The sequence below is a fragment of the Lacticaseibacillus jixiensis genome (genome assembly GCF_042847315.1).
In the GTDB taxonomy this organism is placed as follows: Bacteria; Bacillota; Bacilli; order Lactobacillales; family Lactobacillaceae; genus Lacticaseibacillus; species Lacticaseibacillus jixiensis.
Window position 1 is genome coordinate 1 of the sequence record NZ_BAAFPR010000004.1, and the last position, 57,441, is coordinate 57,441.

The following is a 57,441-nucleotide window of genomic DNA, read 5'->3' on the forward strand; positions in this document are numbered from 1 at the left end:
AGACCCCTGAGAGATGATCAGGTAGATAGGCTGGAAGTGGAAGAGCAGCGATGCTTGGAGCGGACCAGTACTAATCGGTCGAGGACTTAACCAAAAATCCTGTTGGTCGTAATTGCCAGCAGGTGGTAGCACAAATACGGTTTTAGGCAACTAAATACAATGATGTCCAGTTTTGAGGGTGCAAACCTTCTATAAATACAGTGTGGTGGCGATAGCGAGAAGGATACACCTGTTCCCATGCCGAACACAGAAGTTAAGCTTCTCTACGCCGAGAGTAGTTGGTGGGTGACTGCCTGCGAGGGTAGGAAGCCGCCACGCTGTTACATTATTCCGGATTAGCTCAGTGGTAGAGCACCTGACTGTTAATCAGGGTGTCGTCAGTTCGAGCCTGACATCCGGAGTTGCATGGAGAGTTGTCCGAGTGGCCGAAGGAGCATGGTTGGAAACCATGTATAGGGGCTTTACCTCTATCAAGGGTTCGAATCCCTTACTCTCCGTTTGTTGCAAATGGCCCGTTGGTCAAGTGGTTAAGACACCGCCCTTTCACGGCGGTAACATGGGTTCAAATCCCGTACGGGTCACTTATATATGGAGGATTAGCTCAGTTGGGAGAGCGTCTGCCTTACAAGCAGAGGGTCATAGGTTCGAGCCCTATATCCTCCATTTTTTTGTATTTCGGTTCCATGGTCTAGTTGGTTAGGACGCCTGCCTGTCACGCAGGAGATCACGAGTTCGAGTCTCGTTGGAACCGTATCAGATGCTCACCTGCGGGGGTGGGCTTTTTTAATACATTAAGGAGTTTGGGATGCAGAAGATCTTGCTTGGCGGCGTGTGTGCGCTTGAGATGATCACATTACCGCTGGTTTATCAAAGTGTGAATTGGAGTTGGCAATTAGCGTGTGCCGTAGCGATGGCGGTGTGTCTGGCTTGTGTGCGGATGCAGCTTAAGGCAAACTGGTGGCGGGCAGCAGCGCTGGTATTTGGCTGCTTGGCCAGTGTCGGCCATTGGCTGTGGGTACCGTTGATGCTGGCACAAGTGGGGTTGGCTTGGCTGGCTGAAACGCAAAATATGCCGGTCGTCTGGCGTGAAAGCTTATGGCTGGTGCAAGTGGCCTTCGTGCAAGCAGGCTTGTTTGATCTAGAGTTAAGCGGTTTGACTTGGCAGGTACTGGTGTTGATTGGCTTGTTATTAGTCCCAGTGGCTGCAGCATTGTGGGCCAGCCGTTTGCCGTTGTGGGTGAGTGGGTTGGTGTTGCTGTTTGATGCTGGCATTGGCCTTTTGAGCCAGCAGTATAGTCTTTTGGCTGCGGTGCTGCTGGTACTAGTGCCTGCTGCATTATCAACGCGCGTCTTGAAGTATAACGGCGTGATCATGGCGGCATTAGGCGTCTTGATCGCTATGATCGTGGGTGTGACACGGCTGCATGGTTGATTGGCAAAAGCGGGTTAAAAGTGTTATGCTAACAAAGTTGCAATACAATTCCCGATGGGGTCTGCCTTGCAGACATGCCTTGTAACCGATAATCATAAGGGGGAAACACAAATCATGCAAGAACGTCACTTATTCACGTCGGAGTCCGTATCAGAAGGTCATCCCGATAAGATCGCTGATCAAATCAGCGATGCGATCTTAGACGCCATTTTGGCGCAAGATCCACAGGCCCATGTGGCTTGTGAAACCACCGTTACCACTGGATTGGTGCTGGTTGTAGGCGAAATTTCGACCAGTGCTTATGTGGACATTCAACACATTGTCCGCGAAACGATCCGCGAAATCGGCTACACCAAAGAATCCGGCTTCGATCCTGATTCTGTGGGCGTACTCGTGGCTTTAGATGAACAATCACCAGATATCGCCATGGGTGTCGATGATTCCTATGAAGCCAAGGAAGGTAACAGCGATCCGTTAGACAAGATCGGTGCTGGCGACCAAGGGATGATGTTCGGCTATGCTATCAATGAAACCAAAGAATTGATGCCGCTGCCGATTTCATTGTCTCATCAACTCATGCAAAAAATCGCCCAACTGCGTAAGGCTGGCACGATTTCCTACCTGCGTCCAGATGCAAAAGCCCAAGTTACTGTTGAATATGACGATAACGAAAAGCCGGTACGCGTTGACACAGTGGTGGTTTCGACGCAGCATGATCCAGAAGCGACGTTAGCACAAATCAGAAAAGACGTTGAAGAACAAGTGATTCGTGCCGTAATTCCGGCAAACTTGCTTGATGATCAAACCAAGATCTACGTCAACCCAACTGGCCGTTTCGTGCTTGGTGGGCCTCAAGCTGATTCTGGTTTAACAGGACGTAAGATCATTGTGGATACTTATGGCGGCTTTGCGCGGCATGGCGGCGGTTGCTTCTCAGGTAAAGATGCGACCAAAGTGGACCGCTCTGCTTCTTATGCAGCCCGTTATATCGCCAAAAACGCTGTAGCGGCAGGTTTGGCAGATAAGTTGGAAGTGCAGTTAGCTTATGCCATTGGGGTTGCCCAGCCGGTATCGGTTTCTGTGAACTGCTTTGGTACCAACAAAATCGCTGAAGACAAGATCCAACAAGCGATTCGCGAGAACTTCGATTTACGGCCTGCTGGGATCATTAAGATGCTTAACTTGCGGCGGCCGATTTATAAACAGACTGCAGCATATGGTCATTTTGGACGTACAGATGTTGATCTTCCTTGGGAACACCTCGACAAAGTGTCGGCGTTGGCCAAGTACTTAGATTAAACGAGAAAAGAGGCGTTCATTACCTTTAGGGGTAGTGGACGTCTTTTTGTGTGAAGCGTTTGAGGCGCTTTTGTTAATTGTTGGTCATTCAACTTAGGGGGAATCATGCACAAAGCGAAAACTAATGTTGCCGCGGTTACCGTTGCCTTATTCGTTGCCACTTTCATGACGGCGGTGGAAGGCACCATTGTTGCCACTGCCTTGCCAACGATCGTCGGCGATTTGCACGGCGTGGCGATGATGAATTGGATCATTTCGATTTACTTATTGACCAATGCCATGGCCACGCCGATTTTCGGCAAGCTGGCTGATCGCATTGGCCGAAAACCCGTATTTGAAGCAGGCTTGGCGATTTTTGTGGTCGGCTCGTTGTTGTCTGGGTTGTCAGCCAGCATGCCGATGTTGATCGTGATGCGCGCGATTCAAGGCGTTGGCGCCGGGGCGATCATGCCAGTGACATTTACCATCATCGCTGATATTTATCCCTTTGAACAACGTGCCAAAGTCTTGGGTTTCAACGGCTCTGCTTGGGGGATCGCCGCATTGGTGGCGCCGCTGTTAGGCGGATTTATTGTTGAGCAGTTGTCTTGGCATTGGGTGTATTTTATCAATGTACCGATTGGCTTGCTCACAATGTTGCTGGTGGCGGCGTTCTTGCACGAGCCCAAACACCGTGCTGATGCGCCAATTGATTATTGGGGCACCTTATGGTTGGTGTTGAGTTTATTATTTCTGCTGTTGGGCTTTCAGGCGCTGGCGACCAGTCATGGGGTGTCCAAAATGATTGCCTTGCTGGCGGCGGCTGCACTTTGTTTCTGGTTATTCGTGCGTGCCGAAAAAACCGCCCGTGATCCAATCATTGACTTGGCATTATTTGCCAACCGAGCGTTTGTGATCACCAACTTGATTGCCGCTTTGATTTCCGGGTTTGTGATCGGCTATGAAACCTATATGCCCATGTGGGTCCAAGGGATCTTAGGATTAGGGGCCACCATGGGCGGCTTTGCCATTACCCCAAGTTCGCTGATGTGGATCGTTGGGTCATTTGTGGCCGGCCGGCTGTTGGTCAAAACCACGCCTAAGCGGATCACGGCGATGGCTTTAACGATCTTGTTGTTTGGCGGGGCAGCCTTAGCATTGGTTGGCGAAGCCACGCCGTATTGGACGTTGTTGGTGATCGCTTGCGGCTTAGGCTTTGGCTTTGGGACGATCATCAGCACCACAACGGTGCGGGCGCAAGCCGTTGTCCCCAAAAACATTGTCGGCGTTGCCACCAGCTTTAACACCTTGAGTCGGACTTTGGGGCAAACCTTGATGGTCTCGGTGTTTGGGGTGGTGTTGAACTTGCAATTAGCCAAAGGCGTGCAAGGCAATGCCCATTTGCATATGGACATGCTCAATTCATTGATCGATGCCAAGAAAGTTCACGAGCTTGATCCAGCGGTACTGCCGGCGCTGCGGCATATTCTATACACCGGGATCCATGGGATTTTCTGGTGCACCGTTGTGGTAGTCGGCTTGGCCTTGTTTGCCAATTGGTTTGACCATGCCGAAGTCTTAGCAGAAGCATGATCAACAACAGCCCATCTGCCTGAATTTTCATGGCAGATGGGCTGTTGTGGTATTTCAGTGCGGCAATGCGGTTTCCTCTTGTTTCAAGCTAGGCGCGATGAGCCACCAAAGCAGACACAAGCCGCATAATGCTGATAGAAAACCCGCTGCCACATCACTAGGGTAATGCACTTGCACGTATATACGCGAGTAGCCAATCGACGCGATCATGATGATGCAAAGTGTGCGCACCAGCGCCTTGGCGCGCGCTGGCCATGGCCACAACCCGCACAACAAGATGATGCTGCCATATAACAGCATGGCCCCAGAAGAGTGGCCAGAAGGGAACGAATAGCCTGCTGCATGCGTCAACGGCGTGATCGAGGGATCAGCAATGAATGGCCGCGGGCGGCGCAGCCAGTGTTTCAGCAAATTGTTGCACGCACTTAACCCAGCAATCGTATAGATGCAGTAAGCGGCTTGTCGATAACGGTGCGTCCAGCCAATGGCAAACGCCAGCGCCGCAGCCAGAAACACGACGCTAAGCGGATCGCCAAAGTTCGTCACGGTTAACATCACGGTGCTTAGCCAAGCCGGGCGCCAAGCAGTCACCACTTGAACGATCGCTTGATCAAATTGATGCACCCAACTGGCGTCTTCAGCGACGCCCCAAACAAAAGGCGCACAAGCTAAGCCGGCGATGATCGCGATAAATAAAGGCAAATTGCGACGAGACATGGTACACTCCTTTGCTTAGAAAAAAAACGGTTTGGCTTGATCAGATCCGATCAAGTGCTGACTCTATCCTAGCAGACTTGACTCACAGACACGAGTCATTCTGCGATTGGTCATATTGCTTGTGCTAAAAGGCTTGTACAGTGGGCGAGTTTTTGCTATTATTGACCCAATATCAAACGAACAAAGGACTAGTAATCCCACTGCGGGACAGCAGGGACCAGGCGGTCATTGTGAGCCTGGCAATGCAGTCGATGAACTCACCTTTGCGTTGTCGTCGTGAACAAGTAGCGGCGACCGGCAGCCCCGTTATCCAATTCAAGCGCTGCATTTGCAGAACTTAGGTGGTACCGCGGAATTTCCGTCCTAACTTTTTAGGGCGGTTTTTTGTTTATTTGACAATCATAGGAGGCTATATTGATGGCATACGATCATAAGGCGATCGAAAAGAAGTGGCAAAAGTATTGGGCAGAACACAACGAGTTCAATACCACAACGGACCCGAACAAGAAGAACTACTACGCGCTTGACATGTTTCCTTATCCGTCAGGCCAAGGCTTGCATGTGGGACATCCGGAAGGTTATACCGCAACGGATATCACGGCGCGCATGAAGCGCATGCAAGGCTATAACGTCTTGCATCCAATGGGCTGGGATGCGTTTGGGTTGCCGGCAGAACAATATGCCTTGAACACCGGCCACAACCCGCGTGAATTCACCAAGAAAAACATCGAAAACTTCAAGCGCCAGATCAACAGCTTGGGCTTCTCTTATGATTGGAATCGCGAATTGTCCACCACTGATCCTAACTACTACAAGTGGACGCAATGGATCTTCGAACAGCTGTACAAGCACGGTTTGGCTTATGAAGCTGAGATTCCAGTCAACTGGAGTCCAGATCTGGGAACTGTGGTGGCCAACGAAGAAGTCATCGATGGCAAAACTGAACGCGGCGGCTTCCCAGTGGTACGCAAGCCGATGCGCCAATGGATGCTGAAAATCACCGCTTATGCCGACAAGCTGTTGGCTGATTTAGATGATCTTGATTGGCCGGAAAACATCAAGCAGATGCAGCGCAATTGGATCGGCCGCTCAGTGGGGGCCCAAGTGACCTTCAAGATCGCCGGTTCTGATCAGTCTTTTGATGTGTTCACTACCCGCCCAGATACCTTGTTCGGCGCCACTTATACCGTCATGGCACCAGAACATGACTTGGTGGATACCATCACCACCCCTGAACAAAAAGCCGCGGTGGCAGCATATAAAGCCGCCATTGAACATAAGTCTGACTTGGAACGCACCGACTTGAACAAAGACAAGACCGGTGTGTGGACTGGCGCTTATGCCATCAACCCGATCAACGGCGAGCAGCTGCCGATTTGGATCTCTGATTACGTTTTGGCCAGCTATGGTACCGGGGCGATCATGGCCGTACCTGCTCATGATGACCGTGACTACGCTTTTGCCAAGAAGTTTGGTTTGAAGATCACCCCAGTCATTGAAGGCGGCAACGTTGATGAAGCGGCTTACACTGGCGACGGCGTGCACATCAACTCTGATTTCTTAGACGGCTTGAACAAAGCTGACGCCATCGATCGTGCCGTTGCCTGGTTAGAAGACCATCATGTTGGTGAAAAGCACGTTAACTACAAGCTGCGCGATTGGGTATTCTCACGGCAACGTTATTGGGGCGAACCGATTCCAGTCATTCACTGGGAAGATGGCGAAACGACACTGGTCCCAGAAGATGAATTGCCGTTGATGCTGCCTGAAGAAGCCGACATCAAGCCTTCTGGCACCGGTGAGTCCCCATTGGCCAACTTGGAAGATTGGGTCAATGTCGTTGATGAAAACGGCCGCAAAGGCAAGCGCGAAACCAATACCATGCCGCAATGGGCTGGGTCTTCTTGGTATTTCCTGCGCTTTGTTGATCCGCATAACAAAGAAGCCTTAGCCGATTATGACAAGCTTAAAGAATGGCTGCCAGTTGATTTGTACATTGGCGGGGCGGAACATGCGGTATTGCATTTGCTGTATGCGCGGTTTTGGAACCTGTTCTTGTATGACATCGGCGCCATTCCGAACAAGGAACCATTCCAGAAACTATACAACCAAGGCATGATCTTAGGCGACAACCACGAAAAGATGTCCAAGTCTAAAGGCAACGTGGTTAACCCTGATGATGTCGTTGAACAATACGGTGCCGATACCTTGCGCTTGTATGAAATGTTCATGGGACCTTTGGATGCTGGGATCGCATGGAGCACCACTGGTTTAGCCGGGGCCCGCAAGTTCTTGGACCGCTTCTATCGGACCTTCATCGATGACAATGGCAAGATGCGTGATCATATCACCACCTTCAATGATGGCAAGTTGGACAAAGTCTATAACGAAACCGTCAAGAAAGTTACCGAAGATTTCGAAGACTTGCATTTTAACACTGCGATTTCGCAGTTGATGGTCTTCATCAACGACGCGCAAAAAGCCGAGGTGCTGCCTTATGAGTACGTTGAAGGCGTCGTTAAGATGCTGGCGCCAATCGCACCGCACTTGATGGAAGAAATCTGGCAGAAGCTGGGTCATGATCATTCCTTGACTTATGCGGCTTGGCCAACTGTAGATGAATCCAAGCTGGTTGCTCAGACTTATGAACTGATGGTTCAAGTTAATGGTAAGCTGCGCGGTCACGTGACTGTCGCCATCGATGCTGATAACGATACGATCAAAGCGGCGGCTAAGGAAATCGATAACGTAAAGAAATTCATCGCTGGCAAGACGATCCTTAAAGAAATCGTCGTGCCAAAGAAGATCGTCAATATTGTCGTGAAATAAGGCTTATCACCGAGCAGCGCTTGGTGAATCCCGTAAATAGTGCCTATGTACCCAATTGCGGTACATAGGTGCTTTTTTTTGCTCCAAAGCGAAGCGGCGCAGCTAACCGTGCCTGCGTTGCGCGGGGAAACACATTGACGGATCACGTGACGATCCTGCGCTCGCCGTTGAAAGGCTGGCGGGTTTCCATTAGAATGATAAAGATAGTGCATTGATTGGAGCGCCGATATATGGATAAGAAGACACCGGCCCAGCGTCCACAGCGCTCGGCCAAAGAGCAGATGCTGCGTGGTTCGGCATGGATGACTGCCGGCAGCATTTTCTCGCGGATCCTAGGGGCGATTTATATCGTGCCTTGGCGCGTGTGGATGGGTGCGGCATTCTTGACGGCCAACGCCTTGTTCACCAAAGGATATCAGATCTACAGCGTATTTCTGATCATCGGTACCGCCGGGATCCCTAGTGCGATTTCAAAACAAGTTGCGCATTATAATGCGATGAATGAATATAAAACGGGGTTGCGCTTGTTTCGCAGCGGCGCTTTATTGATGGCGGCCATGGGCGTGGTGTCTTGTGCCGTCTTATGGCTGTTGGCGCCGATCTTAGCGGTGCACGATCCGGCGTTGACCCGAGTGTTTCGCTCGTTGGCGTGGCCTTTGCTGTTGATCCCGCTGTTGTCGATTTTGCGCGGGTTTTTCCAAGGGTATAACGAAATGGCGCCGAGTGCCATTAGTCAATTCATTGAGCAAGTGGCGCGGATCGTGTATATGTTGCTGATGACGTTTGCAATTATGCGCTTAGGGGATCATGACTATGTTTCAGCGGTGACCCAATCCACCTTTGCGGCGTTTGTCGGCGCAGCGTTTGGCTTGGGCTTGTTGGTGGTATATTTCTTTGGCCAGCGCAGCCGCTTTGCAGAACTGGCGGCGCAAAGTGTCGATGACATCCACATTTCAGTGACGCAGATCCTGATCGACATTTTCAAACAAGCAATTCCGTTTATTGTCTTGGACTCAACGATCAACTTGTATTACATTGTTGATCAATACACCTTCCAACCGTTGTTGCAAATGTGGTATCGGGTGTCTGACATGCGCAGCGATGAAATTTACGCCTTGTTTGCCGGTAATGCCAACAAGTTGATCATGATCGTGGTGTCTTTGGCGGTGGCCATGGCGGTAACGGCCCTGCCGCTGTTGGCAGCAGCCGCCACCCGCGGCGATCAGCGAGAAGTCGCTTCGCAAGTGACCAGTACCTTGCAGTTGTTTTATATCGTGATGATCCCGGCGGCTGTGGGGATGGCGGCCATTGCCACGCCGTTATATGTGTTGTTCTATGGTTATGATCAATTGGGTATCCATATGCTGGAGTTGTCTTCACTGTTGGCGATCTTGTTGGGATTATTCACGGTGTTGGCGACGCTTTTGCAAGGGCTGTTCCACAATAAGCTGGCGATCGTAGAAATGCTGGCAGGGTTTGCGGTGAAGTTCGCCTTGCAAGCACCTTTGATCTATTGGACAAACGTGTATGGCTCGACGTTGGCGTCTATGGCCGGCATGTTGGTGACTTGCGGCTTGATGCTTCACACTTTGCGCGTTGAGTATCACTATAAAGCACGCCAAACCATGCGCCGGCTGGCCGGAATCGTGGGTTTCTCGTTGGTGATGTTCCTGGCTGTGCGCGTGATCGTGACCAGCTTGAGCTTAGTGATCAATCCTGCCAGTGCCTTGGCGTCGATGGTGATGTTGGTGGTGGCGCTGGTGGTCGGCGTGGGGATTTATGCCTATGCGATCTTAAAAACGCGCTTGGCGGATTTGATCATTGGGACGCGCGTGGCTGGGTTGCGGCGGCGGTTACATATCAGGTGAAAATATGCGATTAGATAAATATTTGGCACATTTACAAGTTGGCAGCCGAGCGGCGGTCAAGCAGTTGATCCGCAACAAGCAAGTCACTGTCAATGCTGAAATCGTCCGAGATCCCAGCGCGGCAGTGACTGAAGCCGATGTTGTGGCAGTGGCTGGGCAAGTCGTTGCAGGTGTCCTTGAGGTGACCTATATCATGAATAAGCCTGCCGGTGTGATCACAGCGACGAAAGATGCCAATGCTCAAACGGTGTTGGATCTGATCGCCCAGACAGATCGGCGGCCTGGTTTGTATCCGGTAGGGCGCTTGGATAAGGACACAACTGGGTTGTTGCTGTTAACCACTGATGGTGCTTTGGGCCATGCGTTGTTGGCACCGAAACGGCACGTGCCCAAGCAATATGCAGTGACGCTGGATGCGCCTTTGACGGCAGACATGATCGCAGAATTAGAAGCTGGGATCGCTTTTGAAGATTTCACTTCGGCGCCGGCACAAGTGGTACAAACTGCACCGCTTGCGGCATTGATCACGATCCACGAAGGCAAGTTCCATCAAGTGAAGCGGATGTTTCACGCAGTAGGGTGTGAAGTGGTGACTTTAAAACGGGTGGCCATGGGTGCACTGACGCTGCCTAGCGACTTGGCGCCAGGTCAATACCGTAAATTGACCGCCGATGAGCGTGGGCTTTTGCCGTAAAACAAATAACGCCGCTTTGCGCAGTTGCGCGAAGCGGCGTTATTTAATGAACAAAAAAAGCCCGACTTCCTAAGAAGTTGGGCTCAGCTAGTGCCGCAAACAGGAGTCGAACCTGCACTTGGATAACCAAACAGCGACCTGAACACTGCGCGTCTGCCAATTCCGCCATTGCGGCAAAACGTTACGTTGCTAACTTAACAACGAAAACTAGTATATCAAGCTTTGCCAAGGCTGTCCAGCTTTTAATGAAAAAACTTGCCCCGTCGAATTTGGCCATGCGGTACAATAAAAACGGAGGTGAGACAATGCAGGCAATTGATGAAGCGTTGGTTCGACAGGTGATCAAAGTGCGCAATGTTGAGTCACACAAAGGCAATTATGGGCGGGTGTTGATCGTAGGCGGTAATCCGCAATACGGCGGCGCGGCAATTTTGTCAGCCAGTGCCGCGGTGTATGCCGGCGCTGGTTTGGTCAGTGTCGCCACTGCGGCAGTCAACCGCTCGGCGTTACATGCCCGCTTGCCGGAGGCGATGATCTTACCTTATGATGATCCAGGGTTTGCCGCGTTGGTGGCCAGCCAAGACGTGGTTGTTGTCGGACCAGGCCTCGGCGTTGATCAAACGGCGCAAGCGGTGTTAACGCAGACTTTTGCTGCGGTGTTGCCGACGCAAACGCTGGTGATCGATGGTTCAGCAATCACCTTGGTGGCCCAGTTGCATCCTGAGCTGCCCAAAGCCCACCTGATTTGGACCCCGCATCAAATGGAATGGCAGCGGCTAAGCGGCGTGGCCATTGCGCAACAAACCCCTGCTGCAAATCAAGCCGCGGCTGCAGCGCTTGCTGGTTGGGTGATCGTCAAGTCGCATCGCACTGAAGTATTTACCGACGCTGGGGCATTCGTTAATACAACTGGGAGTGCTGCAATGGCCACAGGCGGTTCCGGTGATACCTTGACTGGAATCTTAGCGGCATTTGTGGGGCAGTTTGGGCTGCGGCCGCAAACAGTGTGTGCGGCGGTGTATACGCATAGTGCGGTGGCTGACGAACTAGCTGCCAGTCAATATGTGGCCTTGCCAAGCCATGTGATCGCAGCCTTACCGAATTTCATGGCGCGCATGGCGCAGGCATGAAACCGCAGACAGTCATGCGGTGAAGACATCCAGAAAACGAGAAGATAGCTATCCACAAGATATTGTGGATATTTTTTTGAGATAAACTACAGATTGTGCTTGAACCTGAATGTCAGAAACGCGTATACTAGTTTCTGCAGTAATTTTTCATAAAAGGACGTGGCAAATTGAACTCATCTAAAGACAAAGCAATCACCAGTATCTTCGATCCGCGCTGGTATGTGGAACAAATGCGCGGCTGGACGTTTTCCAGCTATATGCTGCTGATGTTTGGCATCGGCGTGATTATCGGTACGACGATCGTTGGTCAATTGAACTTGTGGACTGTGTTGGCAATGGCTGCAGGGGTGTTAGGTTTCACTTGTACCATTTCGATCACCAATGTCCGGCCGTTAAATGGGGTTTTTGGACTGGTATCGGCAGTTATCTATATTATTGTTGCCGCCCGGGCCAAGAACTTCGCTGATGTGGTGTTGCAAGCCAGCTACATCGTATTGTTGGACATTCCGGTATTGATCATGCCTTCTTGGGCCAAGCATGTCGGCAAGCGGGTGCGCAAGTTAGGCGATGTTGGGGCCAAAGCTTATGTGGGTACTGCAGCCTTCTTCGTGATCGTCTTTGCCTTGTTGTATCTGATGGATACGAACTTATTCATTTCACCACGGCCAATCGTTGACGCTTTGGCAGGGACGATCGGGATCACCGGGAGTTTGTTGGCAACGTTGCGCTTTTCTGATCAGTATTATTTCTGGATCGTGCAAAGTGTGGTTTCCATCACGTTGTGGGGAATCACGGCTTTACAAGGCGATGCCAGCTTAACGCTGTTCTTCACTTACATGTTATATTTTGCCAACGATATGGTTTCCTTATTTGATAAAGGCGTCGTTTGGTTCCATAAGAAGAATTATTTGGCCCAACACGCCGAATAATCCAAGCGAAGCGGCCTGTATTTCAAGGCTGAGATAAGAGGATGACATTTGGGCGTATTTAGCCCAAGTGGCGTCATGACTTATCTCTGACCGCGATGCACCACGCCGCTCGACAAATCTCAAATGCCTGGTTCCCACGCTGCAATTTGCGTGGGAACCGGGCATTATTTGGCAGTGAAAGACAATTCGGTGCGGTAGAGATGAAAGCCGAACAATCTCAGATTAATGTGAGTAAACGATTAGGATTATGGTAGAATGGCTTTATCAATTATAAAGGTGGAATATAGGATGCAAGTAATCGTCACTGTCATCGGGACAGATAAAGTCGGGATCATCGCACAAGTCACCACGAAGCTTGCGGCACTTAACATCAACATCTTAGATGTCTCACAAACCATCATGCAAGGGGCCTTCACCATGATGCTGCTGGCCAAATTACCAGAAGATGCCGATTTCGCCACGGTCAAAGCTGACCTGACGACACTCGGCGATGGCATTGGCGTCGAAATCAAGATGGCGCGTCAAGAGATCTTCGACGCAATGCATAAGCTGTAAGAGGTGGCGTATGGAAACTAATCAAATCAAAGAAACAATCCAAATGATCGCCGAAGAGAACCTCGATATCCGCACCATCACCATGGGGATCTCGCTGTTAGACTGCATTACCGGGGATACCAAAACCACGGCCCAACATGTTTATGATAAGATCGTCACTAAAGCCAAAGACTTGGTGCCAGTGGCCAATGCGATTTCAAGTGAATTTGGGATTCCAATCGTCAATAAACGCATCAGTGTGACGCCGATCGCGATGCTGGCCGGGGCTGATCCGCATCCGGATTTTCTGCCATTGGCTAAGGCGATGGACGATGCAGCGAAAGCTGTTGATGTCGATTTGATCGGGGGTTTTTCAGCGACCGTCCAGAATGGCTGTACGCCAGCTGATTTGGCGTTAATGGACCAGATCCCAGCGGCTTTAGCGGCAACGGATCGCGTGTGTTCTTCGGTGAACATCGGCGCCAGCCGCTCGGGTTTGAACATGGACGCTGTTAAGATCATGGGCGAATGTGTCAAAAACATTGCTGCAATCGATCCCAAATTGGCCATGAAGTTAGTGGTGTTCTGCAACGCTGTGGAAGACAACCCATTCATGGCCGGCGCCTTTTGGGGTGTATCGGAAGGTGATGTCGCCATTAACACAGGGGTTTCCGGCCCTGGGGTGGTGCAGCGGGCCATTGCTGATCAGCCTGAAGCCAGTTTTGAAGTGATTTGCGAAACCATTAAGAAAACAGCTTTCAAAGTGTCGCGCATGGGTCAGTTTGTGGGTAAAGTTGCTGCTGAGCGCTTAGGTGTCCCTTTCAACATTGTGGACTTGTCTTTGGCGCCGACACCGGCGCAAGGCGATTCTGTCGCGGAGATCCTCGAAACCTTGGGCCTTAGCCATGTCGGGACGCCTGGCACCACTGCGGCATTAGCTTTATTGAACGATGCGGTGAAAAAAGGCGGCGTGATGGCTGCTGAGCGCGTTGGCGGATTATCCGGGGCGTTCATTCCTGTATCAGAAGATGCCAACATGATCAAAGCCGCCACAGCAGGCCACATTACCCTCGAGAAATTAGAAGCGATGACTGCTGTATGTTCAGTGGGCTTAGACATGATCGCGGTGCCTGGTGACACGCCAGCCACGACCATCAGCGGCATGATCGCTGATGAGGCTGCCATTGGCATGATCAATAACAAAACAACAGCGGTGCGCGTGATCCCAGTGCCTGGCAAAGGTGTTGGCGAGTCCATCGAATTTGGCGGCTTGTTTGGCAAAGCGCCAATCATGGCAGTGAACACCGGAGATGCGTCGGTGTTCGTCAACCGCGGTGGCCATATCCCAGCACCGATCCATAGTTTCAAGAACTGATCCATCAATGATTCGCCTCTTTTAAGCAGAGGCGAATTTTTTTGCCCTAATTAGCGCGTATATCAAGAAGAGGAGGTGAAGGGATGTTTGTTGCAATGGATAAACATCGGCAGCTCGTGACCTTAAGCAGTCACCAGCAAGCCGAAGGGCTGCGGCGCAAGGCATTCTTCTGCCCGGCTTGTGAAGCGCCGGTGCGGGTGCGCAACGGTGCGAAGGTACTGGCGCATTTTGCGCATGTGGGTCCGGCTTGTGAAGCCGCCAGCGAGAATGAAAGTGCGGTACATCTAGCCGGTAAGCGCTGGCTGCAAGCCTTGGGTGAGCGTTTAGGTTACAGCGTGGCGTTAGAAACGTATTACCCGGCGATTAAACAGCGCGCCGATGTGGTGTGGCAAAGCGGCAAGCGAACGATTGTGTTGGAGTTTCAATGCAGTCCGTTAAATGCTGAACGTTTATTGGTGCGTACTGCAGGCTATCACCGCTTAGGCTTGGATTGTATTTGGATCCTCGGGCCAAAGAAGCAAGTCAAGTCGTTGACGAATATGCGTGCTCAGGAACAATATTGGCAGGTCGGACATGATGGGCAATTACACCTGTGGTTTTGTGATGGTTATCGGCATTTGGAAGATTGGCAGTGGGCGCATGACCGCTATCACATCCACCGCTTTACAGTTCATGGTGATGCGTATCGTCAGCAACCCTTCTCATCATCGGATGCCGAATTTGCCAGACGGTTAGGCAATCAATTGCTGCATCGTGAAGGACGGGTGATGCGCTTGGCGCAAGCGGCATATCAAGCCCATCATGTGCTTGGCGGGGTGCCGTGGGTGGTGAGTCAAGAATTAACGCATTTGCCAGGACTTAAATTACCAGAATGGCAATTGCGCACATTGTGGCTGTTGCGCTTTGAAAGCCAGCCGCTGATCACCTGGGCAATGTCTGCACGCTTCTTTGCCGAGTACACAACGCCGCTGTTGACGCCGCTGGTGAATAATGCCAAATTATTGGCGCGAGTGGGACATGCTTGGGAAACGTTGCTGGAAACGCGCGGTTTCTTGGCGCGTACCGCGCAAGGCTGGCAATGGCAGCGTGAATTGCCATGGTATCAAGATCTCTCAGCCAAACTTGCTGCAATGGGAAACGGTCAATAGTTCTGGGCCACACAAATAAGCCGCCTACGAAAATAGGCGGCTTATTTGTGTGGCCTTGCTGCTAGAGAACGCGCAGCATCGGTGCGGCTTGTGGCGGATTGCGCGTGATACGATCGCATAACGCCCGCAAAGTTTCGTAATCGTCGAGGTTGGCCACAGCCACCCCAGGCAGATCAGGAATATTATGATTTAGGATCACGGTGCTTGGTGCCTGAGTGATGCCCATTTCCCGGGCAATATTCTGGTCGGTGGCAAAACAATTCAATACCGGTTGAGCGGCGCGGTCGCGCTGGAATCTTTCCCAGTTTAACCCATAGCCGCGCACACATGCTTGGGCAAAGGCGGCATCATAGCGCAGGATGCCATCGCTAAACATTTCTTGTTCGGCCATCAGCAAGGTGCGAGCCAATCGGTTGCCTTGCAACTGCGCGGCTTTATAATCTAAAGCAACTTGATGAGCGGTATCAAACAGGTGATTGCGTAAAGTTAAGTCCATGGGATCGAGGTGATGATGCTGCATAAACTGCGAGATCACTTCGAAATTTAACAACATGATGAAATGCAGGTCGACTCGGGTGTTACTCTCTTCTGAAAGACGAGTCACCGCGGCTTCAGCGTCGCGACAGCGCATCCCGATGGGGTTGACGAAAAGAAAGACTTCTAACACGTTGTGCCTCCATGTGGTTATGATATCTTTACTTTACCAGATTATCCGCCAAACTCAATCGTTAGCTTTGTGACCTTTTCACATTGCTCGCAGCCCGGGCGACTTTGTTGCGCACCGGACTGGCAATGATCGCATAGCCAGCAAGCAATTGCTGCCACAACGCCGCTGCTTGCACTGAGTCATGGTATTCAAGCTCCAGCTCCCAATCGCTGCAGCCGTTGGGATAGGTGGTGTGATCTAGGGTCAGCAAACCTGCCGCCAGCTGGCAGACCCGGCGCTTAGTCGTGGCTTGGGCAAATTCGCGCAGCTGCGGCCAGGCGATCCCAGCATCAGCCAACTTGGCTTGCACCACGCCTGCGCCTTGCAAGTGATTGTCAAATACCGGCTCGGTGTATTCTGTCAGCAGGCGCTTGGGACCTGTGGGCACTTTCAAGGTTTGCTCGCCGTGATCAGCCAGCAAGCGGATGCGCAGCCCCATGTGCAAGGCGCGCAAGGCGCCTTGCGCGGTGTCATAATAATGGTTGGTTTGCCAAAAGGCCGCGGCAAAAGGATAGGCGGCTTGAATGGCTAAAGCCTGCTTGGCAGTCAGCATGGTTTTGAATTCTTGTTCAGTTTGGATCGACATAGCCGGCCTTTCTTACTCGAGATGCGTTCATTATACGACGCCGCGCAAAAGCCGACAACGCGATTAGTTGATACGGCATTGCGTCACATATGTTAAACTAATGAGAGATTAAAGTTAACGGAGGCGCAGCCATGCAGCGAGACTGGGATAGCTTTTTGATGCCGTATCAACAAGCGGTGAGTGAATTGAAGATCAAGTTTCGAGGGATGCGCAAGCAGTTCCAACAAGCCAATGAACATACGCCAATCGAATTTGTGACCGGCCGGGTCAAGCCAGTCGATTCGATCATTGAAAAACAAGCGCGCCGCTACATTTCTGATGACTTGCTGGAACAAGACATGCAGGATATCGCCGGGTTGCGAATCATGTGCCAATTTGTAGAAGATATCTATCAAGTGGTGGACTTGTTACATAAGCGTACCGATATGAAAATCGTTGAAGAACGCGATTATGTGACGAACGTCAAGCCATCAGGGTACCGGTCTTATCATGTGGTGATCGAATATCCGGTGCAGTTGGTACATGGGGAAAAGAAATTGTTGGCAGAAGTGCAGATCCGCACCATGTCGATGAATTTCTGGGCCACCATCGAACACTCGCTGAATTATAAGTATCAAGGCGAGTTTCCCGAAGAACTTAAGGCGCGCTTGAAACGGGCGGCAGAAGCCAGTTTCATGCTCGACGAGGAAATGTCGGAGATCAGAGAAGAAATTCAAGAAGCCCAGCAGCTGTTCTCATATGGCAAAGGGCAGAATGTCCCAATGGCTAAATCTCCCGACCCAAAGGATGACTAGTATGCGCATCTCCATCATCAATAATTCAAATAGTAAATCCAAACAAGCAGCTGGTGAGTTGAAAGCAAAACTCACGGCGGCTGGTTTTGCGTTAGACGGTGAGCACCCTGATGTGGTGATCACGGTAGGCGGTGACGGTACTTTGTTAGGTGCGTTTCACCGTTATGCCGAGCAATTAGATCATGTCCGCTTCATCGGGGTGCACACCGGGCACTTGGGTTTTTATACCGATTGGCGCGATTATGAAATCGACGAGTTGGTCCAGGCACTGCTTAATGACTCTGGGCAAAGTGTGAGCTATCCGCTGCTGGATGTGTTAGCTGATTATGAAGACGGCACCACGTCGCATTATTTGGCGTTAAACGAAGCCACCTTGAAGCGCCTGTCTGGTACGATGCGCTGCGATGTTTATATCAAAGAGAATTTCTTTGAAAGTTTTCGCGGCGATGGGTTGTGTGTCGCCACGCCGACTGGGTCCACTGGTTATTCAAAGTCTAATGGTGGCGCAGTGATCCATCCGCGCCTAGACGCCATGCAAGTTACCGAAATCGCGTCGATCAATAACCGCGTGTTTCGAACTTTGGCGGCGCCATTGATCTTAGCGCCTGATGAATGGGTGATCTTGCGGCCGGAGCCTTTCCAAGATTATCTGATGAGTATCGATCAATTCTCGATCACGCCGCAATTGGTGACGGCCATTCGCTTTAAGATCGCCGATGAGCGCATCCACTTTGCCCGTTATCGCCACATGCACTTCTGGGATCGGGTTGAAGATGCCTTCATCGGGGCCAAGCAATGAAGCTGAACTGGACTTATCAAGCCGCAGCCGGGGTGAAGCTGTATACCTTCTTGCGGCAGGTGGGCTTGAGCCGCGCACAAATCAAGCGGGTGAAATTTCATGGTGGCGAGTTGTTTGTCAATCAAGCGCCGGTGCACACCAATTATGTATTGGCGCCAGGCGATGTTGTGGCAGTGACCTTAGCACCAGATGCGGTGTCTGATAATGTGATCCCGTATACGGCGCCGCTGGAGATCATTTATGAAGATCCATATTTTCTGGTGGTGAACAAACCAGCCGGCAGCGCCTCGATCCCAGATGTGGCCAAAAGCCCGGACACCATGGCCAATCGCGTCAAGGCGTATCTGATCGCAACACATGCTGAAAGCACGGCCATTCATGTGGTAACGCGCTTAGATCGCGATACTAGCGGCTTGATCTTGTTTGCCAAGCACTCATTAGCGCACAGTTTGATCGATGCACAGCTGCACACCCCGCAAATGCAGAAGCGTTACGTCGCCATTGTCAGCGGTCAAGCCGCATTGCCGCCGCATGGTTGGATCGTGTTGCGGCTGGGGCGCACCACCGAATTCTATATGCAGCGCGGTGTGACACCTGAGGGGAAGCTTTCGGTTAGCGAATATTGGGTGCAGGCCCATCATGCGGCAGCTTGGCAAGTCCAGGTGTTGCTGCATACCGGGCGGACGCATCAGATCCGGGCGCATTTTCAAGCGCTGGGTCATCCGCTGTATGGCGACGACTTGTATGGCGGACCAATGCAAGGGATCACGCGTCAAGCACTGCATTGTGCTGAGTTGAGTTTCTGGCATCCATTCTTGCAAAAACAGATCAGCTTGACGGCACCGCTGCCGCAAGACATGGTGGCGCTGCAACAAACGTTAGGCCTCAGTGCAAATGCCATTGGCAAGCCGTTGTGACGCAGGACTATCAAGCGGGCTTAGCCAGATCCACCAGCGCCCAGCCGCCACAATCGCTTCAGGATCGTGGCAGCTGGGCCTTTGCTTGACTTGATTGGCAGCTAGCTGGTGATGTTTCAAACAAGCGCTGAGTTTGGCCAATGATTTCTAGTTTTTCTGTAAATCATGAGGCAGTTGGTGGCATTTTTTGGTGACATCGGTATACTGAGAATGCTGGGCTTGGGCCCAAACTAACTGTTGGAGGATGTTATGTTAGATATTATAAAAGCCGCGATCATCGGGATCGTCGAAGGGTTGACGGAATTTCTGCCGGTCAGCTCCACTGGTCATATCGATTTGGTTAGCCAAATCGTGAAAATCAACCAGAACGCCGACTTCATGGCGATGTTTGAATACGTGATCCAATTTGGCGCGATCTTGGCGGTGATCTTGCTATATTTCAATAAACTCAATCCGTTCAGCTTCAAGAAGTCAGCTACCCAGCGGCAAGCCACCTGGATCTTGTGGGTCAAGGTGATTATCGCCTGCATTCCATCGATCGTGATCGGGCTGCCGCTTAATGATTGGATGGATGTGCATTTGCACAAGCCAATCGTGGTGGCTACGACCTTGATCGTTTATGGGATCTTATTTATCGTCATTGAGAATTTGTATAAGAACCGCAAGCCGGCGATCGCCAGCTTGGCCAACTTGTCTTATTCGACAGCGTTGTTCATCGGTTTATTCCAAGCATTATCGATCGTACCTGGTACCAGTCGTTCCGGCGCAACGATCCTAGGGGCGATCATCTTAGGCACCAGCCGCTATGTTGCCACTGAGTTCTCGTTTTTCTTGGCGATTCCAACGATGGTTGGTGTATCGATCTTAAAAATCGGCAAGTTCTTGATGAATGGCAATACGTTCAGTGGCGAACAATGGGCGATTTTGCTCACTGGGACAGTCGTGTCGTTTATCGTGGCCTTCATTGCCATTAAGTGGTTGCTGAAATTCGTGCAGAATCATGACTTCAAGGCCTTTGGCTGGTATCGTATCGTCTTGGGGATCATCGTGCTTGCAGTCTTGTTCATTTAGGAGGACCTGTATGCTTAAAGAAGTTTGTGTTGAGAACTTTACTGATCTGCCGCGTGCCTTAACTGCCGGTGCACGCCGCATTGAATTGAATGATAATTTGGCGGTTGGCGGTACTACGGTTTCTAAAGGCGTTATGGCTGAAGCAACACGCTATATTCACGAACGCGATGCCAGCATGGTGGCAATGATTCGGCCGCGCGGCGGCAACTTCGTGTATAACGATACCGAATTAAAGATCATGGAAGCCGACTTGTTTGAAGCGCAGGCACAAGGTGTCGATGCCGTAACTTTCGGGGCGCTGACGCCTGACAATTGGCTGGATGAAGAAGCCATGGAGAATCTGATTGCCGCAAGCGCCGGGATGACAGTGGTGATGCACATGGCGTTTGATGAAATCGCGCCTAGCCGCCAACAAGCAGCCATTGACTGGTTAGCTGACCATGATGTGGCGCGAATCTTGACGCATGGCGGATCGCTGGCTCAGCCGATCACCGCTGCTTTGCCGCATTTGCAAGAACTCGTGCAGATGGCGGCAGGCAAGTTAACGATCTTGCCTGGCGGCGGGGTCACTGCCGACAATGTGGAACAAATCACCAAGCAACTTGGCGTCAGCGAAGCGCATGGAACAAAGATCTTGAAGTATTAAAGCAAGCAAGCCGTCATGGAAAACCTCAATCAGGTTTTTCCATGGCGGCTTTTGTTGGCGGCAAGAACAAGATTTACACAACTTTTACACCAAAATAGCGAATGTATCCGCTGTCAATTTGCTGTGTCAGGTGTGTAACGTTCGGCAGTTGACCGTTACATGATATAATTGAGTTATTAGGAAGGTGAATGGCTTGCGCTTGATGACAACCTTACTTAGCCCGGTCACCGGGCTGGGATTTCTTATCGCGATATTCTGGCAAGTACAACGCTTGCGGCATGAACGCAAGGTATTCAACACAGCAATCGATCGGCATGCCACCGGCTTGTGGGCAGGCTTGATTGGCGGCATTGGCGTGGCTTTGCTTGTGTCGCTGGCGGCATTGGGCTTAGGCCTGATGGTGCCTAAAGCTGTATGGTTGGCAGTGTCTGGCTTGTGTTTGGCGGCTTTGGTGCTGTCGATTCTGGGCTTTTCCCCATGGTATTTGGGATTAGCTGGGGTGACAGCATTGTTGCTGGATGCGCCGCAAAACGGTTGGCAGTGGCAAGTGATCGCTTTGGTGGCGTTGCTGTGGCTGGCAGAAAGCGCGGTATTGCATTTCATTGACCCGCCGATCGATGTGCCAACTATCAAATTAGGTAAACGCGGGGCCGACATCGCGGTGTATGATCATCGCCAATTGTACTGGCTGCCGTTGGTGCTGCCGATCAGCGGCAGTACGTTCTCAAGTTTGCCATGGTGGGCGACGCTGCATGTTGGCGCGGCGCATTTTGCCTTGATCGGCTTGCCAGTGATCTTAGGGGTGATGCTGCGCACTAAGAAACAACTGCCGCAGCACGCCACTCATCAATGGGCGATTCAATATTTAGTTGCAGCCGGGTTAGCCGCGCTGTTAGCCGCGGTTGCGGCATGGCTTGGGCAACTGGCCTTGTATGCGCTGATCGCTTTGGCTGTGTTGGGGGCAGCGGTGGGCCTCGCCAATCGCTGGGCGTTGCGAGCCGGCAGCAACTATATCTCCCAAACCACAAGCGGTGTGCGGATCGTGGCGGTATTGCCGGAAACCCCTGCCGCTGCCATGGGGCTGGTTGCCGGAGACATTGTGATGTTGTGCAATGCCCAGCCGGTGCATCAAGTCGCAGAGTTATATGCGGCGATCCAAGCGCATCCGACATATTGCCGCTTGCGGGTCCAGCGCTTAGACGGCGAGATCAAGTTATGTGAAACAGCGATTTATGAAGGGGCCCCTCACACGTTGGGCATGATTACTTTTGCGGAGGAACTGGCGAAATGAAAAAGATCCTAGTGGTCGATGACGAACCGGCGATCGTGACGTTGTTACAATATAATCTGGAGAAGGAACACTATTCGGTGACCACCGCAGCAGATGGCGAAGCGGCGTTGACCTTGGCACTGCAGGAGCCATTTGACTTCATTATCTTAGATTTGATGTTGCCTGGGCTGGATGGCTTTGAGGTAACCAAAAAGGTGCGCGGGGCCAACATCACCACCCCGATCATGATCTTAACGGCTAAGGATTCTGAAACCGACAAGATCGTCGGCTTGGAGTTAGGTGCTGATGATTATGTGACCAAGCCTTTCTCACCGCGAGAAATCGTTGCGCGCATCAAGGCCATTGAACGGCGGGTCACCGCCCAAGATCAAAACGCCGACCCTAAAGTCGCAGCCAAACCCAAAGATGCGCATCAACAGTTGGTCGTTGGCGAGATCACCATTGACGAAGACGCTTATCAGGCCTTTAAGAATGGTGAACGACTGGCACTGACGCCTAAGGAGTTTGAACTGTTGGATTTCTTTGCCAAAAGAGTTGGCAAACTCTTGTCGCGGGATGCTTTGTTAAACGGGGTGTGGGGTTTTGAATACCCTGCAGAAACGCGCATGGTCGATATTCAAGTGTCACATTTGCGCGATAAGATCGAAACTGATGCCAAGCACCCGACTTATATCAAGACGGTGCGGGGCTTTGGTTATCAGATGGAGGTCCCGAATGAATAACCGTTTCACCCGCCAGGTCATCTGGTCAAGCCTGCTTGCAATAGCGGGCTTTTTCCTCATTATTACCAGTTGTGATCACTTGTTGTATACCCAACAAACCAAGCATCTCAAACAAGTGTATCAAACGTATCTGCATGTGGATGCGCGCGCGACCATCGAAGAAGATGCCGATGTGGCAATCACGCCGCTGTATGGCAAGCCGCAGACCCACCGCCAGCAGCTGATGCAAGACTTGATCGACCAGAAGCGGACGATCGTCGGGCAAACCCCGCAGTTGGTGAAAGTTGGCGGCCAGCAAGAACAGTTATTTATCTTCGAGCGTCAGCACAACCATTTTGTTGGGGTGTGGCAAGCTAAAGCCACGTTGTGGACAGTATCAAAAACCGGGTATCTGATTTTTGCCTTGGCATATTGGTTGGTGATGCTGGGCTTGTTTGCTTGGGGGATGTCCCGGCATCGCTACTGGCGAAGCCATATCGCCACCATGACCGAAAACATCGCCCGTATTCGCAGCGAGCACAGTGCCAGTCCGATCATCTTGACGCCAGGTTCGGCGTTTACCGAAATGGGGGCAGAAATCAATCGTCTGGAGCATGACGTTGGCCACTTGCGCCAGAAAGTCGCGCTGCGGCAAGCCAGCTTTGATCGATTGATCGACCATTTGCCTCAAGGCGTGATGCTGATCGATGCCGATCGCAATGTGTTGTTGTCCAATCAGGCCATGGCTAATTTCGTCGGCCATCCGATTGCCCCGCAAGAACATAACTACTTAGATGACGTTAAGACCTATGGCTTGGCGCGCATGATCGAGCATACATTTCGCAACCGCAAGTCGCATCACAAAGAATTGACCATGCTGACGACCCAAAAGTCGGTGGACGCCAATGTCATTGCGTTAAAAGCGCGGGCTGATCGCGAGCAGGTGTTGGTGATCTTGTATGATGTGACTTATTTGCGGCAAGTCGAGCAAATGCAGCTGGATTTCGTCGGCAATGTGTCGCATGAATTAAAGACACCGGTGACGGCCATTTCCGGGTTTGCCGAAACGCTGTTAGCCGGGGCAAAAGACGATCCGGCCACCTTAGATCAGTTCCTTAATATCATTAAAGACGAATCTACGCGCTTGACTAGCTTGATCACCGATATCTTAACGTTAAGCCGGCCTTCTGATGCACCAGCCAAACATGCTGATGTTGATTTGCGTGCTTTGTTGGATCAAGCCGTCACCAGCTTGAAGCAGCCCATCGCCGATAAACAACTGTCAGTGACCTTGGATGTGCCTGAAGGGCTTGAGATCCGCTCAGATGATGTGAAATTGTCCCAAGTGGTGCGCAACTTGATGAATAATGCGGTGTATTATAACCGCCGGCACGGCAGCGTCAATGTTAAAACCGAAGTCAAAGCTGATACCTTGCAGCTGACTTTTGCCGACACTGGTATCGGCATCGCCGACAGCGACCAGCAGCGCATCTTTGAGCGCTTCTATCGCGTTGACAAGGCCCGTTCGCGACATAACGGCGGGACTGGTTTAGGGTTGGCAATCGTGGCGGAAATGTTGCAGCAATTAGGCGGCGACATTGCCATTCATTCGCAAGTCGGCGTTGGGACGACCTTCACCGTGACATTGCCGTTGAGTTAGCCACAATAGATACGACTTTTACCACATTTTTACACAGACCGCAGTGAACATTTACAGTAGCTTGGTAAACTGTAATTCGATATCAATTACGGAGGAACAACGTGAAAAAACTGTTAGGCCTAATCGCCGTGTTAAGCGTGACGCTGTTGACTGCGTGCGCGGGTAAAGGAAATAATGGCGAGTCGATCACAGCCGTGGGTTCCTCGGCGCTGCAACCGTTGGTAGAAGCGGCAGCAGAACAATACCAATCGGATCACCTCGGGGTGTTTATCAACGTGCAAGGCGGCGGATCAGGCACCGGGTTGAGCCAAGTTCAACAAGGCGCTGTGGAAATTGGCAACTCTGATTTGTTCGCTGAAGAAAAAACCGGCATCGATGCCAAACAACTAGTCGACCACCGCGTGGCAGTGGTGGGGATCACACCGATCGTGCACCCAGGCGTAGGGGTCAAGAACCTGACCACGGCGCAATTGCGGCAACTGTTCACCGGCGAGATCACCAATTGGCGCCAAGTCGGCGGCAAGAACTTGCCAGTCGTGGTGGTCAACCGCGCCCAAGGGTCCGGCACCAGGGCGACTTTTGAGAAATGGGTGATGAACGGCCGCCAACCTAAAGCGGCGCAGGAACAAGATTCCACTGGCATGGTGCGCTCGATCGTGGCTTCCACGCCAGGGGCGATTTCGTATGTGGCGTTCTCTTATGTTGACAAAACCGTTCAAGAATTATCCTTGAACAAGGTCGCGCCAACGGCTAAGAATGTCACCACCAATGACTGGCCGATTTGGTCGTATGAGCACATGTACACCAAAGGTCAGCCAACTGGTTTGACCAAACAGTTCTTAGCTTATCTTAGCTCTAGTCGCACACAAGAATCTTTGGTGACGAAAATGGGCTACATTCCGATGACGCAGATGCAGGTGACTCGAGACGCCACCGGCAATGTTAAACACCACTAGGAGGCGCGCATGGATCCGATTAAAGAGGCAATGTTACACCGCTCCCATTCGGCAAAATTAGAGCGGCGCGGGCATTTGATCAGCTTAGCTTGCATCAGCTTGATCGTGGTCGTCGTGTTGGCGATTTTCATCTTCGTGGCCACGCGCGGCTTGGCGACGTTTTTCGATAATAAGATCAATTTATGGGCGTTCTTATCTGGTTCGACTTGGTCACCTGCCGTCAAAGACGCGCATGGGGTGCCGCAAGTCGGCGCTTTGCCGATGATCGTCGGCAGCTTCGGCGTCACGTTCTTATCGGCGGTCGTGGCCACGCCTTTTGCCGTTGGGGCAGCGATTTTCATGACTGAGATCTCACCAAACCTGGGTAAGCGGATCTTGCAGCCGGTGATCGAGTTGCTCGTCGGGATCCCGAGTGTTGTTTATGGGTTCATTGGGTTGTCGATCATTGTGCCGCTGATCCGCCGGGTCTTTGGCGGGACCGGATTTGGGATCTTGGCTGGGACCTTCGTGTTGTTTGTCATGATCTTGCCAACTGTGACGTCGATGACTGTCGATGCGTTCAAAGCCGTGCCGCGGCATTATCGCGAAGCCAGCTTGGCTTTAGGCGGCACGCGGTGGCAGACGATTTCCAAAGTCGTCTTGCGCGCGGCCATGCCTGGGATCTTAACCGGCGTGGTGTTTGGGATGGCGCGGGCATTCGGTGAAGCTTTGGCGGTACAAATGGTGATCGGTAACGCCGCATTGCTGCCCAAAGATCTGATCAGCCCGGCTTCAACGTTAACGTCGGTGCTGACATCTGGCATCGGCAACACCGTGATGGGTTCGTTGGATAACAACGCCTTATGGTCGTTGGCTTTGCTGTTGCTGTTAATGTCGTTGGCCTTTAACCTGTTGATCCGCTGGATCGGGAAGAAAGGGGAGATGAAGTGATGTCGGCCAAAACGATCGATAAAATCATGACCGCAGTGTTATACGCTGTGGCTGGCATCATCGTCTTGCTGCTTGCCGGTTTGCTGGGTTATATCTTGGTTCAAGGCTTACCGCATGTGTCATGGCATTTCCTGACATCGCCGGCGAAGAGCTTTGAAGCAGGCGGCGGCATCGGGATCCAATTGTTCAATTCATTCTACCTGTTGTTGTTATCAATGGTGATCGCTGTGCCGTTGGCCTTAGGTGCTGGTATTTATTTAGCTGAATATGCTAAGAACAACTGGATGACAGATGTGATCCGAACCGCCATTGAAATCTTGAGTTCACTGCCGTCTGTGGTGGTGGGGCTGTTTGGATTCTTGGTGTTCGTCTTACAGTTTCACCTTGGCTTCTCGATCCTATCAGGGGCCTTGGCCTTGACGATGTTTAACTTGCCGTTGTTGACGCGTAACGTGGAAGATTCCTTACGCCAAGTTGATTTTGCCCAGCGTGAAGCCGGGTTGGCTTTGGGCTTGTCCCGCTGGGAAACGGTTGTGCATGTGGTGATCCCAGAAGCGCTGCCAGGGATCTTAACTGGGATGATCTTAGGTGCTGGGCGCGTGTTTGGGGAAGCGGCGGCGTTGATTTACACTGCCGGGCAAAGTGCGCCGGCCTTGAACTTCGCCGACTGGAATCCCTTTGACATCGCCAGCCCGTTGAATCCGATGCGGCCAGCTGAAACTTTGGCGGTGCATATTTGGAAGATCAACTCCGAAGGGATCCAACCAGATGCCGCCGCAGTGTCAGCCGGAGCGTCTGCAGTGTTGATCATTGCGGTATTGGCGTTTAACATCTTAGCGCGCTGGGGCGGCAATCGAATCTACAAGAAAATGACCGCAGGCTAGCTCAAAGCGCAGCGGCCCGTCTTTAGAGGCGATAAGGCAAGATGGCGCCAAGGCGGATTGTGCCTTGGCGGCGTCTTGGCTGATTGGCTGGCACCAAGCTGCGCGCATTCTTCAAGCTGGGCTTAACTAGCCAGACGAAAGGACAATCATGGATAAATACTCGTTAGACGATCGCTACATCAAGCAGCTGAATGAAGACGAGCACGAGTTTGCCATCACCACCAAAGACCTCAAAGTTTATTATGGTGAGCATGAGGCGGTGCACGGGGTATCGCTGCCTTTTGAACGCTACAAGATCACGGCTTTGATCGGGGCCAGCGGCTCAGGCAAATCGACGTTTCTGCGTTCGCTCAATCGCATGAATGATAACATCGAAGGCAGCCGGGTGACTGGTCAGATCATGTATCGCGGGGTGGATATCAACTCTGATGCCATCGACGTTTATGAAATGCGCAAGCACATTGGCATGGTGTTTCAGCGGCCGAATCCTTTTGCCAAGTCGATTTATGACAACATCACCTTCGCGCCGCGGCGCTTTGGTGAAAAGCGCAAGGAAGTGCTGGATGAATTGGTGGAAACCAGCCTCAAGCAAGCTGCGCTGTGGGATCAAGTCAAAGATAACTTGTTTCAAAGCGGGTTGAGTCTGTCTGGCGGCCAGCAGCAGCGCTTATGCATCGCACGGGCGATCGCCATGAAGCCTGATGTGTTGTTGATGGACGAGCCGGCGTCGGCGCTTGATCCGATTTCAACGTCGACGGTGGAAGATACCTTGATGACGCTCAAAGACGAATACACGATCGTGATCGTGACGCATAACATGCAACAAGCGGCGCGGATCAGTGATTACACGGCATTCTTCTATTCCGGGCAAGCCATTGAATTCGACGAAACGCGCAAGATCTTCACGCGACCGAAGATCAAAGCCACCGATGATTATGTTTCGGGCCACTTCGGTTAAACAAAAGGAGCAGCAAGCATGGCAAAAGACAAAGTGATCACTTCCAAAGACGTCAAGTTGTGGTATGGCGATTACGAAGCGCTGCACGGCATCGATTTGGACTTTAACCGCAACGAAATCACGGCCTTGATCGGGCCCAGTGGTTGCGGCAAGTCCACTTATTTGCGGTGTTTGAATCGGATGAATGACTTGATCCCAGGGGTGAAGATCACCGGCGACATTCGCTTGCAAGGCCAAGATATTTACGCTGCGCAACAAGATGTGGTGGCTTTGCGCAAGAAAGTCGGCATGGTTTTCCAGCAGCCGAATCCTTTTCCTTTCAGCATCTATGACAATGTGGTGTATGGGTTGCGCCTCGCTGGGGTCAAAGATCGTGCCACTTTGGATGAAGCGGCAGAAACCAGCCTTAAACAAGCGGCAATTTGGGATGAAGTCAAAGATAAATTGCATGTGTCGGCGTTATCCTTGTCAGGCGGCCAGCAGCAGCGCGTCGTGATCGCGCGGGTCTTGGCCGTTCAGCCAGAAGTGATCTTGATGGATGAACCGACCAGTGCTTTGGATCCAATTTCCAGTACCCAAATCGAAAATATGTTGTTGGAATTACGCGCCCAATACACCATAATATTAGTAACGCATAACATGCATCAAGCATCGAGAATTTCCGATAAAACTGCATTCTTCTTGCAAGGGCGCCTGGTGGAATTCGCAACGACGAAGACGATTTTCCTCAACCCGCAAGAACAAGAAACATCGGATTATATTTCCGGACGCTTCGGCTAAGGTTACGCCAAATTATTGAACAAAGGAGGCATCATCATGCGAAGGTTATTCGAAGACGAACTCACTGACTTACACACCCGCTTCTCTGAAATGGGGATGATGGTCAATGAGGCGATCTTTAAATCCGTGTCGGCATTCATCAATCACGATAAGACATTAGCGCGGACAGTGATCGCAGAAGACAAGCAAATCAACAAACGCGAGGTCGATTTGGAGAAACAAAGCTTCGAGATGATCGCCTTGCAACAACCGGTGACCACCGACTTGCGGATGATCGTCACGGTGATGAAAGCCAGCTCAGATCTGGAACGCATGGGTGATCACGCCGTGTCCATTGCCAAGTCGACCATCCGGGTGAAAGGCACCACCCGCGTGCCGGCAATCGAATCAGAAATTGCCGACATGTCCGCTGCCGTTAAGAAAATGGTCGCCGAAGTCTTAGACGCCTATGTCAAAGAAGACGCGGTGCGTGCGCGAGAAATCGCCACGGAAGACCATGGTATCAACGCCTTCTCCAAGAAGATCTACGCCGATTGTATCGAGCAAATGCGCCAAGACTCTGATACCATTGTCGGCGCGATGGATTATATGCTGGTGTCCAGCTATTTGGAGCGGATCGGCGATTATGTGACCAATATTTGTGAGTGGATCTTGTATCTGCGCACAGGCAAGTTGTTGGAGCTGAACTCCAATGCGAATGAAGACGGCTTCTAAATTTGTGACCTGAACGCCTTTGCTTATCGACTCAATAGTCGATGCGGCAAAGGCGTTTTGTTGTGCGTAAATTCTGCGTCACTTAAGTAAAGGATCGCGGCGAATCTTTACGTGAGAGACGTCGATTTACATGATTCCTACAGAACCTTTACAATAATTTGTACCGTATCTTTACACCGCGGCGGTAAGCTTAATGATGTTCTCGGATGACAAGATGAAAGGAAGAACATCATGAAGAAATCAACATTGCTCACTTTCGCATTGACCATTACCGCCAGTGTCGCCGTCTTGGCCGGTTGCGGCGGCTCCAGCAGCGCCAAAGGTACCGACGCGGCGACTAAAGCGCCTGCGACCAAGATCGTTGCGGTGGGCTCCACGGCTTTGCAGCCATTAGTTGAACAAGCTGCGGCAAGCTACCAAGATGCCCATCCTGACGCGAAGATCACGGTGCAAGGCGGCGGGTCTGGTACTGGATTAAGCCAAGTTGTCCAAGGGGCGGTCACGATCGGCAACTCTGACATTTTCGCGGAGCAAGGTGATGGCGTTGACGCCGCTAAGTTAGTTGATCACCAAGTGGCTGTGGTCGGTATGGCGCCGGTTGCTAACAAAGACGCCGGCGTCAAGGCGGTGTCCATGGCGCAATTACGCGACATTTTCACTGGGAAAATCACCAACTGGAAGCAAGTCGGCGGCAAGGACTTAGCCATCACTGTGGTCAACCGCGCCCAAGGTTCCGGCACGCGCGCGACTTTTGAAGCAGCAGTGTTAGCCGGCAAGAACGCAGTAACCAGCCAAGAACAAGATTCTAACGGGGCGGTACAAAAGATCGTTGCGTCTACGCCAGGCGCCGTATCCTATCTGGCGTTCTCTTATATCAAAGACGACGTGCAAGCATTGAACATTGATGGCGTGGCCCCAACGGCTAAGAACGTGGCCACTGATGCATGGAAAATCTGGTCTTACGAACACATGTACACCAAAGGCCAAGCTGATGCTGGTACCAAAGCTTTCTTGAAGTATATCGACTCTAGCGAAGTGCAGAAAGGCTTAGTGGAGAAGCTGGGTTATATCTCCATTCACGACATGCAAGTGAAGAAAGACGCCAATAACAAAGTTACCAAGCAGTAAACGACAGAAGGCGATCATATGTTGAGCCTATTATTGCTGGTACCAGTCGCACTAGCCGTCACCTATTGGGGGATGAGCGCTACTGCTTCAGGTACTGCGGCGCGGTTCAATAAGCGCCGGCGTTAGAATGTGAACACCCCTGTGCGCAAGCCGCGGCACAGGGGTGTTTGTGTGTGCAGGTGTTGAACGGCTGAGGGCAAAATCAACCTTAGGACCTATGCAATCACTTGGCGAAGCGGGCATACTATAGTTACACAAGCAAGCCAATATGTGGAGGTAAAATTTCATGAATGAACGTGAACGGATTCTCGATTTGGTTAAACAAGGCGTGATCACCAGCGAAGAGGCCTTGGTCCTGCTGGAGAATCTCGCGAAGGCACCGTCCGGCCCATCTGCCGCTGACCAGCCTGACGTACAACCTCAGCCAGAAACCCCGACAGAAGAAACACAGCAATCAGATAACCACGAAACTGAAGAAGCCTTAGCCGCTTTAAACACCAAGCTGGCCGAAATCGCCGGCGAACTTGATGCAGCAACGGCCCAAGACAAGGCCATTGAAGCCAAGATCAACGCCAACAATGAACAGATCATCGTGTTAGACACGATGGAAGATCTGGAGACGCTGACGGAAGCCAAATACCAAGAACGCGGCGACTTGAAGCAAGAAAACTTAGAACTCAAGAATCAGCGAGAAGCTTTAGGCGAGCAGATCAGCGACCTCAAGCAACAAATTGCCGACCTTAACCGCCAAAAGCGCAACTTGAACAAGCAGCGCTTCACCGACAAAGTCTTGCCTGATGATTGGCAAGACCAAGCCAAAGATGCCTTGTCTGATTTAGGCAAGACCATGGGCTCGGCGACGTCACAATTTGGCACCTTGATGAAGAAAACCATGAACAGTGTGTTAGACAACGTGGATTGGAAAGACGTGACCGTGAAAGTGCCTGGCTTGGCCAGCGAGAAATTCACGCATGTTTTCACCTATGACAATGTTGCTGCTACTGTCTTAGATCTCAAAGTGGCTAACGGCGACGTGACGCTGCGCTCATGGGAAAAAGACGGCATCCAAGTTGATGCAACCATTAAGCTGTGGGGCAAAATGGACGCTGCAACACCGCTGGACGCCTTCATGGCGCGCAGCCGCATTGATGTCAACGATGACCATTTCATCTTCCAAGTGCCTAACCGGCGCGTGCAAGCCGATTTGATCGTGTCTTTGCCAAAGCGGGTTTATGACCACATTAATGTGCGCCTGCTTAACGGCGGCATTCAAATGCAAGACATCCAAGGCAAAGACTTCTATGCCAAGAATGCCAATGGCGATATGAACTTTGGCAATGTGCAAGCAACGATGCTGGAAACTCAAGGCGTCAATGGCTCATTGAAGGTCAATGGCGGTTCGATCCATGAGTTGATGTTTGAAACCGTCAACGGCGACATCAAAGTGCACACCACCCCAGACACCTCAGACTTACAAACTGTCAACGGCACGGTGCGCATCACCATGGATAGCGACTTTACCAAATTGAATGCCAGTTCCGTCAATGGCAACGTGAAGTTGGCGGTACCGCAAAGCGTCGCATTGAACGGTGAAGCCAAGACCCGCTTTGGCAGTGTGAAGAGTCGCTTAAGCGGTGTAGATGACGCGGCGACTGGCAAGCGCTTGGCTTTAGATCGGCCAGGTACTGGCAGCGGTGAGGTGACGATCACCACTACCAGCGGCAATATTCAATTAAAAGATACTGATAACGCCTAAACCAAGCTGTTTGGTGAGGCAAACTGGTACCACAATTTCTAACAAAGGAGGCGAACGCTATGCCTTTTCTATTGATCCCTATATTTTTCATTGTCATCGGCGTGGTGATGATCTGCATCCTTGGGCTGGTGTTCGGCTTGATCCACATCTTCTTTTGGCCGGTGGTCATCGGGTTATTTGTTTGGTGGCTGTTGCGGCGTAATGATCACCACCAGCGCCCGCATTATCATCACACCACCCGCCATCCTGATTGGCAAGAAGGCCTGCATCAGCGCAAGGAAGCGCACAACGTCCATGAAGAAGCCACGCACAAAAGTGACGACGATTGGAGCGATTTCTAAATGAACTTCTTGCGTAAAGTGCTGCTTACCACTGTGGTGTTCATGGTGTATGCGCAGTTCTTCCCAGGCCAGTTGTATGTGGCCGGTTGGGCCACCGCCTTAGTCGGGGCATTGGTGTTAGGCGTGTTGAATGGCTTGGTGCGACCGATCATCAAGTTGTTCTCGCTACCATTGACGATCTTGACTTTAGGCTTGTTTCTCCTGGTGATCAACGGCTTCATGCTTGAGATCATGACTTGGTTCGTGTCAGGCATTGTGTTCTCGAGCTTCGGGGCCATGATGGTGTTGGCAATCGTGATTTCACTGGTGAATATGTGGTTAGGCGATAACCACGACTGATCAAAGCGGCGCAGAGGCTTTCACAGCTCCTGCGCCGTTTTTGGTTACAACGGCGGTATCGTATGCTGATTTCATCAATTTGAAACCGGTTCCCCCTGTTCAGTGACGCGATTCGATGCTAGAATTAAGGTAACTATGGAAAGACAGGTGGAGCCAATGGCAGACAGTATCACCGTGGCGCAGTTAGTCACCGATCTGCACCTTGATGTACATTCTGGTGCGGATTATCTCAAGGAACGCAAGGTCGTGGTGTCTGATATTTCGCGGCCGGGGCTTGAGCTCACAGGTTATTTCAATTATTATCCGCATGAACGCATCCAATTGTTCGGGCGCACCGAGAATGCTTTTGCCGCCAATATGTCTTCTGAAGAGCGGCTGACGATCTTGAAGCGCATGTGTGCCGAAGATACGCCGGCGTTTCTGGTATCGCGGGGCATGGCACCATTGAAAGAAATGGTTACCGCCGCGGAAGCCGCGCATATTCCGGTGTTGTCTTCTAAATTGCCGACGACGCGTTTGTCCAGTTTGATCACCGATTATCTGGATGGCCAGCTGGCTGAACGCCGCAGTATGCATGGGGTTTTAACGGATATTTACGGTTTAGGGGTGTTGATCACCGGGGATTCCGGAGTCGGCAAATCTGAAACTGCGCTGGAATTGATCCAGCGCGGCCACCGCTTGATCGCCGATGATCGCGTCGATGTTTATCAACAAGATGAACAAACGATCGTTGGTGAGGCGCCGAAGATCTTGGCACATTTATTGGAGATCCGCGGTTTGGGGATCGTGGATGTGATGAACCTGTTTGGGGTCGGCGCGGTGCGCGAGCGCACCAGTATCGACTTGATCGTTCATTTGGAAGCTTGGGCGCCAGACAAGCAGTTTGATCGCTTGGGTTCTGGCGAACAGTCGCAACAGATCTTTGATGTGGCAGTGCCGAAGATCTCCATTCCAGTTAAAGTCGGGCGCAACTTGGCTTCCATTATCGAAGTGGCGGCGATGAACTTCCGCGCCAAGTCGATGGGCTATGATGCCACCAAGACGTTTGAAGCCAATCTCAATTCATTGATCCAATCCAACTCAGAAGAATAAGGCTGGGACATACGCGTTTTTAGCCAATCACGCAAGCGTCTCTGCACTACGATTCGCACTTTGAATCGCGGTGCAGAGACGTTTGCGTTACTTATGGAACGCGACGATGTGGCTGACGTCTTGCCCACCTTGGCCAGCTGGGCGCATATCGCCTCACTACGGGAATTGTGATAGACTACTAAGGTGATGTTTCAACGAATTTGTGGTGCTGTTGCACCACTTTCCATGAAGAAGGGGAAATTATGTTTGCTGCGTTAAATCCGATCGCGTTACAACTCGGCGGCCTTGAAATTCACTGGTATGGCGTGATCATTGCCTGCGGCGTGTTGTTGGCTGTGTGGCTGGCCATGAAAGAAGCGGTGCGTCGCGGGATCAAAGACGATCATATCTTGAATCTGGTGCTGTGGGCGCTGCCTTTTGCCTTGATCGGCGCGCGGACGTATTATGTCGCGTTCGAATGGGGCTATTATTCACAACATCCTAACGAGATCATTGCCATTTGGCATGGCGGCATCGCCATTTACGGGGCGCTGATCGCCAGTGTGATCGTATTTTTGATTTATTGTCGGGTCAAGTGGCTGCCGGCATGGCTGGTGTTGGATATTGCCGCGCCGACTGTGATGATCGCCCAAGCCATTGGGCGCTGGGGCAACTTCATGAATCAAGAAGCATTCGGCGCCAAAACCACCTTGGCTTATTTGCGCGGATTGCACTTGCCGGAATTCATTATCCAGCAAATGAATATTCAAGGCGCTTATCGCCAGCCGACCTTCTTATATGAATCGATGTGGAATCTTGTCGGCTTCATCTTGTTGATGAGCGTGCGTCATCACAAGCACTGGTTTAAGCAAGGCGAAGTGTTCTTGAGTTATGTGATGTGGTATGCATTCGGGCGTTTCTTTGTGGAAGGCATGCGTACCGACAGTTTGTATCTGTTGCCTGGATTGCGCGTGTCGCAAGCCTTATCGATCGTCTTGTTCGTTGTTGCCGCAGGCCTTTGGTGGTATCGTCGGCGCCAAGACATTGCTTGGTACATGGACGGCGATCCGTTAGCTAAAGTTAATCAATAAAGGAGTCGTATTTTGACGAAAAAAATCGCAGTGTTTGGTGCCGGTTCTTGGGGCTCAGTGTTAGCCAACTTGTTAGTAGAAAATGGTCAAGACGTGGCGTTGTGGACCCATGATTCCGCACAGATCCCAGAAATCAACAACCAGCATACCAACCAACACTATTTGCCAAATTTCCACTTCCATGAGAACTTACAAGCCACCACGGATCTTAAAGCGGCTGTGAATGGTGCCGATGTGTTGTTGTTCGTGGTGCCGACTAATGCCGTGCGTTCAGTGGCAGAACAAGTGCGGCCGCTGCTTGAAGCATCAGGCGCCAAGCCGATCATTGCCCATGCTGCCAAAGGTTTGGAGCGCGGCAGCAAGCTGCGGGTATCGCAGGTGTTAGAAGCGGTGCTGCCGGCTGAATTGCACAGCGGCATTGTGGTGATCTCCGGGCCCAGCCATGCCGAAGACGTGGCCACTAAGGATATCACCACCTTGGCGGCAGCCAGCAAGGACTTGACTGCGGCTAAGGCGATCCAGCAGTTGTTCATGAACGATTATTTCCGGTTGTACACCAATCAAGACGTGATCGGCGTGGAGTTAGGCGCGGCATTGAAAAACGTCATTGCCATTGGCGCCGGCGCCTTGCACGGCTTAGGTTATGGCGACAACACCAAAGCGGCGCTGATGACGCGCGGCTTAGCTGAAATCACGCGCTTGGGCGTGCGCTTAGGCGCTGATCCGATGACGTTCATTGGCTTATCTGGGGTGGGGGATTTGATCGTCACGTGTACCAGTGTGCACTCGCGTAACTGGCGCGCTGGCAACGGCTTAGGCCAAGGCCAAAGCGTTCAAGCAGTGTTGGATAACATGGGCATGGTGGTGGAAGGCTACTCAACGGCCAAAGTGGTGCATGAACTGGCCGCAGAGCTGAACGTGGAAATGCCGATTTCTGCGGCGATTTATCGCGTGTTGTATGAAGACGCCCCGATTCGCACGGTGATCGGCGATTTGATGAAGCGTGCCGGCAAGCCGGAATTTGATTTCACCATCACGGGTTTACAAAACTAATTGCGTGCGATATAATTAGCTTACAAAAGATAAGCAAGGAGATACATGCTATGACCAAGTCTTATGATGTCATTGTAATCGGTGCCGGCCCAGGTGGGATGACCGCCGCGTTATATGCTTCACGTTCCAACTTGTCAGTCTTGATGTTGGATCGTGGGATCTACGGCGGGCAAATGAACAACACCGCAGAAATTGAGAATTATCCGGGCTTCTCGTCGATTTTGGGACCAGACTTGGGCCAGAAGATGTATGATGGCGCCACGCAATTTGGTGCTGAGTACGCTTATGCCAATGTCACTGATCTGAAAGTTGACGGCAACAAGAAAATTGTTGTTACTGATGAAGGTACTTATGAAGCCAAGGCCGTGATCGTCGCTACCGGCGCTGATCACCGCAAACTCGGGGTGCCTGGCGAAGATACCTATTCCGGCCGCGGCGTATCGTATTGCGCGGTATGTGATGGCGCATTCTTCAAGAACCGTGAAGTCGTGGTGATCGGCGGCGGGGATTCTGCTATTGAAGAAGGCACCTACTTGGCCAACTTGGCCAGCAAGGTGACGATCGTGCATCGCCGTGATTCCTTGCGTGCCCAACAAATCTTGCAAAAGCGCGCTTTTGCCAATGACAAGATTAACTTCGTGTGGAACGCCAACACCGAAGAAATCGTCGGCGATGACAAGGCCGTGACTGGCGTGCGTTACACCGATAAAGTTACCGGCGAAAGCCATGTGATCCCAGCCAGCGGCGTGTTCATTTATGTGGGCATCATGCCGTTGACCGACAGTTTCCATAACGTTGGCATCTTGGATGACAACGGCTGGATCCCTACTGATGAGAAGATGGCGACTAAGGTGCCTGGCATCTTTGCCATCGGGGATGTGCGCACCAAGACATTGCGGCAGATCACCACAGCTGTCGGCGATGGCGGCCAAGCTGGGCAAAGCGTCTTTGATTATATCCAATCATTAAACGATGCCGAACTCGCCGTTAATGCGTGAGCCAATTGAAGCGGCTATGAACCCGATTCGTATTGTTGAATCGTGGGGCATGGCTGCTTTTTTGGTGCTTTGAACCGGCTAAGTGTGCGCCATTTCGCTTTGGTTTTGTCGTCGAGCTGCATGGCGCAACGCGGGTGCGGTTAGCTACGCGATCGCACTCGAGGCAAAGTACGCCTCAAGTGTGATTGCTAGGCTATCCGACCCGCTAAGTGCGCGCCATTTCGCTTTGGTTTTGTTGTGAAGTGACGGATTACTTGGTCAACTGGCGGATGCGTTGACATCGTTTGCAAGGTTGGCCATAATGACGACGAAAGGGAGGCGGCACCATGTTATATTACAACATGCCATCCAATGATATCCGGGTGAACCTGGCCACGGAAGAATATTTATTGCAACAAGACTTCACTGAGCCTTTGGTGTTATTTTACATTCAAAAGCCTTGCATCATTATCGGGCGCAATCAGAACCCCTTAGAAGAAATCAATGTGCCATATGTCAAGGCCCATGACATCACGTTGACGCGTCGGCTATCTGGCGGCGGCGCGGTGTATGACGACTTGGGCAATGTCAGCTTCAGCTTCGTGACGCAGGCAACGCGCAATGATTTCGGCAACTTCAAAGAATTTACCGCCCCGATCCTTTCGGCCTTGGCTGACCTTGGGGCTACTGGCGCGACTGTCAGCGGGCGCAATGATTTGATGATCGACGGCAAGAAGTTCTCTGGCAATGCCATGTACAAGAAGCGCGGCAAGTTGTTCTCGCATGGGACCTTGATGTTGAATGTGGATCTGAACGTATTGCCTCAGGCTTTGACTGTGGCCAAAGACAAGATCGAATCCAAAGGGACTAAATCGGTGCGCAGCCATGTCACCAACCTGCGGCCGTATTTGGCGCCAGAATATCAACAATTGACCACGCCGCAGTTTCGCGATGAATTGATCAAGCGCTTGTATGGTGTTTCAGAGCTGGCGCAAATCGCCGATAAGGCCTTGCAGCTCACTGCCCAAGACGAGCAGGCGATTGCTGACATGGTGGCGAAAACCTATGGCAATGATGACTGGATCTATGGCGAAACGCCGGCCTTTACGATTCAACGCCGGCGCCGTTATCCAGCGGTGGGGATCATCGATGCCCGCATCCAGGTGGTGCATGATGTGATCCGGCAAGTGGTGTTTTATGGCGATTACTTTGGTGTACGCGATTCGGCAGAATTAGCCGCGCAATTGATTGGTGTGCCTTATCGTCGTGCTGATCTGGCCCAAGCCATCAGCAAGATGACAATTGGCGACTACTTTAGTCATTTAGATAACGATGCTTTTGTCAAATTAATGGTCGATTAGTCGATTCTTAGCAAACAGCCACTGTATACCGCCTGCGGTATGCAGTGGCTGTTTGCTTGTTGGATCGTGAATTATCCTTATAAAAAATGGTGCTGCCAGTGAACTTTAATGTTGGTTTAAAGGTTTTCGCACGCTATTTTTGGCGATCCATTGTATAATGAAAACGAATTGAAAGACATTTTCGGAAATGGAGTTGAATGTAATGGGTTATCACGAGAATTACCAAACATGGGCAAACGCCGACCTTGAGCCATCATTGAAGGCTGAGGTGCTTGCAATGGCAGATGATGCTGCGTTGCAAGAAGAGGCCTTTGCCGTACCAATGGCATTCGGTACCGCGGGGATGCGCGGCGTGATCGGCGCCGGCATCAACCGCATGAATATTTACACCGTTGCCCAGGCCACAGAAGGGCTGGCGCGGTTTATGGACACTTTGTCTGATGAGCAAAAGCATGCTGGGGTAGCGATTTCTTTTGACTCACGGTATCAATCTGAAGCGTTTGCGCACACGGCTGCCGGCGTCTTAGGCGCGCATGGCATCCCAAGCTTTGTGTTTGATTTGCTGCGCCCGACGCCGGAGCTGTCTTTTGCGGTGCGTTACTTGAAGACATACGCCGGGATCATGATCACCGCCAGCCACAACCCCAAGCAATACAATGGCTATAAGATCTACGGCCCAGACGGCGGGCAAATGCCGCCAGAAGAATCGGATCGCATTACCGAGTATGTGCGCAGCGTCAGCGACTTGTTCCACATTAAGACCCTCACTGATCATGAGTTGCGCGACCAGCAGCTGATGACGCTGATCGGCGAAGACGTGGACGAAGCGTATTATGCTGCCGTTGCCACAGTTTCCATCAACAAGGATTTGATCAAAACCACCGGCCGCGACATGTCTTTGATCTACACGCCGCTGCACGGCACCGGCCGCATTCCGGCGCAAATGGTGTTGCGAAACGCCGGCTTTGAACACTTCCAGATGGTGGCCAAACAAGCGGTGGCTGATCCGGAATTTGCCACAGTGCCATTCCCCAATCCCGAGTTTGCCCAAGCTTTTGACATGGCCATTGAATTAGGCAAGCAGAACCAAGCTGATGTGTTGATTGCCACGGATCCAGATGCTGATCGCTTAGGCACCGCCGTGTGGACGGGCAAAGATTACCAATTGCTGACTGGCAATCAAATCGCCAGCTTGATGCTGCATTACATCTTGGAAGCGCGCAAAACTGCTGGTACTTTGCCGGCAAATGGCGCAGTGGTGAAGTCGATTGTGTCCACTGAGTTGGCCACAGCAATTGCTAAAGACTATGGCGTGGAAATGATCAATGTTGAAACCGGCTTTAAGTTCATCGGCGATCAAATCAAGCAATATGAAGCAACTGGCAGCCATGAATTCTTGTTTGGCTTTGAAGAAAGTTATGGCTACTTGATCAAGCCATTCGTGCGCGACAAGGATGCCATTCAGTCGACCGTCTTGTTGGCGGAAGTGGCAGCTTACTACAAGTCCAAAGGCATGACGCTTTATGATGGTATTCAAGCCTTGTATGCGCGTTACGGGTACTTTGCTGAGAAGACAGTCGGCGTTGACTTTGAAGGCGTGCAAGGGCCAGCTGAAATGGCAGCGTTGATGAAGAAGTTCCGGGAACATCAACCAAAGGACTTTGCTGGTGTGGCAATCAGTGAAGTTGAAGATTACAAGACGCAAACGATCACGCATCAAGACGGCAGCACCACGGCAATCGATATGCCTGTGTCTGATGTGTTGAAGTATATCTTAGCCGATGGTACCTGGATCGCGATCCGCCCATCTGGTACTGAGCCGAAAGTGAAGTTTTATGTCGGTACCAGTGCCAAAACCCAAGCCGCAGCCGACAAGAAGTTAAGCGACTTTGAAGCGGCACTGCATCAATTTCGACTAGAATAACCCAAAGCGGAGCAGCCCGCTTTTAGCGGTGGATATAAGGCGGGATGACGCAAAGGCGCTCTTTGCCTTGGCGGCGTCACGACTTATATCACGCCGCGTTGGGCTGCGGAGCTCGACGAATAACCCAAAGCGGAGCAAAGCGCTTTTAGCGGGTCAATTAGCCTAGCCCTCGTGCTTGCGGCGTACTTTGCCGCGAGTGCGGGGGCTAGGCTAATTGTACCCGCGCTGCTTTTGGCAGTTTGCCGACAACCCCAAGCAAAGCGGATTTAACGCTGGCTGCAAATTGAAAACCACCAACAACGGCTCAGCGCTTGCTGAGTCGTTGTTTGTTTTGGCCGGATACAGCCAGGCTTAGACTTGCGGTGCTGCACGCGGCGTGATACCATAGATAAAATTTTACACATTATAGGGGGTCGCACAAATGGGGATGCATGAATTCATTCAAGGACTCAACAGCTTGGAACAATTGCGGCGGGCACCAGGGTTCTTCAAGTACGCCGAACACAGTGTGGCCGCTCACAGCTTCAAGGTGGCCGAAATTGCCCAGCTGCTTGGTGATATCGAAGAACACGCCGGCAACACCATTAACTGGCAGGCGCTATACGAGAAGGCGCTGAATCACGACTACACCGAGCGCTTCATCGGCGATATCAAAACACCGGTAAAATATGCTACGCCGGCGTTGCGCGAGATGTTGGCCGATGTCGAAGGTTCAATGACAGAGAACTTCATCCAAAATGAGATCCCGGAAGAATACCAAGCGGTGTATCGGCGGCGCTTATCCGAAGGCAAAGACGATACGTTAGAAGGCCAATTGCTGGCAATTGCCGATAAAGTTGATTTATTATATGAGTCCTTTGGGGAAATCGAAAAAGGCAATCCAGAGCGCGTATATGTGAACATTTATACGGAAAGTCTCACGGTGATCGCCGGGTTTAAACAACGGCCCAGTGTGCAATATTTTCTGCAAGAGATCTTGCCGGATATGTTGAATGAAGAGTTTGCCGATCGTGATATGTTAACGAAATTGACGCGGGCAATCATGAAGCATTAAACAAATTAAGCGACTAATAATCGATTAGCGAATGTGTGTTCGCTGTGGTAAAATAGAAACAGTTTACAAGTTGGGATCGCGGTTCCGACTTTTTTGTTGGGATCGACAAGGAGGTAGTCGCATGATCGAACGCATGGCCGATCGTAAATTTGAATTGGTATCGCCGTATCAGCCGGCTGGTGATCAACCGCAGGCCATTGAGCAATTGACCCAAGGGTTCTTGCATGGTGAGAAGGAGCAGATCCTGCTAGGCGCCACAGGGACTGGTAAGACCTTCACCATGTCTAACATCATCGCCAATTTGAATAAGCCGACTTTGATCTTGTCGCATAACAAGACGCTGGCTGGGCAGTTATATGGTGAGTTCAAGGAATTCTTCCCGCACAACGCGGTGGAATATTTTGTGTCTTACTATGATTACTACCAACCAGAAGCTTATGTGCCAAGCTCAGACACGTATATTGAGAAAGATTCGGCGATCAACGACGAAATCGATAAATTGCGCCATTCTGCCACCAGTGCCTTATTGGAGCGCAATGATGTGATCGTGGTGGCTTCAGTCAGCTCGATTTTTGGCTTAGGGTCGCCAACTGAATATCGCGATCACGTGTTGAGTTTGCGCGTGGGCATGGAAATCGATCGCAACACGCTGTTGCGCCAGCTGGTGGATATTCAATTTGATCGCAATGACATCGACTTTCAACGCGGGCGTTTCCGCGTGCGCGGGGATGTGGTGGAGATCTTCCCAGCGTCACGGGATGATCACGCCATTCGTGTCGAGTTCTTCGGCGACGAAATCGATCGCATCGTCGAAGTGGATGCGCTGACTGGTGAAGTTGTCGGTACGCGCCAGCATGTGTCCATTTTCCCGGCGACGCACTTTATGACCTCAGATGATCAAATGACTGAAGGGATCAAGCGCATCAGCGCCGAATTAGACGAGCGGCTGGCGGAATTGCGCGAACAAGGCAAGCTGCTGGAAGCCCAACGCTTGGAGCAGCGCACCAATTATGATCTGGAAATGCTTAAGGAAATGGGCTACACCAGCGGCATTGAGAACTATTCGCGGCACATGGAAGGCCGCAAGCAAGGCGAACCGCCGTTTACGCTGTTGGACTTCTTTCCTAAAGACTTCACGATCATGGTTGATGAATCTCACGTCACCATGCCGCAGATCCGCGGCATGTATAACGGCGACCGCGCCCGCAAGCAAACCTTGATCGATTACGGCTTCCGCTTGCCGTCTGCGTTGGATAACCGGCCGCTGATGCTGCATGAATTCGAACAACACGTCAACCGCATTCTCTATGTGTCCGCCACCCCTGGTCCTTATGAACTGGAACGGGTGCCGAAAAAAGACGTCGCCGAGCAGATCATTCGCCCGACTGGGTTGTTGGATCCGGTGATCGAGGTGCGGCCGATCATGGGCCAAATCGACGACTTGGTCTCAGAAATCAACGAGCGCGTGGAGAAACACGAGCGCGTCTTTGTCACCACTTTGACCAAGAAAATGGCCGAAGACCTTACCGAATACCTTAAGGAAATGGGTATTCATGTGCGGTACTTGCATTCAGACATCAAGACCTTGGAACGGACCCAGATCATTCGCGACTTGCGCTTAGGCAAGTTCGACGTGCTGATTGGGATCAACTTGTTGCGTGAAGGCATCGATGTGCCGGAAGTGTCGCTGATTGCGATCTTAGACGCTGACAAGGAAGGCTTCTTGCGTGCGGAACGCTCCTTGATCCAAACTATCGGCCGCGCATCGCGGAACAGTCATGGTAAAGTCATCATGTACGCTGACAAAATGACGGACTCCATGCAAGGGGCGATTTCAGAAACCAAGCGCCGGCGCAGTATTCAAGAAAAGTACAATCAAGAACACCACATCACGCCAACCACCATCATCAAACCGATTCGCGATGCCATTACCAGCATCGACAAATCGGCAGCCGATGTCGGCGATAAAGACAAGAGTTTCGCCGAAGTGGACTTGGCAGATATGTCCAAGAAGCAGCGCAAGCAGTTGGTGGCCAATTTGGAATCGCAAATGCAAGCGGCAGCCAAGAAGCTGGACTTCGAGCAAGCGGCGACGCTGCGTGATACGATCTTAGAAATTAAAGCAGGAGAGTAATTTTTGTGGCAAACGATAAAATTGTGATCCACGGCGCTCGCGCCCATAACTTAAAAGACATCGATGTGACGATCCCGCGCAATAAACTGGTGGTGATGACCGGCTTAAGCGGCTCCGGTAAGTCCAGCTTGGCTTTTGATACTTTGTATGCAGAAGGCCAGCGCCGCTACGTGGAAAGTTTATCCGCTTATGCGCGCCAATTCTTAGGCCAAATGGATAAACCTGATGTGGATTCGATCGACGGCTTAAGCCCGGCGATTTCCATCGATCAAAAAACCACCTCGAAGAACCCGCGCTCCACTGTGGGCACGGTGACTGAAATCAATGATTACCTGCGCTTGTTGTGGGCGCGCATCGGCCAGCCGATTTGTCCTAACGACGGGACCCCTATCAGCAGTCAATCCGTCGAGCAAATGGTCGATCGCGTGGAACAACTGGAACCGCGCACCCGCATTCAGATCTTAAGCCCGATTGTGCGCCACAAGAAAGGCGCGCATAAGAAGGTCTTAGAGAAGATCGTGCGCGAAGGCTATGTGCGCATGCGCGTTGACGGTGAAGTGATGGATGCCACCGCCGACTTTGATATGGACAAGAATAAGAATCACGATATCGATATTGTCATTGATCGAATCGTGGTCAAGCCAGGCGACGCAGATTCGCGCTCGCGCTTGTTTGACTCATTTGAAGCGGCGCTTAGGCTGGCCGATGGCTATGCCACTGTTGACGTGATCGGCGGTGAACCGTTGATTTTCTCGGAACATTTTGCCTGCCCGATTTGCGGCTTCACCATCGGGGTGTTGGAACCGCGGCTGTTTTCTTTCAATGCGCCATTCGGGGCCTGCCCGGAATGTGACGGGTTGGGGATGAAGCTGAATGTCGATGTTGACTTGGTGATCCCAGATCCCACCAAATCCATTGCACAAGGGGCGGTGGCGCCTTGGAGTTCAGCAACGGCCACATATTACCCATCGATGCTGCAACAAGCCTGCGCGGCGTTTAAGGTGCCCACAGACAAGCCTTGGCAAGCCTTGACCAAGGCTCAGCAAGACTTGGTATTGTACGGCTCGAAAGGCAAGAAGTTCCACTTCCATGCCCATTCTGATTTTGGCGGGGTACGCGATGTGGATGCGCCTTTTGAAGGGGTAATGAACAACGTTGAGCGCCGGTATCGCGCCAACAACACGGTATTTGGCGCCGACATGCGCCAATATATGACCGCCTTGACTTGCCCGGTGTGCCACGGCAAGCGCTTGAATCGCCAAGCTTTGGCGGTGAAAGTCGCCGGCATGGATATCGCCGAAGCCAGCGATTTGTCAATCAAGCACGCGCTGCCTTTCTTTAAAAGTATCAAGTTATCCGATTCGCAGCAATTGATCGCCCAGCCGATCGTCAAGGAAGTCGATGATCGCTTGACCTTCTTAGAGAATGTCGGCTTGGATTATTTGACGCTGAGTCGCTCTGCCGGCACCTTATCCGGTGGTGAAGCCCAGCGGATCCGCTTGGCCACGCAAATCGGCTCGAATTTGTCTGGGGTGTTGTACATCTTAGATGAACCGTCGATCGGCTTGCATCAACGCGACAACGACCGCTTGATCCGCAGCTTGAAGAAAATGCGCGATTTAGGCAATACCTTGATCGTGGTGGAACACGATGAAGACACGATGCTTGCCGCCGATTATCTAATCGATGTCGGCCCTGGTGCCGGGGATAACGGCGGGCGGATCATGGCTGCCGGCACGCCTAAGCAAGTGATGCGCTCGCGCAAGTCCTTGACCGGCCAATATTTATCCGGCAAGAAATTCATTCCGGTACCGACTACGCGCCGCGCTGGCAATGGCAAAATGATCCGCTTGACCGGCGCTGCTGATCATAACCTCAAAAACATCGACGTCGATTTTCCTTTAGGCAAGTTTATCGCCGTTACCGGGGTGTCTGGGTCTGGCAAGTCCACGCTGGTCAATTCGATTTTAAAGCGTGCCTTGGCGCAGAAGCTGTATCGCAATTCCAACAAACCAGGTAAATACAAAACCATCAGCGGCTATGATGCCTTAGAGAAGCTGGTCGATATCGACCAAAGCCCGATCGGCCGCACCCCGCGGTCTAATCCGGCCACGTATACCGGGGTGTTCAACGACATCCGCGCGCTGTTTGCCCAAACGAATGAAGCCAAGCTGCGCGGCTATACGCAAGGGCGCTTCTCGTTTAACGTGAAAGGCGGGCGCTGTGAGAATTGCAAAGGCGACGGGATCATCAAGATCGAAATGAACTTCTTGCCTGATGTGTATGTGCCTTGTGAAGTCTGTCATGGCAAGCGGTACAACTCTGAAACCTTGGAAGTTGCTTACAAAGGCAAGTCGATTTCTGATGTGTTGGACATGACCATTGACGAAGCGGTTAAGTTCTTCAAGCCGATTCCCAAAATCGCCCGCAAGCTGCAAACCATTATTGACGTGGGCTTAGGCTACGTCACCATGGGCCAAAGCGCCACGACGTTGTCTGGTGGGGAAGCCCAGCGCATGAAGCTGGCTTCTGAATTGCAGAAGCTGTCCACCGGCAAGAACTTCTATATCTTAGACGAGCCCACCACTGGCTTGCATGTCGATGACATCAAGCGCTTGTTGGAAGTGTTGCAGCGGCTGGTGGATGAAGGCAACACGGTGCTGGTCATTGAGCATAACTTGGATGTGATCAAAACCGCCGATTGGCTGATCGACTTAGGCCCAGAAGGCGGCGAAGGCGGCGGCACCGTGATCGCCACCGGCACGCCGGAACAAATTGCGCAAGTGCCAGAAAGCTACACTGGCCAATACCTCAAGCCCATTCTTGAACGTGACAAAGCACGTGCGCAAGCGGCGCAGTGACGCAAAAATCCGCGTTATCCAAAATTCTGGATAACGCGGATTTTTTAGTGTGTTGCTTATTTATTGACGATTTGCCAAGTGGTTGGGACGTTGACTGTGATGGTGCGGCTGAGCCGATGCCCATCTAAGCTGGAGCCGGCAAACATCACCTTGGCCAAGCCATTGGCGTAATGCAGCGTTTGGGTGCTGGTGGTGACGCTGGCTTGGGTCTTGGTGCGCTTCAAGACGACAGTATCGCTTAGCGTCGGCTTGGCGACAGCCGGGCCTTGAGCGGTAGTGTGGCGATAAGCTGCGTCTTTGGTACCAATGGCGTGGCGAATTACCGGCTGCTTCACCAGCATCACGCGCTTGGTGGTGGTGGTCGTGGTCATTCCAAAATGCCACGCGTCATTGGCGGCAATGGCGGCAACTGACAAGACGATCACTGCGCCAGTGGCGATACTGCCGATCAAACGCGGCGTCTGGTGGGTATCTAACACCCGGTGATAGAAGAAGCCTAATGCAGCAATGATGAATAAGGCTAAGATCATCAGCGTTCACCTCCATCGATCGGATCGCGGCGCAGGCGCAGACTCAACAAGAATCCAGCCACACACAAGCATAACGACACGACGAATGCGGCGCGATACCCAGCAACTGTGGCAGCTTGCATTTGCCGCGCAAAGGCCACTGGATCAGCTTGTTTTAAGCTGGCAAGCGGCGTGTGATTGGTGGTGACAGTCGCCAATACCGAAACCAAAATCGCCGTGCCGATACTAGCGGCAATTTGGCGGATCGTGTTGTTTACGGCGGTGCCGTGAGCAATCAAATTGGTCGGCAAAGCATTCATGCCGGCAGTGGTGACCGGCATGGTCACCATGGTAATCCCAAACATCCGCACCGTGTATAACACGGTGACAAATAATAATGGCGTTTCGGCAGTTAACGTGATCAACGGGAAGGTCCCGCATAATAACAAGAACAAGCCGCAAGTGGCCAGTCTTTTGGCCCCAATCCGATCAAAGATCCGCCCGGTGATTGGCGACATGATCCCCATCATGATCGCCCCAGGCAGCAACAGCAGCCCGGAGTTGAAGGCGGATTGGCCGCGGATGGTTTGAATGTACATCGGCAACACCATTTCCACGCCAACCATTGACATGAAGGCCACCGCCGTCAAAATCGTGGATAAGGTGAAGGTCTTGTTGGCAAACACGCGCAGTTCCAACAGCGGTTGGGCCATATGTAACTGACGATGGGCAAACAAGGCGACCACGATGAAACCAACTGCCAAGAAGCTCAATACCACCGGACTGCCCCAGCCCAGCGTCCCGACTGTCGAGAAGCCGTACAATAAGGAGCCGAAGCCGATTGTGGATTCCACCACAGATAAGAAGTCGATTTTGGGATTAGAGGTTTCCAGCACTTTATGCATCGATACGCTGGCTAAGATGATGACGACCAACACGATCGGCATCAGAATGGTGAACAATGCGCGCCAAGAATGGTTTAACAACACCCAGCCAGAAAGCGTGGGTCCAATCGCCGGTGCCAAGCCGATCACGATTCCAGCCAAGCCCATGGCACTGCCGCGGCGTTCAGGCGGGAAAATGGCATACATGACGTTTTGAAACGTTGGAGCCGACATGCCCACGCCGACTGCTTGGATCAGCCGCCCAGCCAGTAAAGCCGGAAAGCTCCAGGCAAAGCGAGACAAAACGGTGCCAATGAAGAAAATGCTCATTGCCGTGATGTATAAGTGCTTCACGTTGAATTTGCTCAATAACCAAGCAGAAACTGGGATCATGATCCCCATCACCAACATGAAGCCGGTGGTCAGCCATTGCACCAGGCTGGCAGAGATGTGGAAGCTGTTCATTAAGGTCGGAAATGCAGTCGTAAGGATCGTTTGAGTGATGAAGGTGGTAAAGGTGCCAATCAGCATCGTCGCCACAAGCAGGCCACGGTGATAGGGGTGGCCATTGACGTCGACAGGTTTATCCAAGCAGGTCGCTTCCTTTCAATAATTAGTCAATTTATAATTTTAGCACTCATTTTTCAGAAAAAAACGTGAAAATGATGAGACGCCAGCTTTCATTAATTTAGGACATGAATCATGCGGCGCAGTTCTAACGCGTATTGGTATGGTTGCGCAAGGTGGGGCCACTCACATGCCGTGAATTTGGAAAAAGCAAAAGGTGATTTGTCCATGACGTTGTTAGGGTGACTTTTGAAGCAAGGGTCTGGCCGCATACAAACAGCCTTGCACTGCAATCAATGAGATCGCGGTGCAAGGCCGGAGTTGATTATTCGTCTTCTTCTTCGTCTTCTTCAGGTACTGGCACTTCTTCGCCGACAGTCACATCAAACCACTGCGCAAAGCCGCGGGCGAAATCCGTCACGGTGAAGGTATAGCGGTCGATGGTGACAGAATCGTGCAGTTTCAAGTTTGGATGTTCTTCAGTCAAAAAGCCGGCGACGGTGACGATGTCGGATTCTTGGAAGACTTTGATCTTGGTGCGGAAGAAGCGTTCGAAGTCATACAGCGTCGTTTTGCCGCTGACTTTGAACACATCTTCTTTGTCGGTTTTGATGATGTATTCATCTGACACGTCATCGATTTCGTCTTTGACAGTGCCAAATAATTCTTCATAAATGTCTTTATCCGTGACGATCCCGCTGGTGCCGCCGTATTCGTCAACAACGACGACGATCGGGGTTTGTTTGCGGATCATTTGCTGCAAGATGTTGTGGATCGGCATCCCTTCAGGAACCGTGACAATGGTCCGCAAGATCTTGCTGACGCGCACAGAATCGTCCACGCGGGATTGGCGCACCAGGTCATAGATATAGACATAACCTAAGATCTTATCTTTATCACCGTTTGCCACCACTGGAAAACGCGAATAGCCTTCGGTAAGGTAATCGCGCAAGACTTCCTTGACGGTGGTGTCGATGTTGACCACCACTAAGCTGGTACGGTCGACCATGACATCGCGGGCTTCTTTGTCGTTCAAATCGAAGGCGCGCTGCATGTAGGTGACATCATTTTGATCCATTTCACCGGAGCTGATCGCGGCTTTGGATAAGTTCAAGATCTCCGCTTGGGTGAAGACTTCGTTGCCTTCGTCTGCCGGCTTCATGCCGATCAAGCGTACCAAGCCAGTTGCAGAAGTGTTAAGCAGCCACACGAAGGGGTAGAAGATGATGTGGAAGTAATGCAGCGGCGTAACCACAAACATCAGCGACTTGATCGGCAAGTCGATGGCGACGTTCTTCGGCACGATTTCAGTCAGCACCACTTCCAAGTAAGTTAAGATCACGACGCCAAGGATCGCGCCAACCAAGTGCATACTGCCGTCTGGCAATCTCAGGTGGGTAAAGTTAAACAAGTCCAACAACAAGAACTCAACGGTTTCTTCCCCGATCCACCCTAGAATGATCCCGGCGACGGAAACGCCGACTTGGGTGGTGGAAAGATACTCATTTAAGTTGTGGACCATCTTAAGGGCCCTGCGCAACTTCTTACGGTTGCCTTCGCCTGCTTCTAATAGCTCCTCTAACGCACTTGGGCGGCTTTGCACCAGTGCGAACTCGCTGGCCACGAAAAACGCGGCAAACAAGAAGGTGACGACCATCACCAGTAGATTAGAGGCGACTTGGCCACTGTCCATTCAAACATTCCCCATTTCATATTGTTAATTGCTTCCATTCTAGCATTCACAGGCGCAAAGTAACAGCATTTCACAACGTTTACAGAAACCGATTGTGCTACACTAAAGAAGTTGATGCGACACGCAAATGGAGGATCTTTATGAATCAGATTCAGATGTTTCGCCAAACCATGGCTGAATTCAAAAGTAATCCGGAGTGGCCAGAAAGTGAATTGATCACCACCTTGCTGCCAGAAACGCCGCCGCTGGGCCGCAAGAAAGCCGCATGGCGGGTGGTTAACGCCGATGTTGTGCAGGTAATGGCGGAAACTGACGGCCAAGTTGGGGTGATGAATTTTGCCAGTCCAACCAATCCTGGCGGCGGGGTGGAGTATGGCGCCCGGGCGCAAGAAGAAAGCATCGCCAAGTGCACTTATTTAATGCCGGCGCTGCGTCAGTTTGAAGCTAACTATTACGAACCTAACCGAGCCGATGCGCGCGGCGGGTTGAATTCTGCCAGCTTGATCTATTCGGCGCATGTGCGGCAATTATTTGATCATCAAGATCAGCGCTTGTCCGGGCATTATGTGGATATCGTGACGGTGGCGGCGCCGAATTTGCGGCGGTTTCCTAATTTAGACGAGGCCCAAGCGCTTGCTGATATCCAAGTCAAGATCTTGCAAACTTTGCGGGCCTTCAAAGCGCATGCCGTAAGGGTGCCGATTTTAGGCGCTTTTGGCTGCGGGGTGTTTGGCAATCAGCCAGAGTCTGTGGGCCAAGCTTTTGCCACTGCGCTGCGCCGCCAAGAATTCAATGGCGCCTTTGATGAAGTGGTGTTTGCCGTAATCGGCGATAATTACCGGCCGTTTCTAGCCGGATTAAAAATGTAAAAAAGGGGATTACAACATGATGCAGCTACACGTGCTTCAACATACCGACTGGATGACACCAGGCCTGATTCAAGACTGGGCCACCGCGCATGACATCGAGCTGGTGATCCACCGGCCGGATTCAGGCGAGAATCTTACCCCATTAAATGCCAACGACATTGATGGGTTGATCATTTTAGACGGGCCGTTCAATATCGATGACAACGAACGCTGGGTGGCTGCAGAGCGCATCTTGGTGCGGAGTTTGGACAAGATCGGCCGGCCGGTGTTCGGGATTTCTTTTGGCGCTGAGCAAATCGCGCGGGCATTCGGGGCGCCGGTGGTGCCGATGAATCTGCCGGAATTCGGCCGCGGCGAAGTCAATCGTGCCGACGGTTCAAGCTTGGCAGTGTTCCAATGGCATCAACAAGCAATCGTGGATCTGCCTGGTGCAACAGTCGCTTACAGTAACGAAGCCGTCGCCATGCAAGGTTTTACCTACCATCATCGGATCATGGGCGTGCAGTTTCATTTGGAATGCACCCGCGCCATCCAACAAGCTTATGTGGATGCCAGCGACTTCAACATTTTGCCGTTATTGACTGATGATGAACAAGCCGCGGCGCAACAAGAATTAAATAAGTTATTAGGCGAAGTTTTCCTGTAAAAGCAAACGAAGCTGCGACATAATCAATAACGCAAACGGCCCTACGCCACGATTCTGCACTGCAAAATCGCGGCGTAGGGCTGTTTGCGTTGCTTCAGCGCCCGGAGCGGCTGCTGAAGACAAAATGGATCTGTTCGCGCGTTTGCAGCCGCTTGTCAGCGACTTGATACAGCGAATCGATAGTCAAATGTTCATCAAAGACCGCCTTGAGCTGCAAGCCGCGCTGCGGATAATCGGCAGTCAACGGCGTGGTCACGGCTGCTAACAGCTGGCCGTGGTGGCGCAAAAGCCCGGATAATTGGGTGCTGATCTGGTGTAAGTCGTCACGGGCCAAATCGAAGGTACCGACGATCAAATCGTAAGGGCCGCTGAGCAATGGTAAGGCGCTGTCAGGCATGATGCGGTAGCGCAAGCGGTCATTTGATGCAACGGCGCGCGCGTCAGAAATTGCTTGGGCGTCGTTATCGACGCCTAACACTGCGATGGCGCCGTGGTTAATCGCATAGCGGCAAAACCACCCGTCACCGGCGTGGATCGCCAGCACGCGTTTGCCAGCCAAGCTTGGGGCTTGTTTGGCCAGTGCTTGCCACAGCGGCTGTTTTTTGCCGGTGTTGGTGGGCAAGGGCTTGGCGTTGTCTTGGTGCATTGCAGGATAAGTATCGACCATTGTTACACGTCCTTTCAGAAACATTATAGAGATTATGCGCGGCAGTGTATACCCAAAGAATTTTAAAAAAAGTTGCAAAAATGTCAGATAGTCTGACAAATGGGCTTGAGCTTAGCCGCTAAACATGGCATATTATAAACATCATCATTGCTCAGTAGTTCAGTGGTAGAATGCCTGACTGTTAATCAGAGGGTCGCTGGTTCGAGCCCAGCCTGAGCAGTATGTCGCCGCCTCAATGAGGCGGCGTTTTTTTGTCCCCAGAGCGGAGCAAAGCGCACTTAGCGGTGGATATAAGGCAGGATGACGTTTGGGCGCACTTGGCCCAAGCGGCGTCATGACTTATATCACGCCGCGTTGCTTTGCGCAGCTCGACGAAGACCAAAGCGTATCAAGCGAGGACCTGATAAGGTGAAAATTTGCTCAAAGCCCGGACAGGTGCTGCTCCGGTGCGCGGTGCGGCAAGCTGGTGCAGGCGGTGCGGCCGGCTGCAACCACGCTGAAAAGCGCGTGTTTTCCGCCTAAGTTCAAAGCCAGGCGCTCGCTTTGCTCACTTTGCCTGTCTTTGAACTTGCCGCGATCAGCGCAGCGAGCCAAGCACAAACCGCTTGTCTCACTGCGCTGATCGTTTCACGGCCTGACCAGCTTGCCGCACCGCGCACCTGCGCAGCACCTGTCCTACAACATTCGAATCAGGTTAGGAATGGCGCGATGGCAGTCTAGGATGAAGCCGGTCACGTGTCGTGCGGTCGATAAGGCCTGATGCATATCCTCGCCAAGTACCATCACGACGTACATTCAATTCCGCAGCTTAGCATAGTTTCATGCTAGCCTGAAAATGTCGTCTAAGCGATTGTACTGCGGCTTGTTTCACCGTTATAAACGAAAATCGCCTCCCAGCAAACGCTGGAAGGCGACAATACGTTAATCGACAAAGATAAATTCGAAGGTATGCTCATGCGTGTCGATATTGATGGCAACGTGGCGGTTAAGGTCTTCGACAATATTGCGGGCGAAGGCCATTTTGTCTTCGAAGTCGGTGATCGTTGCGGTTTGGGCGTTGCTTTTGAAGTCGTAGTTCTCACCGATGAAAGCTGGATCAGAAACATAGCGCAGATTGTTTTGATCGTGGCGGGAGCCGGTTTTCAAAACAGCATTGATATAGTGATACAACAAGCTCGGGCTGTAATGCAGCGGCTTAGTCAGTTCAGTGGTGATAGTGAAATCCGAGGCTTCTGAGGCCATGTTGTCGTTGACTTGAACTTGGGTCAAACCTTGATATAGTTTCATGCTGATCACTCCTCTTGTGAACTAACTCTATTATACCATCAACCTTCACCAATGCGTCAGCTTAAGCTTCAAGATAGATGCTGCGCAAATCGCGGCGTTGTGCGGCGGTGAGATCTAAGGCAGTCGTGAGGTAGTGATCTAGCGAGCCGTAGCGCAAATCAATGTTCATTAACGCTGCGTCGAGGTATTCGTTGGCCACGCCGCCAAGCGATCGCGTCGATGCGATCAAGGCCGGACTGCCGCCAGCAGCGCGTACGACTTTGATCATTCGCTCAGTTTCTTCGACTAGATAGCGATTGGAAGCCAAATAGTCTTGGCGGATGGTGACTGGATCGACGCCTAATGCCGTGAGCAAGAAGACGGCGCCCATGCCGGTGCGGTCTTTGCCGGCGGTGCAATGAAACAGCAATGCTGAATCAGGTGCAGAATTGGCCAGCAGCAAGTCGAAGAATTCGCGATACGCCTTTTGGGCGCTAGGCATGGTCACCAGATCCGTGTAAGTGTTGACCATGTTGCGAAAGCCGCCAAGGGGATCTTGGGCGAGCTGTTGTTTGCGCAATTCTTCAGCATTGGCGCTGGCTTTGGTTTCATCCACCGGAAACACCGGGTCAAAATGGTAGCTGGCATTAGCCGGCAGGCGGTCTGGGGCATCAGCGCGTTCTTTAGGCGAGCGAAAATCCACGTCATAATGGACGCCATATTCCGCCAAATACGCCAAGTCGCGCTGTGATAAGGCGTTGAGGCGCGCCGAGCGGATCACCTTGTGCATCCGCAAGCGGGTGCCGGCTTTGGTTTGATAGCCGCCTAAATCGCGAAAGTTGAAGCCGTGATGAATGTTGAGTAAGTTAGGCATAAGCAGTTCCTTTCGTCAAATCAAGGTCCAAAGCAAAGACACAGTCGCGCCTTTGCCGGGATTCCTTGCTTATTATATACCAAGTGCCAGCGCACACAAAAACCGGCTCTACAAGAAGTAAAGCCGGTTCATATGAACTTAATCTGCATCAGGTTTGCTGCCGGCAATGATCAAGCCTGCAGCAAAACTTGCAACTAACTCTTTCTTGGCCGGAGTCAAGGCGTTGTCGTTGTATGTTAGAACGGTGTCTTCACTTAAGAGGTCTTCTAAGCGGATGATGGTCTTGCCTTCAAGATCAGGCTTGACCATTTTCTCCCTAGCATATTTGTCAGGGTAAGCAAGGGCCAACACGTCTAGCGGATCACTTTCATAGTACTCCGCCAATTTACGAATGCTGCGTTCACTTGGAATGGTTTGGTCGTTCTCCCATTTCGTGAAGCTGGCAGGAGATGTGTGAGTTGCCTTAGCAACCTCAACGATGGATTCTCCGCGATTCTTGCGGATTTGTCGCAACGCGCTCCCAACGGTTTCTGTCATCATCAATTCACCACGATTCTCAATTTTTGTTAGGTTCCCAATATCCTAATAGGTACATGTAATAATCTAACTTGTTGTTTATGATAATGCAATGATTTATGCGAGATTTATTAAATAAGTTATCGATTGGACATATCGGTTTCGTATTCAACCGTATGTAGATAACCTATTTAGCAAATGACGAATCCGACTTGCGACTTGTAATCGCTGCCGCAATGGCTTACGCTTAACATATAAGAACGAGCATTGGCTCGGCAATTTAAGGAAGTGATCAGATGGACCAAGAATATAACCAGCTGTTAGTGCCGGTTGACGGCTCAGATGAAGCAGAACTTGCCTTCCAGAAGGCGGTCAAGGTGGCCAGCGCAAACCATGCACATTTGGACATCTTAAACGTACTTGACACCAAGCAGTTCATCGGCGGCTATGGCGGCATGATCTCTGGTGACGCCGTGTATCAGCTGACCCAAGATGCAGAAAGTTACCTTAACGGCTTGGCTGAGCGTGCCAAGAACGCCGGGTTGACCGACGTGGCGATCCATGTGCGCTTCGGCAATCCCAAGACGGTTATTGCGACAGATTTCCCGCATGACCACAAGATCGACCTGATCATCATTGGCGCTACTGGGCTTAACGCGATGGAGCGGGTATTGGTTGGTTCTGTGACTGAATACGTCAATCGCACAGCGCCTTGTGATGTGTTGATCGTCAAAACAGCATAACAATATTTATATTTAACGCAGGCGGTTGCAACGCAGCCGCCTTTTGTGTACCCCCAGAGCGGAGCAAAGCGCTTTTAGCGGTGGATATAAGGCAGGATGACGTTTGGGCGTACTTTGCCCAAGCGGCGTCATGACTTATATCACGCCGCGTTGCTTTGCGCAGCTCGACGAAGACCACAGCGTAATAAGCGTGGGCCATAAACCTGGCCAGGCTCGGACAGGTATTGCTCCGGCGCGCAGGGCAAGTGGCGGTGCAGGCGGTGCGGCCGGCTCCAACCACGCAAAGCGCGCGTGTTTTACGCCTAAGCATTTAGCCGTGCTCGCTTTGCTCACCTGCGCGTCTAAATTCTTGCCGCGATCAGCATGCAAAGTCAAGCACACCCCGCTTGTCTTTGTATGCTGATCGTTTCACGGCCTGACCGCCGCTTGCCCTGCGCACCTCCGCAATACCTGCCCTACTGTAATCGAATCAGGATCGAGCTTGGCTTATAGACAAATCCCAACAAATCGCGTTTGCTGTCTTGGTGTAGACCTGATGATCAAGTCAATTTGAGCAGAGCAGCTTGCGTTGAATGAACTAAATATCGGCAGTTTGCGATTGTCACAATGATTTGGCGTGTCATGGCCATACAATAATGTCTAAGCGCGATCACGTGATTTGCACTTACTGGAGATTTCAGGCACGGTGAATGGGGTTAATGGCTGGCTGTGGCCCGCCATTGTTGTGCATTCTTTGCGCGTGGTTATGCCTTTTGCACAGCGTCTGGTAATTTCGTTGCCCCACTGGCTTGGCGCAGGTATGATAGATGCGGAGGTGTTGGCCATGACCGGAGATTTACAATGGGCGGCGCAAGACCCGCTGCTGCAAGCTTATCACGACCACGAGTGGGGCGTGCCGGTGCATGATGATCGGCAGCTGTTTGAGCTGTTGTGCTTGGAAGGCTTTCAAGCCGGCTTGAATTGGCTGATGGTGCTTAAGAAGCGTGCCGCGTTGCAGGCGGCTTTTCACGGCTTTGATATTGACGCTTGTGCGGCGCTGACTGACGCGAAGCTGGCGGCTTTGCAACAAGACCCAGCTTTGATCCGCAATCGGTTGAAAATCTCGGCGGTGCGGGCCAATGCGCAAGCGGTGTTGCGTGTGCAGCAGGAATTTGGCAGTTTTGCGGCGTATTTGTGGGGGTTTGTTAATGGTCAGCC

General features: G+C 51.7%; 52 protein-coding genes, 7 tRNA genes, 2 rRNA genes, 1 riboswitch and 1 other annotated feature (1 of these 63 only partly in view). Of the genes, 50 read left to right on the forward strand and 11 right to left on the reverse strand.

Annotated elements, in window-relative coordinates:
* The 10 genes from ACGG90_RS03335 to ACGG90_RS03380 form a co-directional block, all read left to right on the forward strand.
* A 23S ribosomal RNA gene (locus tag ACGG90_RS03335) occupies positions 1-94 on the forward strand; the annotation flags it as partial.
* Between the two features lie 107 nt (positions 95-201).
* A 5S ribosomal RNA gene (gene rrf / locus ACGG90_RS03340) occupies positions 202-318 on the forward strand.
* An 11-nt stretch (positions 319-329) separates the two neighbouring features.
* Positions 330-401, forward strand: a tRNA-Asn gene (locus tag ACGG90_RS03345).
* Positions 402-407: 6 nt separating this feature from the next.
* Positions 408-497, forward strand: a tRNA-Ser gene (locus ACGG90_RS03350).
* Positions 498-509: 12 nt separating this feature from the next.
* Positions 510-581: transfer RNA gene (locus ACGG90_RS03355), tRNA-Glu, on the forward strand.
* A gap of 9 nt (positions 582-590) precedes the next feature.
* A tRNA-Val gene (locus ACGG90_RS03360) sits at positions 591-663 on the forward strand.
* 14 nt (positions 664-677) lie between these two features.
* Positions 678-751 (forward strand) — tRNA-Asp (locus ACGG90_RS03365).
* 54 nt (positions 752-805) lie between these two features.
* Complete coding sequence (locus ACGG90_RS03370; RefSeq protein ID WP_390405855.1) at positions 806-1,432, forward strand: hypothetical protein; 627 nt, start codon at positions 806-808, stop codon at positions 1,430-1,432.
* A 32-nt stretch (positions 1,433-1,464) separates the two neighbouring features.
* Positions 1,465-1,546, forward strand: a riboswitch (SMK box riboswitch).
* The gene (gene metK, locus ACGG90_RS03375; RefSeq protein WP_390405857.1) at positions 1,547-2,731 is read left to right on the forward strand and encodes a methionine adenosyltransferase; all 1,185 of its coding nucleotides are present in this window, start codon (positions 1,547-1,549) and stop codon (positions 2,729-2,731) included.
* A gap of 105 nt (positions 2,732-2,836) precedes the next feature.
* Entirely contained in the window at positions 2,837-4,303 is a 1,467-nt protein-coding gene (locus ACGG90_RS03380) for an MDR family MFS transporter (protein ID WP_390405860.1), read from the forward strand.
* Positions 4,304-4,357: 54 nt separating this feature from the next.
* Here the strand turns inward: ACGG90_RS03380 and ACGG90_RS03385 are convergent, their stop codons facing one another.
* Positions 4,358-5,020, reverse strand: a complete 663-nt coding sequence (locus ACGG90_RS03385; protein WP_390405862.1) for a phosphatase PAP2 family protein — start codon at positions 5,018-5,020, stop codon at positions 4,358-4,360.
* Between the two features lie 174 nt (positions 5,021-5,194).
* Positions 5,195-5,389, forward strand: a binding site (T-box leader).
* A 48-nt stretch (positions 5,390-5,437) separates the two neighbouring features.
* Between ACGG90_RS03385 and leuS the strand changes: the two genes are divergently transcribed.
* The 3 genes from leuS (at position 5,438) to ACGG90_RS03400 (ending at position 10,411) form a co-directional block, all read left to right on the forward strand.
* Positions 5,438-7,849, forward strand: coding sequence for a leucine--tRNA ligase (gene leuS, locus ACGG90_RS03390; RefSeq protein WP_390405864.1), 2,412 nt, complete (start codon positions 5,438-5,440; stop codon positions 7,847-7,849).
* Positions 7,850-8,079: 230 nt separating this feature from the next.
* A complete protein-coding gene (locus ACGG90_RS03395) occupies positions 8,080-9,717 on the forward strand; it encodes a putative polysaccharide biosynthesis protein (protein ID WP_390405865.1) in 1,638 nt (545 codons plus the stop codon).
* A gap of 4 nt (positions 9,718-9,721) precedes the next feature.
* Positions 9,722-10,411 carry an RNA pseudouridine synthase gene (locus tag ACGG90_RS03400; RefSeq protein WP_390405867.1) on the forward strand — a complete coding sequence of 230 codons (690 nt, stop codon included), beginning with the start codon at positions 9,722-9,724 and terminating at the stop codon, positions 10,409-10,411.
* A 91-nt stretch (positions 10,412-10,502) separates the two neighbouring features.
* On the opposite strand, the gene ACGG90_RS03405 is transcribed toward ACGG90_RS03400, so the two are convergent.
* Positions 10,503-10,586, reverse strand: a tRNA-Leu gene (locus tag ACGG90_RS03405).
* A gap of 130 nt (positions 10,587-10,716) precedes the next feature.
* On the opposite strand from ACGG90_RS03405, the gene ACGG90_RS03410 reads away from it, so the two are divergent.
* The 5 genes from ACGG90_RS03410 to ACGG90_RS03430 all read left to right on the forward strand — a co-directional run bounded on the left by ACGG90_RS03410 (position 10,717) and on the right by ACGG90_RS03430 (position 15,527).
* Positions 10,717-11,541, forward strand: a complete 825-nt coding sequence (locus ACGG90_RS03410) for an NAD(P)H-hydrate dehydratase (RefSeq protein WP_390405870.1) — start codon at positions 10,717-10,719, stop codon at positions 11,539-11,541.
* 230 nt (positions 11,542-11,771) lie between these two features.
* Positions 11,772-12,470, forward strand: coding sequence for a nicotinamide riboside transporter PnuC (pnuC, locus tag ACGG90_RS03415; RefSeq protein ID WP_390406245.1), 699 nt, complete (start codon positions 11,772-11,774; stop codon positions 12,468-12,470).
* Between the two features lie 288 nt (positions 12,471-12,758).
* On the forward strand, positions 12,759-13,025 hold the full coding sequence (locus tag ACGG90_RS03420) for an ACT domain-containing protein (protein WP_390405873.1): 267 nt from the start codon (positions 12,759-12,761) through the stop codon (positions 13,023-13,025).
* Between the two features lie 10 nt (positions 13,026-13,035).
* Positions 13,036-14,379 carry a PFL family protein gene (locus tag ACGG90_RS03425; RefSeq protein ID WP_390405876.1) on the forward strand — a complete coding sequence of 448 codons (1,344 nt, stop codon included), beginning with the start codon at positions 13,036-13,038 and terminating at the stop codon, positions 14,377-14,379.
* Between the two features lie 83 nt (positions 14,380-14,462).
* Complete coding sequence (locus ACGG90_RS03430) at positions 14,463-15,527, forward strand: competence protein CoiA (protein ID WP_390405878.1); 1,065 nt, start codon at positions 14,463-14,465, stop codon at positions 15,525-15,527.
* Positions 15,528-15,588: 61 nt separating this feature from the next.
* On the opposite strand, the gene ACGG90_RS03435 is transcribed toward ACGG90_RS03430, so the two are convergent.
* Together ACGG90_RS03435 and ACGG90_RS03440 are read right to left on the reverse strand one after the other, a co-directional pair.
* Positions 15,589-16,194: a DsbA family protein gene (locus tag ACGG90_RS03435; protein WP_390405879.1), complete on the reverse strand. Its 606-nt coding sequence runs from the start codon at positions 16,192-16,194 to the stop codon at positions 15,589-15,591.
* A gap of 61 nt (positions 16,195-16,255) precedes the next feature.
* The gene (locus ACGG90_RS03440; RefSeq protein ID WP_390405882.1) at positions 16,256-16,819 is read right to left on the reverse strand and encodes a CYTH domain-containing protein; all 564 of its coding nucleotides are present in this window, start codon (positions 16,817-16,819) and stop codon (positions 16,256-16,258) included.
* 131 nt (positions 16,820-16,950) lie between these two features.
* On the opposite strand from ACGG90_RS03440, the gene ACGG90_RS03445 reads away from it, so the two are divergent.
* The 27 genes from ACGG90_RS03445 to uvrA all read left to right on the forward strand — a co-directional run bounded on the left by ACGG90_RS03445 (position 16,951) and on the right by uvrA (position 47,010).
* A complete protein-coding gene (locus tag ACGG90_RS03445; RefSeq protein WP_390405885.1) occupies positions 16,951-17,613 on the forward strand; it encodes a GTP pyrophosphokinase in 663 nt (220 codons plus the stop codon).
* A 1-nt stretch (position 17,614) separates the two neighbouring features.
* Positions 17,615-18,412 (forward strand): NAD kinase, encoded by a 798-nt coding sequence (locus ACGG90_RS03450; RefSeq protein WP_390405888.1) that lies wholly within the window; start codon positions 17,615-17,617, stop codon positions 18,410-18,412.
* Positions 18,409-19,329, forward strand: coding sequence for an RluA family pseudouridine synthase (locus ACGG90_RS03455; RefSeq protein ID WP_390405891.1), 921 nt, complete (start codon positions 18,409-18,411; stop codon positions 19,327-19,329). The genes ACGG90_RS03450 and ACGG90_RS03455 overlap by 4 nt, the downstream gene beginning before the upstream one ends.
* Positions 19,330-19,578: 249 nt before the next feature.
* On the forward strand, positions 19,579-20,400 hold the full coding sequence (locus ACGG90_RS03460; protein WP_390405893.1) for an undecaprenyl-diphosphate phosphatase: 822 nt from the start codon (positions 19,579-19,581) through the stop codon (positions 20,398-20,400).
* Between the two features lie 10 nt (positions 20,401-20,410).
* On the forward strand, positions 20,411-21,046 hold the full coding sequence (locus ACGG90_RS03465) for a copper homeostasis protein CutC (RefSeq protein WP_390405896.1): 636 nt from the start codon (positions 20,411-20,413) through the stop codon (positions 21,044-21,046).
* A 202-nt stretch (positions 21,047-21,248) separates the two neighbouring features.
* A complete protein-coding gene (locus ACGG90_RS03470) occupies positions 21,249-22,337 on the forward strand; it encodes a PDZ domain-containing protein (RefSeq protein WP_390406247.1) in 1,089 nt (362 codons plus the stop codon).
* Entirely contained in the window at positions 22,334-23,059 is a 726-nt protein-coding gene (locus tag ACGG90_RS03475) for a response regulator transcription factor (protein WP_390405898.1), read from the forward strand. Before ACGG90_RS03470 ends, ACGG90_RS03475 begins: the two co-directional genes overlap by 4 nt.
* Entirely contained in the window at positions 23,052-24,698 is a 1,647-nt protein-coding gene (gene pnpS / locus ACGG90_RS03480; RefSeq protein WP_390405900.1) for a two-component system histidine kinase PnpS, read from the forward strand. The genes ACGG90_RS03475 and pnpS overlap by 8 nt, the downstream gene beginning before the upstream one ends.
* 101 nt (positions 24,699-24,799) lie before the next feature.
* A complete protein-coding gene (locus ACGG90_RS03485; protein ID WP_390405903.1) occupies positions 24,800-25,654 on the forward strand; it encodes a phosphate ABC transporter substrate-binding protein PstS family protein in 855 nt (284 codons plus the stop codon).
* 9 nt (positions 25,655-25,663) lie between these two features.
* Positions 25,664-26,584 carry a phosphate ABC transporter permease subunit PstC gene (gene pstC / locus ACGG90_RS03490; RefSeq protein WP_390405906.1) on the forward strand — a complete coding sequence of 307 codons (921 nt, stop codon included), beginning with the start codon at positions 25,664-25,666 and terminating at the stop codon, positions 26,582-26,584.
* Entirely contained in the window at positions 26,584-27,468 is an 885-nt protein-coding gene (gene pstA / locus ACGG90_RS03495; protein WP_390405909.1) for a phosphate ABC transporter permease PstA, read from the forward strand. Before pstC ends, pstA begins: the two co-directional genes overlap by 1 nt.
* 148 nt (positions 27,469-27,616) lie before the next feature.
* On the forward strand, positions 27,617-28,426 hold the full coding sequence (gene pstB, locus ACGG90_RS03500) for a phosphate ABC transporter ATP-binding protein PstB (RefSeq protein ID WP_390405910.1): 810 nt from the start codon (positions 27,617-27,619) through the stop codon (positions 28,424-28,426).
* A gap of 18 nt (positions 28,427-28,444) precedes the next feature.
* Complete coding sequence (pstB, locus tag ACGG90_RS03505; protein ID WP_390405912.1) at positions 28,445-29,206, forward strand: phosphate ABC transporter ATP-binding protein PstB; 762 nt, start codon at positions 28,445-28,447, stop codon at positions 29,204-29,206.
* A gap of 36 nt (positions 29,207-29,242) precedes the next feature.
* Positions 29,243-29,920: a phosphate signaling complex protein PhoU gene (phoU, locus tag ACGG90_RS03510; RefSeq protein ID WP_390405915.1), complete on the forward strand. Its 678-nt coding sequence runs from the start codon at positions 29,243-29,245 to the stop codon at positions 29,918-29,920.
* A 231-nt stretch (positions 29,921-30,151) separates the two neighbouring features.
* A complete protein-coding gene (locus ACGG90_RS03515) occupies positions 30,152-31,048 on the forward strand; it encodes a phosphate ABC transporter substrate-binding protein (RefSeq protein ID WP_390405917.1) in 897 nt (298 codons plus the stop codon).
* 286 nt (positions 31,049-31,334) lie between these two features.
* Positions 31,335-32,804: a daptomycin-sensing surface protein LiaX gene (liaX, locus tag ACGG90_RS03520; protein ID WP_390405920.1), complete on the forward strand. Its 1,470-nt coding sequence runs from the start codon at positions 31,335-31,337 to the stop codon at positions 32,802-32,804.
* Positions 32,805-32,863: 59 nt separating this feature from the next.
* Complete coding sequence (locus tag ACGG90_RS03525) at positions 32,864-33,145, forward strand: hypothetical protein (protein WP_390405923.1); 282 nt, start codon at positions 32,864-32,866, stop codon at positions 33,143-33,145.
* Positions 33,146-33,484, forward strand: a complete 339-nt coding sequence (locus tag ACGG90_RS03530; RefSeq protein WP_390405926.1) for a phage holin family protein — start codon at positions 33,146-33,148, stop codon at positions 33,482-33,484.
* 156 nt (positions 33,485-33,640) lie between these two features.
* Positions 33,641-34,576: an HPr(Ser) kinase/phosphatase gene (gene hprK / locus ACGG90_RS03535; protein ID WP_390405929.1), complete on the forward strand. Its 936-nt coding sequence runs from the start codon at positions 33,641-33,643 to the stop codon at positions 34,574-34,576.
* A 242-nt stretch (positions 34,577-34,818) separates the two neighbouring features.
* Complete coding sequence (lgt, locus tag ACGG90_RS03540; protein WP_390405932.1) at positions 34,819-35,646, forward strand: prolipoprotein diacylglyceryl transferase; 828 nt, start codon at positions 34,819-34,821, stop codon at positions 35,644-35,646.
* Between the two features lie 12 nt (positions 35,647-35,658).
* Positions 35,659-36,699, forward strand: a complete 1,041-nt coding sequence (locus ACGG90_RS03545; RefSeq protein ID WP_390405934.1) for an NAD(P)H-dependent glycerol-3-phosphate dehydrogenase — start codon at positions 35,659-35,661, stop codon at positions 36,697-36,699.
* A 50-nt stretch (positions 36,700-36,749) separates the two neighbouring features.
* Entirely contained in the window at positions 36,750-37,697 is a 948-nt protein-coding gene (gene trxB / locus ACGG90_RS03550) for a thioredoxin-disulfide reductase (protein ID WP_390405936.1), read from the forward strand.
* Between the two features lie 326 nt (positions 37,698-38,023).
* Positions 38,024-39,037, forward strand: a complete 1,014-nt coding sequence (locus ACGG90_RS03555) for a lipoate--protein ligase (RefSeq protein ID WP_390405938.1) — start codon at positions 38,024-38,026, stop codon at positions 39,035-39,037.
* Between the two features lie 202 nt (positions 39,038-39,239).
* Positions 39,240-40,961: a phospho-sugar mutase gene (locus ACGG90_RS03560; RefSeq protein ID WP_390405940.1), complete on the forward strand. Its 1,722-nt coding sequence runs from the start codon at positions 39,240-39,242 to the stop codon at positions 40,959-40,961.
* 421 nt (positions 40,962-41,382) lie between these two features.
* On the forward strand, positions 41,383-42,015 hold the full coding sequence (locus ACGG90_RS03565; RefSeq protein WP_390405942.1) for a YfbR-like 5'-deoxynucleotidase: 633 nt from the start codon (positions 41,383-41,385) through the stop codon (positions 42,013-42,015).
* Between the two features lie 121 nt (positions 42,016-42,136).
* Positions 42,137-44,149 carry an excinuclease ABC subunit UvrB gene (gene uvrB, locus ACGG90_RS03570; protein ID WP_390405945.1) on the forward strand — a complete coding sequence of 671 codons (2,013 nt, stop codon included), beginning with the start codon at positions 42,137-42,139 and terminating at the stop codon, positions 44,147-44,149.
* A gap of 5 nt (positions 44,150-44,154) precedes the next feature.
* On the forward strand, positions 44,155-47,010 hold the full coding sequence (gene uvrA / locus ACGG90_RS03575; protein ID WP_390405949.1) for an excinuclease ABC subunit UvrA: 2,856 nt from the start codon (positions 44,155-44,157) through the stop codon (positions 47,008-47,010).
* Between the two features lie 56 nt (positions 47,011-47,066).
* Here uvrA and ACGG90_RS03580 read toward each other — a convergent pair whose 3' ends face one another.
* The 3 genes from ACGG90_RS03580 to ACGG90_RS03590 all read right to left on the reverse strand — a co-directional run bounded on the left by ACGG90_RS03580 (position 47,067) and on the right by ACGG90_RS03590 (position 50,663).
* Entirely contained in the window at positions 47,067-47,540 is a 474-nt protein-coding gene (locus ACGG90_RS03580; protein ID WP_390405952.1) for a DUF4811 domain-containing protein, read from the reverse strand.
* Entirely contained in the window at positions 47,540-48,934 is a 1,395-nt protein-coding gene (locus ACGG90_RS03585) for an MDR family MFS transporter (protein WP_390406250.1), read from the reverse strand. Before ACGG90_RS03585 ends, ACGG90_RS03580 begins: the two co-directional genes overlap by 1 nt.
* Positions 48,935-49,295: 361 nt before the next feature.
* Positions 49,296-50,663, reverse strand: coding sequence for a hemolysin family protein (locus ACGG90_RS03590; RefSeq protein WP_390405954.1), 1,368 nt, complete (start codon positions 50,661-50,663; stop codon positions 49,296-49,298).
* Between the two features lie 140 nt (positions 50,664-50,803).
* On the opposite strand from ACGG90_RS03590, the gene ACGG90_RS03595 reads away from it, so the two are divergent.
* Together ACGG90_RS03595 and ACGG90_RS03600 are read left to right on the forward strand one after the other, a co-directional pair.
* Complete coding sequence (locus ACGG90_RS03595) at positions 50,804-51,532, forward strand: TIGR02452 family protein (protein WP_390405956.1); 729 nt, start codon at positions 50,804-50,806, stop codon at positions 51,530-51,532.
* A 16-nt stretch (positions 51,533-51,548) separates the two neighbouring features.
* Complete coding sequence (locus ACGG90_RS03600; RefSeq protein ID WP_390405959.1) at positions 51,549-52,178, forward strand: type 1 glutamine amidotransferase; 630 nt, start codon at positions 51,549-51,551, stop codon at positions 52,176-52,178.
* Between the two features lie 94 nt (positions 52,179-52,272).
* On the opposite strand, the gene ACGG90_RS03605 is transcribed toward ACGG90_RS03600, so the two are convergent.
* The gene (locus ACGG90_RS03605; protein WP_390405962.1) at positions 52,273-52,845 is read right to left on the reverse strand and encodes a class I SAM-dependent methyltransferase; all 573 of its coding nucleotides are present in this window, start codon (positions 52,843-52,845) and stop codon (positions 52,273-52,275) included.
* 148 nt (positions 52,846-52,993) lie between these two features.
* Here ACGG90_RS03605 and ACGG90_RS03610 point away from each other — a divergent pair.
* Positions 52,994-53,065 (forward strand) — tRNA-Asn (locus ACGG90_RS03610).
* A gap of 701 nt (positions 53,066-53,766) precedes the next feature.
* On the opposite strand, the gene ACGG90_RS03615 is transcribed toward ACGG90_RS03610, so the two are convergent.
* From ACGG90_RS03615 to ACGG90_RS03625, 3 genes are all read right to left on the reverse strand, one after another.
* A complete protein-coding gene (locus ACGG90_RS03615; protein ID WP_390405965.1) occupies positions 53,767-54,132 on the reverse strand; it encodes a hypothetical protein in 366 nt (121 codons plus the stop codon).
* Between the two features lie 61 nt (positions 54,133-54,193).
* Entirely contained in the window at positions 54,194-54,985 is a 792-nt protein-coding gene (locus ACGG90_RS03620; protein WP_390405967.1) for a tyrosine-protein phosphatase, read from the reverse strand.
* 138 nt (positions 54,986-55,123) lie between these two features.
* On the reverse strand, positions 55,124-55,525 hold the full coding sequence (locus ACGG90_RS03625) for a helix-turn-helix domain-containing protein (protein WP_390405970.1): 402 nt from the start codon (positions 55,523-55,525) through the stop codon (positions 55,124-55,126).
* Between the two features lie 272 nt (positions 55,526-55,797).
* On the opposite strand from ACGG90_RS03625, the gene ACGG90_RS03630 reads away from it, so the two are divergent.
* A complete protein-coding gene (locus tag ACGG90_RS03630) occupies positions 55,798-56,244 on the forward strand; it encodes a universal stress protein (RefSeq protein WP_390405972.1) in 447 nt (148 codons plus the stop codon).
* Between the two features lie 823 nt (positions 56,245-57,067).
* A protein-coding gene (locus ACGG90_RS03635; RefSeq protein ID WP_390405975.1) for a DNA-3-methyladenine glycosylase I crosses the window boundary here: on the forward strand, positions 57,068-57,441 show its 5' portion. It continues 187 nt past the right edge of the window; the window shows 374 of its 561 coding nt (coding positions 1-374); the start codon lies at positions 57,068-57,070; its stop codon lies beyond the right edge, outside the window.

What these genes read in the sequence shown, in the direction of transcription:
- ACGG90_RS03475 (WP_390405898.1), top strand. Translation starts at nt 22,334, where the DNA reads ATGAAAAAGATCCTAGTGGTCGATGACGAACCGGCGATCGTGACGTTG.
- hprK (WP_390405929.1), top strand. Translation starts at nt 33,641, where the DNA reads ATGGCAGACAGTATCACCGTGGCGCAGTTAGTCACCGATCTGCACCTT.
- pstB (WP_390405910.1), top strand. Translation starts at nt 27,617, where the DNA reads ATGGATAAATACTCGTTAGACGATCGCTACATCAAGCAGCTGAATGAA.
- ACGG90_RS03515 (WP_390405917.1), top strand. Translation starts at nt 30,152, where the DNA reads ATGAAGAAATCAACATTGCTCACTTTCGCATTGACCATTACCGCCAGT.
- ACGG90_RS03615 (WP_390405965.1), bottom strand. Translation starts at nt 54,132, where the DNA reads ATGAAACTATATCAAGGTTTGACCCAAGTTCAAGTCAACGACAACATG.
- ACGG90_RS03425 (WP_390405876.1), top strand. Translation starts at nt 13,036, where the DNA reads ATGGAAACTAATCAAATCAAAGAAACAATCCAAATGATCGCCGAAGAG.
- ACGG90_RS03605 (WP_390405962.1), bottom strand. Translation starts at nt 52,845, where the DNA reads ATGGTCGATACTTATCCTGCAATGCACCAAGACAACGCCAAGCCCTTG.
- ACGG90_RS03595 (WP_390405956.1), top strand. Translation starts at nt 50,804, where the DNA reads ATGAATCAGATTCAGATGTTTCGCCAAACCATGGCTGAATTCAAAAGT.
- lgt (WP_390405932.1), top strand. Translation starts at nt 34,819, where the DNA reads ATGTTTGCTGCGTTAAATCCGATCGCGTTACAACTCGGCGGCCTTGAA.
- ACGG90_RS03560 (WP_390405940.1), top strand. Translation starts at nt 39,240, where the DNA reads ATGGGTTATCACGAGAATTACCAAACATGGGCAAACGCCGACCTTGAG.
- pnuC (WP_390406245.1), top strand. Translation starts at nt 11,772, where the DNA reads ATGCGCGGCTGGACGTTTTCCAGCTATATGCTGCTGATGTTTGGCATC.
- ACGG90_RS03465 (WP_390405896.1), top strand. Translation starts at nt 20,411, where the DNA reads ATGCTTAAAGAAGTTTGTGTTGAGAACTTTACTGATCTGCCGCGTGCC.
- ACGG90_RS03630 (WP_390405972.1), top strand. Translation starts at nt 55,798, where the DNA reads ATGGACCAAGAATATAACCAGCTGTTAGTGCCGGTTGACGGCTCAGAT.
- ACGG90_RS03565 (WP_390405942.1), top strand. Translation starts at nt 41,383, where the DNA reads ATGGGGATGCATGAATTCATTCAAGGACTCAACAGCTTGGAACAATTG.
- ACGG90_RS03600 (WP_390405959.1), top strand. Translation starts at nt 51,549, where the DNA reads ATGATGCAGCTACACGTGCTTCAACATACCGACTGGATGACACCAGGC.
- leuS (WP_390405864.1), top strand. Translation starts at nt 5,438, where the DNA reads ATGGCATACGATCATAAGGCGATCGAAAAGAAGTGGCAAAAGTATTGG.
- ACGG90_RS03420 (WP_390405873.1), top strand. Translation starts at nt 12,759, where the DNA reads ATGCAAGTAATCGTCACTGTCATCGGGACAGATAAAGTCGGGATCATC.
- pstA (WP_390405909.1), top strand. Translation starts at nt 26,584, where the DNA reads ATGTCGGCCAAAACGATCGATAAAATCATGACCGCAGTGTTATACGCT.
- phoU (WP_390405915.1), top strand. Translation starts at nt 29,243, where the DNA reads ATGCGAAGGTTATTCGAAGACGAACTCACTGACTTACACACCCGCTTC.
- ACGG90_RS03400 (WP_390405867.1), top strand. Translation starts at nt 9,722, where the DNA reads ATGCGATTAGATAAATATTTGGCACATTTACAAGTTGGCAGCCGAGCG.
- ACGG90_RS03470 (WP_390406247.1), top strand. Translation starts at nt 21,249, where the DNA reads ATGACAACCTTACTTAGCCCGGTCACCGGGCTGGGATTTCTTATCGCG.
- ACGG90_RS03450 (WP_390405888.1), top strand. Translation starts at nt 17,615, where the DNA reads ATGCGCATCTCCATCATCAATAATTCAAATAGTAAATCCAAACAAGCA.
- ACGG90_RS03625 (WP_390405970.1), bottom strand. Translation starts at nt 55,525, where the DNA reads ATGATGACAGAAACCGTTGGGAGCGCGTTGCGACAAATCCGCAAGAAT.
- ACGG90_RS03530 (WP_390405926.1), top strand. Translation starts at nt 33,146, where the DNA reads ATGAACTTCTTGCGTAAAGTGCTGCTTACCACTGTGGTGTTCATGGTG.
- ACGG90_RS03440 (WP_390405882.1), bottom strand. Translation starts at nt 16,819, where the DNA reads ATGTCGATCCAAACTGAACAAGAATTCAAAACCATGCTGACTGCCAAG.
- ACGG90_RS03580 (WP_390405952.1), bottom strand. Translation starts at nt 47,540, where the DNA reads ATGATCTTAGCCTTATTCATCATTGCTGCATTAGGCTTCTTCTATCAC.
- ACGG90_RS03455 (WP_390405891.1), top strand. Translation starts at nt 18,409, where the DNA reads ATGAAGCTGAACTGGACTTATCAAGCCGCAGCCGGGGTGAAGCTGTAT.
- ACGG90_RS03620 (WP_390405967.1), bottom strand. Translation starts at nt 54,985, where the DNA reads ATGCCTAACTTACTCAACATTCATCACGGCTTCAACTTTCGCGATTTA.
- ACGG90_RS03395 (WP_390405865.1), top strand. Translation starts at nt 8,080, where the DNA reads ATGGATAAGAAGACACCGGCCCAGCGTCCACAGCGCTCGGCCAAAGAG.
- trxB (WP_390405936.1), top strand. Translation starts at nt 36,750, where the DNA reads ATGACCAAGTCTTATGATGTCATTGTAATCGGTGCCGGCCCAGGTGGG.
- ACGG90_RS03380 (WP_390405860.1), top strand. Translation starts at nt 2,837, where the DNA reads ATGCACAAAGCGAAAACTAATGTTGCCGCGGTTACCGTTGCCTTATTC.
- ACGG90_RS03410 (WP_390405870.1), top strand. Translation starts at nt 10,717, where the DNA reads ATGCAGGCAATTGATGAAGCGTTGGTTCGACAGGTGATCAAAGTGCGC.
- ACGG90_RS03555 (WP_390405938.1), top strand. Translation starts at nt 38,024, where the DNA reads ATGTTATATTACAACATGCCATCCAATGATATCCGGGTGAACCTGGCC.
- ACGG90_RS03460 (WP_390405893.1), top strand. Translation starts at nt 19,579, where the DNA reads ATGTTAGATATTATAAAAGCCGCGATCATCGGGATCGTCGAAGGGTTG.
- liaX (WP_390405920.1), top strand. Translation starts at nt 31,335, where the DNA reads ATGAATGAACGTGAACGGATTCTCGATTTGGTTAAACAAGGCGTGATC.
- ACGG90_RS03370 (WP_390405855.1), top strand. Translation starts at nt 806, where the DNA reads ATGCAGAAGATCTTGCTTGGCGGCGTGTGTGCGCTTGAGATGATCACA.
- ACGG90_RS03590 (WP_390405954.1), bottom strand. Translation starts at nt 50,663, where the DNA reads ATGGACAGTGGCCAAGTCGCCTCTAATCTACTGGTGATGGTCGTCACC.
- ACGG90_RS03430 (WP_390405878.1), top strand. Translation starts at nt 14,463, where the DNA reads ATGTTTGTTGCAATGGATAAACATCGGCAGCTCGTGACCTTAAGCAGT.
- ACGG90_RS03445 (WP_390405885.1), top strand. Translation starts at nt 16,951, where the DNA reads ATGCAGCGAGACTGGGATAGCTTTTTGATGCCGTATCAACAAGCGGTG.
- metK (WP_390405857.1), top strand. Translation starts at nt 1,547, where the DNA reads ATGCAAGAACGTCACTTATTCACGTCGGAGTCCGTATCAGAAGGTCAT.
- pstB (WP_390405912.1), top strand. Translation starts at nt 28,445, where the DNA reads ATGGCAAAAGACAAAGTGATCACTTCCAAAGACGTCAAGTTGTGGTAT.
- ACGG90_RS03525 (WP_390405923.1), top strand. Translation starts at nt 32,864, where the DNA reads ATGCCTTTTCTATTGATCCCTATATTTTTCATTGTCATCGGCGTGGTG.
- ACGG90_RS03585 (WP_390406250.1), bottom strand. Translation starts at nt 48,934, where the DNA reads ATGCTGATTGGCACCTTTACCACCTTCATCACTCAAACGATCCTTACG.
- ACGG90_RS03385 (WP_390405862.1), bottom strand. Translation starts at nt 5,020, where the DNA reads ATGTCTCGTCGCAATTTGCCTTTATTTATCGCGATCATCGCCGGCTTA.
- pnpS (WP_390405900.1), top strand. Translation starts at nt 23,052, where the DNA reads ATGAATAACCGTTTCACCCGCCAGGTCATCTGGTCAAGCCTGCTTGCA.
- uvrB (WP_390405945.1), top strand. Translation starts at nt 42,137, where the DNA reads ATGATCGAACGCATGGCCGATCGTAAATTTGAATTGGTATCGCCGTAT.
- pstC (WP_390405906.1), top strand. Translation starts at nt 25,664, where the DNA reads ATGGATCCGATTAAAGAGGCAATGTTACACCGCTCCCATTCGGCAAAA.